Below are 57,671 nucleotides of genomic sequence, written 5' to 3' on the forward strand. Positions count from 1 at the left end.
CGCCCGAATATGGCACTCGGTGGCATCACGCCGATGCAGAAATTGGCGCTTGCCGCATAGCTCCACTTTTGGCGTCCGCTGAAAGCGGGGGGATTACCCCTGGGCAACATCCACCGAACACCACGGAGAACGACCATGCGCAACGCCCTCGACATCAACCACGGCGTGGACTTCGAACGGGCGTGGGAACGCCTCGACCGAGCCGCCGGGAAGATCTTCCGCGACTACTGGAAGGCCAAGAAGGGCAACGCCAGCGAGGAAGAGATCGAGCGGCTACGCCAGGCCTACGACGAAGCGCAGGCAAGGACGCATGCGCTGTCGCGGCGCGATGAGGCGGCGATCAAGGCGGTGCTGGCTGAGCCGGTGGATGACTGACGCGATAAAGAAGAACGCCCGCTCGGGGCGGGCGTTCTGCTTGGGGCTTCTGTGTGAGAAACCTGACAGTGCGTTATTGCCTTGCTTGACGGGAACGCAGTTCGTTGGATATCCGAGCAGCCATACTCAACAAATCCCCACTTACAACTCCCCAGTGATCCAAGGACCTGGAAATACTGAGCGGAGGCAACTGCTCACACCTTTGCAGCTTCTGCTGCAGGTTCTCGAAGAGCAATTTGGTCGCTGCCTTGCTTTGGGCAGTCCACCCATCCGCTGCCTCTTCTGCACTCAACGGAGCAGACAGCCTAGCCAGCATCGTCTCAATGTCACGCTCTACCGCTTGTTCTGACATCCCTCAGTACCCCGTGCCCGAGCCAATTTGAAATGCACCACGATTGACGATCACCGTCTGCTGCACGCCAGGCGCACCGTTCGCAACACCGCCTTCTAGAACGATACTTCGACCGGTGGAGGTAACTGGCTGCATAAGGGTGGCCCCGTTTCCATAAGGCCCAAGATAAAGCCCTTCGACAGCGTCTGCCGGATTCGCGAATTGGGTCTTTGTTAGGAAGCTTCCCTTGCTGTCCGCAACGTCCGTATAGCGAAGGAAGTCTTCCCCCGGTCGGACCAAGCGCGCCGTAATCGGCCCATCAAAAGACGCCGTGAAGTCGGCTGCAAGCTCTTCAGGCATGCCGTTTTCAACGAGGAAGGACTGAGCCCGCTCTGGTGAAATGACCGCTGAGGTTCGCAACCCGCTGCCGGAAGTGGCCGTGATCGCATTCGCTTCAAGCGCTGCGCTGTTTGGAACTATTTGAGCATGGCCCGCTTCATAACCTCGACCTCTTCCGCGACGGAATAAAGCAGCTCGGCAACATCAGGGGCCAATGGATCAATCTCCTTGAGAGCCAAGACTCCAATAATAATCTCGTTCAGACGGGAGGCATCCGAGCGCTCCCCGCGCTCCAGCTCAATCAAGAACGACAGCTGCTTGAGGATTGATCCTATCGATGAATCGCTGGGATATCTTTCCTGAAGCTTTTCAGTCGCAGCCTTAGCTTTCAAAAGAACGTCTATCCGACTCATCAGTAAGGCCCTTGAATGGGAATAAATAGATTCTTGTTTGTTGGAATCCATTGTATTCCACCGCCAGAGGTAATCACAGGGTAGTTTTTGCCGAGGGTCCAAGTATCGACAACAGGAGCCGCACGCGACTCGAGGACACTGACGGTTCGGCTGGCTTCAAAAACCCAAGGCTCGCGCAGCCCCGCAGCCACCCCACTCGCGTCCGCCGATTGGCCTATCGGACCAAACCAGTCACCAATTCTTCCCGCCTTCACCAGCTGCTGTACCTGTGTACCGGCTTCAAAGGTCCTAACTGTGACGGGTTGCGTGAAGTCTATGCCGCCGCCGTCTAGGATAGCGTTTACTTTCGCCGAACTAAAACCTTCATTCGACAAAAAAGTACGCGCTGTAGCACGGCGCCCAAAAACAAGAAAGCCTGAATCCTTCAGTGCGGCTTTATTTTCGGCGATATTAGAAAGAACTTTCTCACGAATAGAGCTGCCTGCTGCGTTTGGAACCTCCGCCGCTATGGTCTCAAGCTGCTCCGCCGTGAATCGTGACACCGGAACGCTATCTCTGCCAAGCCCAGCAATCCCATCCATGACCCACTGCGCGCCCTTGGCGATATAGGGTGCCGCAAGTTCACCCGCCACGCCCAATAACGCTCCGCCTGCGACGCCGAACCCCAGGCTTACAGGGGAGAAATCGCGCTGACCAACCAGGCCATCGGTTTCTCTATAGGCAAGCATTTCAGCGCCTTGGTCAGCGAGGCTGTTCACGCCACCGACGCCTCCCCACACCATCGCCCCGGCAATGAGGTCGCTACCAAAGTAGGCGGATGCGATCGGCAGAACGAGCGCACCGACGGCGGATGTACCTCCTAGAACAGCGGGCGCTCCAGCGTAACCCAGGAATCGCAGCGCATCCTGATCCTGCCACTTGTGAAAAGAGGCTTGGAAGGATCGGGTTTGTGCCCTTGACGCATCACGATCCGCTTGTACCCGCCGGTAATCCACCAACGCTTGGCGTGATTCAATCTCGTGATCCAGCCCAGTCTGCCACATCGCCTCTTCCTGCGGCGTGTAGAAATATTCCGTCACCGGCGTTCCCGTGGTGGCATCAACTCCCGCAAGAGTTACAGCCTGCGAGGGATTGGCCGTCGTCTTGCCGTCGTAACCCGGTGCTCGCCATTCCAGAGGGGCCGAGTCGTCGGCCGAAGCTTCCGCCTTTATCACAGGCGATCCACCGAGTGGGATGTCGCCCACAGTCGGAGGAGACATGGACAAGTCCACCGTTGGCCTGACCAGCTGTGCATCAATGGGCGGTAGCTCATCTTGGGCACGGAACCCAGGGTCCACGTCTCCGATGTGATCCGAGAGCTCTTGAGCCAATGAGTTTCCAAGAGCGTTGCCGAATGCATCCCGTGCAATCTGCCCACTGTTTGCCCCATGCCCACCCAGCAAACGTGTTGTTTCGCTGTTGATAGAGCCGCCTACCAGTCCACCCACCAAGTTCTGGCCAAAGGTGTTGTCGGAAAGACCAAGCTCCTGATCGAGCGTACCCGGCAAATTCATTAGCGAAGTTGCTTCCGTGCTGACCGCGGCGGCGGCAACGTTCGTCCAACTGAAGTGAGCGTCCTGGCCGGCCAGCCTCGCACCTGCATAGCTTCCCACGGCGCTCGCTGCACCAAAACCCGCGATGCGGGCATCCGCCGCGAAGGTCTTGGCCTTTCCTAGCGCCGATAGGCTTTGACCACCCGTTGCTAGGCCACCAAGGCCCGCCGTAAGTCCTGCACCCAGTCCGGCGCCCAAGGCCTCGCCAAAGGAGAATCCCTGATGGACACCCAGGGCATCGCCCACGAGTTGGCCCGCTACGCTGCCTGCAAAGCCGCCAATGGCCGCTGCGGCCATGCCCTCGGCGACCGATACGCCCGCGACAGCGGTACCGCTGAGAACGGCGCCACCTGTGGCAAACAATCCGCCTGATGCACCCATGGCGGTTGCAGCGGCACCGGCGGTCATGATGGTTGCAACCACCACCACCGCGATGACAACGATCATCGCCAAGGTGCTGCAATGATGCGGACTCGGCGGCGGCGGCGCATACACCATCGGAGGCGTCGTACTCCCGCTGATCTCCGCCGGGTTGTACGGCTTGAACGTCGTCGAATCGTTGCTGTTGGTCCTCACCTGCGGCACGTTCAGCGTCTGCCCAGCCACCAGGTCGTCGTCCGAGTCGAGCCCGTTGGCCTGGGCGATCACGTACCACAGGCTGGCGTCGCCGTATTCGGCCTGGGCGATGCTGCGCAGGGTGTCGGCGGCCTGCACCACGTAGCCGCTGGTGCCGGTTTCGGTGTTGCTGAAGGCGGTGAGGCCGTTGAGCACGTCGATACCGCCGCCTTCGTCGACGCTGCCCACCTGCTGGCCGTTGACGTAGGCGTAGTGGATCGTGCCGGCGCCGTTCTTGGCGACGAACGTGCCGCTGCTCAGCGTGCCGTCGCGGCGGCGCAGGATCTCGCCGTTGGCGTCGAAGGCGAAGGTGCGTACCTCGTCGTCCAGCGTGCCGCTGGACAGCTGCACGTGCTGCTCGATCGCCAGGCGTTGGCCGAACACGTTGTAGTAGCTGGTGTCCGTGGCGGGGCGGTAGTTGCTGTCGCTGCTGGAGCCGGTGGTCGAGCGCTCCAGGTAGCCATCCTCGCGGAAGTAGTTGACGTGGTAGGTGTCGACCCGACCGCTGGAGACCGTCTTGTAGCTGTAGTCGGTGATGTTGCCGACCGCGTCGTAGCCGCTGCTGCCGTCGCTCTTGCGGTAGGTCACCTGGTTCTGCAGGCCCATGCCGGCCCAGCTGGTGGCGTCCACGGCGGGCATGGTGGTGGGCGGCGTCGCGGTGGCGCCATCGCCTTGCCAGGTACCCGGATGGGCGAAGTTCTGCTCCTGCAGCAGGCGCCCGTCGGCGTCGTAGTGGTCGATCGTCGCCGAGGCCAGCATGCCACCGATATCGGTACCGTCGGTCCAGGAGTCCTCGGAGTACGGGTCGAGCTTGATCAGGCCGCCGTTGATGCGGGTGGTCGTGCCGAGCGCATAGAACTTCTCGGTCGCCAGCAGCTTGCCCTCGCCGTCGTAGACGCGCTGCTCCTCGATGCCACGGTAGGAACCACCAGCGGTCACGTCCACCGCGTAGTCGGCGCGCACCAGCTCGTTGCGCTCGTCGTAATAGGACGTCTGCGTCTGTGTGTGGCCGTTGCTGTCGATCAGCGTATGGCTGACGGCATTGCCCGCGGCGTCGTACAGGGTCTGGCTGGAACTGGAGTCCTCCTTGAGCACGATCTTGCCGTTGACCAGCGCACCGTTGGTGATCTGCACGCGGTTGTCGGCGTCGTAGGTGAACCAGTAGGTCTCGATGTCCGGGCTGCTGGCGGTGCTGCCACCGGTGCTGCCACCGGTGCTGCCGCCAGTGCTGCCACCGGTGCCGCCGCCCCCGTCGATCGGGACCATCTGCATCTGCATGCCCGAGCTGGGTGACTTCGCTGCGTAGGGGTCCAGCAGCTTGGGGTTACTGATATGCCGCGCGTAAGCGGTGAAAGTCGCCGATACCGAATGACCAAGCGTATCCGTGGCCGTGACGACAACGGTGAAAGGGCCGTAATCCAGGTCGTCGAGGTTGGCGGAAAAGGTACGCGTGCTAGGCGAGAAATTCAGCCAGCCGCCACTGCTGCTTGCATTTGAGGAGTAGGTCAGCGCGTAGCCTTCCGGGCTGGAGAAGGCCGTACTGGGAACCGTGTAGCTGTTGTTGCCGGAGGCAAAAGTGAAGGAAGAAACCAGGCCGCCGTTGTACACCGGCGGCGCTGCGACCGTCACACTGATCTGGAACGTCCCGGATACATAGGCGCCACGGCTGTCGGTCGCCTTGTAGGTGACGGTATACGTCCCCGCCGTGGTCGGCGTTCCGCTGAAGGTCCGCGTCGAAGCGGTGAAGGTGATACCCGGAGGCAGGCCGGTGGCGCTGTAGCTGATCGCATCGCCATTGGCATCGGTGGCGACCGGCAACTGGAAAGCCGAGATGGCTTGGCCCTGGGCGAACGAACGGTTGGTCATGCTGCCGCTCCACACGGGGGCGACATTGCGGATGGTCAACACGAAGCTGTCCGACACCGTGCGGCCAAGGGCATCCTTGGCGGTCACGGTAATGGTGTAGCTGCCCGATGCCACCTTGCCGATGGTCAGCGACGTGCCGGTGAAGGTCACGCCGGAAGGCAAGCCGCTCGCCGTATAGGTGAGACCGCGCCCGTAAGGATCGGTAAAGGTTCCGGAGGAGACGACCGTGATGGTTCCAGCCCCCGGGCTCTGGACCGCGGGATCGGCAATGCCCTGCGCGACGGCAGGAGGCGCATAGGTGTTGCTCAGCGTGAACTGGGCCGCCGCGGCACCGCCCTGCCCGTTGGTCGCGGTGACTCGCAGGGCATAGCTCGCATCCTGGTAAGTCGATCCGTCGTACGACGCGTTGTACACCAGGGCCTTGGGAACCCCGCTGATGGTGCCCCTGGTGGCGTTCATGGACAAGCCGACCTGGCTGATGTCGACCCATTCGGCCGCCACGGTGACGGTGTACTCGGTGTCGTACTTGGCGTTGAGCTTCAGCACGGTGTGCTCGGGAATGAGCACCTGCGCCGAGTAGCTCAGGGCCCCGCCATCCGGCTCGACGAATGCACCGCTGGGCACCGGGATGGAAATCGCACTGCCGCCGATCACCCCCGTGTGATTGGTGTACCCCCCGTTGTAGACCGGTGCCGGCTGCACATAGGCCTCGACCCCGAGCGTGAAGGCGCCGCTCGCCTTCTGTCCCTGCGGATTGGTTGCCGTGACCGTGATGGTGTAGCTGTACCCGATCTCGCTCGTCGGCGGGGTCCCGGAGAAAGTGCGTGTGCTCGCGTTGAACGTCAGCCAGCCGGGCAGGCCCGCCGCGCTGTAGGTCAGCGTCGTCTGGTCGGACTCGGTGAAGGCCGTGGAGGGAACGGTGTAGGCGAAGGCCCGGGTCGCATCCGCCACCTGCGCGGTCAGACCGCCGTGGTAGACCGGCGGAGTCGAGGCGACCGTGAGCGTGGTGGCGAGCGAGGCCGTCGCACCGTTGGAGGCATGGGCCACCACGCGCAGCTGATAGTTGCCGATGCTCCCCACGGGAGGCGTGCCCGAAAAGGTTCGGGTGCTGGTGTTGAAGCTCAGCCAGCTCGGCAAAGCCACCCAGCTGTTGCCGTTGTACCACTCTGCGCTGTAGGTCAGGCTGGCACCGTTGGCATCGGTTGCCACCGGCGCCGCGAAGGAGAGTGCGGTGCCGATGTGGCCCGTGGGCGCCGTGAGGCTGCCGGAAAACTCCGGCGCCACGACCGGCACGGTGATCGTGAAGGTGACCTTGGCGGTGTTCCCTTCCACATCGGTAGCGGTAAGGACGACCGTCCAGCTTCCGGCGGTCGTTGGCGTGCCGGTGAATACCGCGCCCGAGCGCTGCAGCCAGCTGGGCCATGCCGACCCATCGGCCAGGGCGGCCGACCAGGTCAGGCCGAAGCCGAGCTTGTCGTCGAAATGAGGGGCCGCATCGAGGCTGAAGGCCTGGCTCGGCTGTGCCGTAAGGTCTGCGATGCCCGTGGAGGTGACCTTGGTGCCCGATACGTCAATGCCGGTATAGGCGCTGTCCGAGCCGTTCTGTACGTAGACCGCACGGCGGTTGCCGGCCGCGTCGTAGACGTACGCCATCCGCATGATGCCGGTGCCGCCGGCGTTCTGTTGCGTGACCACGGCGATCCGGCCGTGGCTGTCGTACTCGGTAAGCGTCTGCGTGTGGATCTGGCTGTTGGCGCCGTCGACGCTCCAGGTTTCCGCGTCGACGGTTTCGCCCGCCGAATCGTAGGTGTTGGCGGTCCAACCGACGACCACGTCGTTGATGCGCTCGGTTGACTGCTTGAGCTGGCCGTCGGCGTAGTACGAATAGGTGATCGTGCTGGTGCCGCTCGTCTGCCCGCCTGGTAGGTAGCTCGGGTTGATCTGCCCCGTGGGCGTCCAGGTACTGGTCTGGGTGACCAGCAGGCCGCTTCCGCCATCGTAGGCATAGCTGGTGGTGGCGCCGTTCAGGTCGGTGTGCGAGCGCACACGGCCGAAGTAGTCGTAGCTCCAGGTCTGGGTGTAGTTGTTGGCGTCGGTATGACTGACCTGGTGGCCGTTGACGTCGTGTCGGAAGACCTCCGCCTGGCCGTTTGCATACTGCAACGGCGTCTGGCTCTTGAGGATCCGGTGCTGGCTGTCGAAGTCGTAGCGCGAAATGTTGCCAAGGGCATCGGTCACCGCGACGCGGTCGCCCGCGTTGTTGAGGCCGTAGCTCGCCTGGGTCTTCTGGGTACGCGTGGTGCCGTCGCTGTTGAGCAGGAAGTCGCCCTGCGCGATCACCTGGTCATTGAGGTTGTAGTGGTTCCAGGTGATGTGGGCCACCGAGCCGGCGGTGGAGCTGGCCGGTGGCGTCTGGCGGGCGAGTACCAGCCCCAGACCGTTGTAAGCGATGTAGCTGGTCGCCAGGGTGGCATCCTGGCTTTGCACCAGTTCGCCGGCCGCGTCGTAGGTGTTGACCGTGGTATGCCCGTTTTCGTCCTTGGTCTGGATGAGGCGACCGTTGACGTCGTAGTACTGGTACCGGATCGGAGACTGCCAGGTCTTCGCGCCGTTGGTCCCGACCACGAGCACGGTCGGTTCGGTCACCCGGTAGAGGTTGTTGTGGCTGTCGTAAAGGTAGGCGGTGGCGTAGCCGCGGACGTCGGTGACCGTGAGGGCATTGCCCCAGCGGTCATAGGTCACGGACGTCTGCGTGGTGCCGTCGATGCCGCTCGAGGCTAGCGCGGACGGCCCGCGTGTCATCGTCGCCCGACCGGCCAGGTCGAGCCAGAGATGGGTCCAGGTGTTCCCTGCACCACCGGTGGCGGCGTATTCATCCAGCACCATGTGGCCGGCGAGGTCGTAACCGTAGCTGTGGATGGCCCCGGTCTTCGCGTCCGGGGCGCTGATGAGGCGCCCCGCGTTGTCGTACACGAACACGGCTTCGTAGCCGTCGCTGCTGTAGGCGTCCACGACGCCGTCGCCCTTGGCGACGATCTCGCCGAAGGCGTTGTACTTGACGTACTCGGCCGCGTCGGGTGTAGCGACACCTGCTCGCGTTGTGACGGTGCTGAGCCGTTGGCCGGCGTTGTCGTACTGGCACACGGTGGTGACCGTGGTGCTGGCGCCGTTGCCGGTCTGGACATACCAGGTCTTGGTCTTGTTGCCCGCGGCGTCGTAGGTGCTGTAGTACGACGTGCCGTTGGCATCGACCGCGATCACCTCACGGCCCAGGGCATCGTAGTGGCTGTAGGTGGTGCGCGTCGCGGCGTTGGTGGCCGAGCGTTGCACCCGAAGCGCATTGCCGAGCGCGTCGTAGGTAAAGGTGGTGACCGGCGATATTTGCTGATAGAGCGATGCGCTCGATAGATCGAGCGCCGCGTTGCCCGCCAACAGCGCTTCCCAATTGGACACGAGCACGTTGCGCGCGGGTTCCGTGACGCTCGTGACACGGCCCAAGGCATCGTAGGCGGTGTGGGTAGTGGCGCCGTTTACGGTGACATCCGTGATGCGATCTTCGCCGTCGTAGGCGTAGGTGGTGACGCTATCGGCCTGGGCGAGGGCCGCCGCGCCGTTGACGTAGCCGAAGGCACCGTGGAAGGTTTCGCTCGTCCTGCGGCCGGCCGCATCGTAGCCGTAGGTGGTCTTGCGGTCGTAGCCGGTGGCCCCGCCACCGGGGGCGGGCAGGCCGGGCTGGGCGGTGGTGGACAGCGAGCCGGTGGCGACCGCGTTGGCGTATTCGACGTACGTGACGGCCTCGCCGGCGCCGTTGTAGGCCCAGGTGGTGACGTAGCCCAGCGGGTCCACGCTCATCACCTTCTGGTTCAGCGCGTTGTAATAGGTGTACGTCTTGGCCCACACCGCGTCGGTGTAGCCCGCCTGACCCGACGTGCCATACGCCCCCTGCAGCAGCACCGCGGTACAGACCAGGTTGCCGTAGGCGTCGTAGGTGTAGGTCGTGGTGGGGCTGGCGGTAGCCGCCATTCCGGCATTGGCCCCCATCGCGAGCACGTAGTTCACCGACGACTGCTGCACCTGAACCTTCTGGTTGCGCAGGTCGTAGGTCGTGGTGATCGTTCGATCGCCGGACGAGGCGGTGAGGCCTTGCAGCAACTGTGTCGCCGACATCGGCTGGCCCTTGGACCAACCGGTGATCTTGCTGGTGTTCAGGGCATTGGCGTAACGCTTGACCGTGGTCTGGTTGCCGTAGGCGTCGTAACCGTAGGAGGTCACGTAGCCATCGGCGTCGACCTCGTAGGCGACCGCCCCACGAGCGTCGTAGACCTTGTACTGGTAGTTGCCCCGCACGTCCTTGTCGACCACGGCGTGCCCGAGCGCGTCGTAGGTGACCACCGCACTCGTCGCGCCGGTCGGGCTGGTGGCGTGGAACACCCCGCTGGTATCCACGTATCCTGTATCCGGATAGGTGATGCTGGTCTGATGGTTGCGGCTGTCGTAGCCGTAGCCGATGGTGCGGGCGCCGGCGGTGCCATAGGCCTCGGTGCGCGCGGCGACGTTGCCGTTGGCGTCGTAGTCGTAGTGCGTCACCAACCCGGCCGAGGCGGTGGTGATCGTGTTGGCGGTGGTGAAGCCCGCCACCGTCACCGCCGGACTGGTCTCGTCGGTCAGTCGGCCGGCGCCATCGTAGGCATACGTCCAGGTCTTTCCGTCGCGGTTGGTGTAGGTTCGCTTGAGCCCGGTGGCGTCGTAGCTATAGGTTTGCGTGCCGATCGCATCGGTCACCTGCCAGACGCGGCCCGCGTGGTCGTAGCGCGTGGTGGTCGAGCGCGTGCTCGCCGCGGTGTTGGTGGCGGCAACCGCAGTGGCAACGTGCGCCTCGTCGAGGGTGGCTGGCAACGCAATGGCGTTGAGATAGGTCAGCGACTGGGTAACCCGCCCCTCCGCGTCGTATCGCTGTTCGGTGACGTAGCCTGCGGCGTCGATCGTGTAGCGCTGGCGCCCGGCAGCGTCGTAGACGAAGCGGGTGGTATGGGCGGGCGCACCCGCCAGCGACTGGCTCACGCTTTCGGCGGTCAGCTGGCTGGCGAGCGTACCGCTGCCCAGGGTGAGCGTGGTGCCGTACGCGATCTCCGCGGCCACTCGGCCGGCCGCGTCGTACCGGCGCTCGGTGATCACGCCGACGCGCTGACCGCCGACCAGGTCCTGGCGTATCACGAAGCGTAGTTGCCCGTCGGCGTCGTACAGGTTCAGGCTGGCTTCGGCCGTGTTCTCGCTGTTGCCCGCTGCGCTGACCAGCGGCGCAAAATCCTCGTCGGCCGTGCCGGCGACCAGCGCGCCCCACAGATCGGCATTGGTGATGCTCTGGTTGCTGACCGGGTGGGGATAGGCGATCGTCTCGGCCAGCCGCCCGGCGCTGTCGTAGCGGGTTTCGGTCACGTAGCCGAGCGGATCGATCGTATAGTGCACGCGGCCGGCCGCGTCGTACACCGTGTAGCGGCGCTGGTCGGTGCTGGCCTGCACCACCCGGGCCGCCACGTCGGAGAGGCTCGGCGCGGTCGCCAGTCCAGTGAGGCTGATGGGGGTCGCGTAGGTGCGCGTTGCCGTCACGCGCCCGTCGGCCTCGTAGAAGGCCTGCACGATGCCACCTGCGGCATCGATCGTGTAGACCCGTTCGTTCGCCTCGTCATAGACGTAGCGTGTGACGAAGCCCTTGGGGTCGGTCACCGCGACCAGGTTGTCGTTCCCGTCGTAGGTGTAGCTGGTGGTGAGCTTGAGCCCCTGCGGGTCGACGACCGTCTGCGTGCGTCGCCCCAGGGCGTCGTAGACGTAGGCGGTCGTGCGCGCCTCGGCGGTACCTGCGCCCTCGGTCACCGACAATCGATGCCCCGCGCCGTCCCAGGTCCAGGTGGTGGTGGCCGTCCGGCTGTGGCTGGTACCGAGGTCGACGTCCTGCACCATCGTTACGATCTGCCCATCGGCGTCGTAGCTGTAGGTGCGGGTGGCGCCCGTGGCGTCGATCATCTTCACCTGCTGGCCACGACCGTCGTACGCGTAGGTCGTCGTCTGCGCCAGGCCGGCGGGGTCGATCGTACGCGTCAGCACCCGGCCCGCCGCGTCGTAGGTGTAGGCGACCCTCCGCCCGCTGGCATCGGTCTGGATGTCCAGCTCGCCCAGCAGGTCGTAATGGTTGGTACTGACGTTGCCGAGCGCATCGGTCGTCGTCAGCAACCGGCCATCGCCGTCGTAGGTGTAACGGGTGACGTTGCCGGCGCCGTCGGTGACCACCACGGTGTCCCCATAAGCATCGCGGACGGTGGTCAGCGTGATCCCGTCCGGTGTGGTCACCTTGACGGTACGGGCATCCGGGTAGGCGTACTGGGTGACCTGCCCCATCGCATCGACCTGCTGCACCACGCGATCGAATGCGTCGTAGACGGTCTGGGTCGTCCGCACACTGCCCTGCACCGTTTGCTGGACCAGGGTGACCCGACGCCCCTGTGCATCGTGCTGGTAACCGTAGGTGACCGTGTGGCCTTGCGCGTCGGTCGCGCTGAGAAGCCGTCCGAAAGCGTCGTAGCGGGCGGTCGTCGTGCGGGCCACGCCTCCCACGTCTTCCACCGTCCGGACGACCTGGCCGCGGGCGTCGTAGCTGTACTGCGCGATGGTGCTGTTGCCGGGGCTCAGCGCCTGGCCCGGGGCGGACAGCTGTCGCTGGCGGCTGGTCACCTCGCCGAACGCATCGTAGGCGACCGCGGTGGCATAGCCGTCGCCATCGGCGGTGCGGATGACGTTGCCGCGATGGTCGTAGATCCTCGTTTCCTGGGCGTCGTGCTGCGAATCCGCGATGGCCGCCACCGCCGCATCGAGCGCCGCCAGGGACGTGTCCTCCTGCAAACCGAGGGCGACCAGGTCGAGCCGTGCCGCCAACGTCGTGCTGTGCTGCAATTCACCGAAGGCGTCGTACTGAAGTCGGGTGACTTCGCCCAGGGCATTGGACGTGCCGCCACTGGCGATGCCGCGCACGGTGTAGGCCAAGCGGCCGGCCGCATCGTAGAAATACCAGACGTGGTTGCCCTGCGCGTCGGTGCTGCGCACACGCTGGCCAAGCGCGTTGTATTCGTAGCTTTGGGTGATGCCGGCGCCGTCGGTACTCTGCACCACCTCGCCGAAGCCGTCGACCTGGGCGGAACTGCTGCGCGCCTGGGCCCCCGGCTCCGGCGGCGTGGTGACCGTGCCGACAAGCTGACCGGTGGCGGTGTCGTAGCTGTACACGGTTACCGTGCCGTCCACGGCCGTGCTTCGGCACAGCCGCCCGTCGGCATCGTAGGCCTTGGTCTGGGTCTGGCCGAGGGGGCTGGCCAGCAAGCCGACAAGCGTTGCAGCCGTTTCCTGCCCGGTCAGCCCCGAGCGCTGCTCCGGCATAAGCGGCGACGCATATCGGGTGGCGCAGACCGTGTGCAGTTGGTCGTCGTAGGTCGTGACGCTGAGATAGCCATCGGCATCCAGATGAGCCACCACGCGCCCGGCGGCGTCGTACCACGAGCGGCTGAGCGCATCGGCATCGCCCGGCACGACGGCGGCAAGTACATCCGGCAGCGCTGGCAAGGGCCCGAGCTGGGCGCGCCGATCGGGCGTCAGCGCGGTGCCGTAAACGAGCGTGCGCACGGCGTGGCCGGCGACGTCGTAGGCCACGGTGGTGACGTAGCCTGCGGCATCCAGCGTGGCCACGGCCCGCCCGGCCGGATCGTAGAACGTGTAGCTCGTGCGGTCCTGGGCACCCGGCAGCAGACCGGCCTGCAGCGTGGCCAGATCCGGGGTAGTCGCCAGGGCGCTCCGATGGGCCGCATCCAGCGCAGTGGCATAGGCCGTGCGGGAGACCTGTTGTCCCGCGCCGTCGTAGCCGTAAGCGGTGACGTAGCCCTCCCCATCGACCGTTGCAGCCAATCGCCCGGCCACGTCGTAGAGCTGGTAGCCGACGCGGTCGTCTGCGTTCGCGGCGGGCAGAACGTCCGTCAGTGCCGTGGCCAGGCCATCCACACCGCCCGCCATCCAGCCCGCCGTGCTGATGCGCGTCGCAAACGCCTTGGTTGCCACCACCCGACCATCCGCATCACGCGTGTAGGCGACGACTGCGCCGGTGGCATCCACGGTCCCCGCCACGCGCCCCGCCGCGTCGTAGAAGGTATAGCTGTAAGCCCCATCGGGATCCTCAACCGCACGCAGCTGGCCTTCCGCGTCGTACGCGTACCGGGTGGTGCGGACCGACGTGCCGGTCGCCGATTCGGTGACGCTCACCAGCTCGCCCGCGCTGTTGCGTACCTCGGTACGCACATGCCCATTGGCCTGGGTCACGCTCAGCGTGCCGTGTGCGTCGTCGTAGCTGTAGGTGGTCGTGCTGCCGTCGACGGCATCCGTGCGGGATACCAGCCGCCCCAGCCCGTCGTACCCGTAGCTGACCGACTCCTGCACGGTACGGTCTACGCCGCGCACGGAGATCTGCTGGCGCAGCAGACCCTGGGCGTCGTACACGTACCGGGTCACGGACTCGCCGGCGTCGTCCACGCCCTGGCCCTGCGCGTCCACTCGATCGTAGATCCGCGTTTGCGCGAGCCGCCCCGCCGTGTCGTAGGCGTAGGCCGTCAGGGTGCTCAGGGTCAGGTCCTGTGCATTGGACCAGCCATCCAACTGCGCGAGCGTCGGCGTCTCGCCCGTACCCAGCGTGTCCAGGGGGTACGCCGCAGCCAGGTACTGCCGTTCACGCACCAGCCGACCCTGCGTGTCGTACTCGCGCGCCCGCAGCCCGCCATCGGCATCGATCGCATAGCGCAGCCGGCCCTGGGCGTCGTAGATGTACCGACTGGTAGCGGGATCCGCGGGGGCGGCGGCGCTTCCGGCGTCCGTTCCCAGCGGGTCGGCGGTCCGATAGAGCGTCCGCGTGAGCAGTTGGTCCTGGGCGTCGTAGGTGTATGCCACGGTCTCGCCGGCGGCATCACGCTGGAGCACCCGGTTGCCGTGCGCGTCGTAGCTGTAGACGGTGGTGCGGCCGAGTGCATCGGTCACGCTAGCCAGATGGCCGTCGGTGGTGTAGGCGTAGCTCGTCACCTGCCGCTGTCCGTCCACCGCGGGCGACGTGAGGCTGAGCAGGCGCCCCTGCGCATCGTAGGCGTAAGTCCACGCCCGGCCGCCCGCGTCCGTCACGGTCGTGGTGTGCGCGTCCAGGTCGTAGCTGAACTCCTGTCGCTGGGTCGCCGTGCCCTCGCCCAGGGTCACCGAGGCGACGCGCCAGGTGCCTTCGGCATCCTGCGCGTAGGTATAGGCGACGACCACCCCATCGCTCTGGCGCAACCCGGCCAGACGCAGGCTGTCGCCATCGTAGGCGTAGCTGGTGACGAAACTCTTGGCGTCGGCGCCGTCCTGCGGCGTCAGGTCGCTCGTCACGGTGGCCAGGCGGCCCAGCGTGTCGTAGCCGTAGCTGACCCGGCCCACCGTGACCGGTGCGCCGCCGCCAGGCGGGATCTCCCGGGTGGACAGGCTCTGCACGCGACCATCCGCGTCGTACCCGATCAGCAGCACCTCGCCGTCGGCGGCCGTCACGCTGACCAGCGCCTGCGATCCCGGATCGTAGCCCAGCGTGTAGGCGGCTCCGGTGGTCGTATCCCGCAGGATGCGGAGCATGCCGGCCGCGTCGTAGATCTCTTCGTTGCGACTACCGCCGGCGGTATAGGTCCAGGTCTGCGCACCGGCGTCCCACTGAAGCGTGTCCTGCGCGCCGGCACCGGTGGTGCCCACGTAAAGCCCCCGGCCGGCGTCGTACGTGAACACCTCGCGCTCGCCGTCACCGCCCTCCCGGAGCAGCGTGCTGCCGGTGCTGTCGATCGGGCCGTTCAGCGAGCCCAGGCGTCGGTCGAGCCCCAGCAACCAGGCCCCGTTCCCGAGGTCGCCGGTCGTGCCCTGGCTGTTGTAGGTCCGCACGAACCCGGCCAGCAGGCCTTGCGCCACCAGCCGCTCGTCCTGGTCGGCAACGATCAGGTTGCCCGTGGCGACATTGACGTATTGCGAGGCTCCGCTTTGCCCGAGCCCTGCCTGGCCAGCCGATCCCATGCCCAAGGTCGAAGCCGAGGTGCCCAACAGGCCCAGGCCGTTACCCGAAATAATCGCCACCATGGCGTCGTCCCCTGCTCGCTGCGGATCGGCCCGGCCCCATTGCCGAGACGTGTCCAGCGCCAATCCTTGGGAACGGACAAAAGTTTAGGGGGCGGTATTACTTCTGCAGGTCACGCAGCAAGGCGACCAACTTCCGCGGCGCCTCGGGATCGGCATCGAGCGTGCGCTCGATCGAATCGAGCATGGCCGTGAATTCGGCATGCTCTCGAAAGGTTGCCCCGAATTCCCACAGGAGGATCTCCCGCAGCACCGGGCGTTGTGCGGTCCGTAGCCCCTCTTTGCTGTCCAGGTCCACCCCTTGCACGACGTCCTTGAGCCGTTGGCGCAAAACGGCAGGGTCGTGCGTGGTGGTCGCAGGTCCGCCTGAATCGGTCGCGGCGGGCGGTCTGGTGCCGGCGGTGCCGGTCTTGCCGGTGGCCAGGGCTCTCAGGATCTCGATGGCGGAGGTTCCGGGACGAATGCGGTTTGTACTCACGGGCGGATCCGTCCCCTCGGGCCAGCGCCAGACCTTTCCACGGCCGCTCCCCTTGCGTCAAGCGAGCCTACACGCGGGCGCGACACGGCACTGCTCCAAGATGGCGCCGTCGCACCGGGAGGACACCCATGACCCCCTTGGACAAACCGCTCAAGCGCGAGCTCCGGATCGGCGAGGTCGCCTACACGCTGGTGCTGGACCCGCAGGGCCTCAAGCTCACCGAGAAGGGGCACCGGCGTGGAGTGGAGTTGCGCTGGGAGGATCTGATCAGCGGCAATGCGGCGTTGGCGACGGCGCTGCAGGCGTCGCTGGAAGCGGATTGACGGCGCCCTGCCCTGACCCGCCCGCGACGGCGAGGCCTACGGGCTGGCGTTGCGGATCGCCTCGGCCATGCGGCGGCTGGCTTCGTCGTCCGTCTCGGCCAGGCCGGCCAGCACGCCCTGCCGGTCGGCGGCGGTGCGGTTCTGGCTGAGCTTCCACTTGCCTTCCAGGCGTTCGATCGACAGGCGCAGGCCGGTGATGGCGCCGAGCATGCGGTCGATGTACTCGGCCGGGGCGTCGTCGATGCGCCAGGGCTCGGTGCGGCCGCGCTCGTGGCGGTCGGTGAGCTTGCCGAGCAGTTGGCGCAGCGCGGCCGGGTCGTCGAAGGTTTCCAGCGTGCCGTGCGCGTGCACGGCGATGTAGTTCCAGGTGGGCACTTCCTTGCCGTGAGTGCGCTTGCCCGGATACCAGCCGGCCGAGATGTAGCCGTGTGTGCCGAGGAAGATCGCCAGCGAGGCCGCGCCGCGGAGGGCGCCGTGCGCATTGGCGCGGGCGATGTGGCCGTACAGCGTGCCGTACGGGCCTTCGTCGCGCGCCAGCAGCATCGGGATGTGGCTCACCTGCATGCCGCCGGCCTCGGTGCTGACCAGGCTGGCCAAGGCGATCTCCTCGATCGCCGCGTGCAGCACGGGCAGGCGTGTTTCGCGGAAGGCGGACGGCGTGTACATGCGGGCGCCTCAGCGGCCGAAGATGATTTCCTGCCCTTCGTGGTCGCGGTCCCAGCCGCGCAGCTCGTCGCGGATGTGGGCGATGCGCTGGCGGCCGAGCGCGTTGCGCTCCTCGTCCAGCACCTGGCCGTCGAGCAGCTCGGCCAGCCGCTGCGCGGTGGGCAGCATGGCGTCCCAGGCGTCCAGCGCGGGCAGCGGGCCCGGCAGGGTCATGAAGAAGCTGAGGCCCGGCGTGCGCAGGGCATCCAGACGCGTCAGGTCGAAGTTGCCGGGCTTGACCATGTTGGCCACGCTGAAGATCGGTCCCTGGTCGCGCTTGCCGTCGAGCAGGCGGTGGTAGATGCCCATGTCGCCGTACTCGAGACCGGCCTTCTCGGCCGCCACGATGAGGTCCGCGCCGTTGAACAGCGCACCCTCGCGGGCGACCACGAACAGCGTGACGATGCGCTCGACCGGCAGTTGCGCGGGACGGCGGCCGAGGTCCGAACGCGGCGGCGGCTTGGGGGCGGCCGGCGGCGGTGCGGCCACCGGCGCGGGCGCGGCGGCCGACGGCGAGGCGGCGGCCGCGTCGCCCGAAGGCGCGCGGAGGGCTTCGACGATCGAGGCCGCGTGCCCGCTCGGGCGCGGCTTCGCGGCGGGGGCGGCGGTGCGCTCCCCGGCCAGGGTCGCGTTGAGCTTTTCCAGCTCCTCGCGCAGCCCGATGTCGAGCTCGCCCTGCTGCGGCAGCTCGTCGAAGCCGCGCGCGCGCGGCCCCTCGTCGACCCGCAGGTCGCCGGTGCCGTCCTCGCCCAGGGTCGGCTCGCGGCGCTCGCCACCGCCCTGGCCGGGCAGGACGCGGCGCTTGCCCTGTTCCTTCTTCGGCTGACCGAACAGCCAGATCAGCGCCAGCACGATCACGCCGGCGATCGCCAGCGGCACGCCGACGGCGGGGTTCCAGGCAAGGGCGAGCACGGTCATCTGCGGATCCTCATGCGGCTCCGGCCAGTTTAGCCGCTTCAGCCAGGTCCACCTGCACCAGACGCGACACGCCGGGCTCGCGCATGGTCACGCCGCAGAGCTGGCTGGCCGCCTCCATCGTGGCCTTGTTGTGGCTGACGAAGATGAACTGCACCTTCTCGCTCATCTCCTTGACCATGTTGGAGAAGCGGCCGACGTTGGCCTCGTCCAGCGGCGCGTCCACCTCGTCGAGCAGGCAGAACGGCGCGGGGTTGAGGCTGAAGATCGAGAACACCAGCGCCACCGCGGTGAGCGCCTTCTCGCCGCCGGAGAGCAGCGAGATGTTGGACGGCCGCTTGCCGGGCGGGCGGGCCATGATCGACACGCCGGTGTTGAGCAGGTCGTCGCCGGTCAGCTCCAGGTAGGCGTGGCCGCCGCCGAACAGGCGCGGGAACAGCTCCTGCACGCCGGCGTTGACCTTGTCGAAGGTTTCCTTGAAGCGCTGGCGGGTTTCGCGGTCGATCTTCTTGATCGCGTTCTCCAGCGTCTCCATGGCGCTGGCCAGGTCGGCCAGCTGGTTGTCGAGGTAGGTCTTGCGCTCGCTCTGCTCGGCGTGCTCCTGGATCGCGGCGAGGTTGACCGGCTCCAGCCGCACGATCTTCTGCGCCAGGTCGGACAGCTGCGTGCGCCATTGGCCGGCATCGGCGTCCTCGGGCAGCTCGGCGAGCAGCGCCTCCAGTTCCAGGCCGGAGGCGGCGATCGCCTCGGCCAGCTGGTCGGCACGCATCTGCAGCGCCTGCGCGGCGAGGCGCTTCTCCGACACGTTCTCGCGCAGCTGGGCGAGGGTCTGCTCGGCCAGATGGCGCTGCTGTTCCAGCTTGCGGAACTCGATGTCGCAGTCCTCCAGCACGCGGCGCGCCTCGACCAGTTGCCGGTCGACCAGCAGGCGCTGGTCGAGGTAGGTCTGGCGTTCGGCTTCCAGTTCGGCGATGGGGTCGGAGCCGGCGGCGAGTTGCTCGGCGATCTCCGTGCGACGGGCCTCGACCTGGCGCAGCTGCGCGTCCAGGCGCGCCAGCGCCTGCTCCAGGGAGCCCAGCGACGAGCGCTTCGATTCCATCGACAGCGCCAGCGCGTGCGCCTGGTCGGCGGCCTCGCGGGCGTTCATGCGGGCTTCCTCGCGCGCTTCCAGCAGCGCGCGGCGCTCGTTCTCCAGCTCGCGGCGCTGGTCTTCCAGGTCGCCCATGTGGTTGACCGATTCGTCCAGGCGCGCGCGGGCCTCGCGGGTCTGCACCTGCAGTTCGTCGAGCTGCTCGATCAGCGCCGACAGCTCGCCGGCCACCTTCTCGGCACGGGCGCGGGCGGTCTCCACCTTGCCACGGTGGCTCTGCAGCTGGCCGGCCAGTTCCGACTGGCGGCGGTGCGCGTTGTACAGCTCGCGCTGGGCGTCGTCGCGGGCGCGCTCGGCCTCGAACTTGGCGGTGCGCAGTTCGTCCAGGCGGGCGGTCGATTCCTCCAGCCGCGCCTCCAGCGTGGCGATCTGCTCGCCGAGCAGACGGATCTCGCGTTCGCGCGCCAGCACGCCGACCTGATTGCCCTGGGCGCGGCGCACGCGGGCCCACCGCGGCGCCAGCCATTCCCCGCTGCGGGTGATGATCGACTGGCCCTCGGCCAGCGAGCCGACCCGGTGGCGCGCCTCCTCCAGCGTCTCGGCGATACGTACCTGGGCCAGCAGCTCCATGGCCGCGGCCGGACCGCACACCTTGGCGGCCAGCGTGCCCTCGGCGCCCTGCCCGCCCTCGGCCGACGCGAGCAGCGCCAGGTCGGCCTCGCCCAGCGTGGCGAAGTCGCCGGCGAGGCCCGTCGGGTCGTCCACCAGCACGCCGTCGAGCAGGCCGGCCAGCACGGTCTCCACCGCCGGCTCCCAGCCGGCGTCGACCTGCAGCGCCTCGCCCAGGCGGCGCGCCTTGTCCAGGCCCAGGCCGGTCAGCCAGCCGCTGGCGGCACTTTCCTCCTGGCCCAGCGCGGCGTGCTGCAGCGCCTCCAGCGAGGACAGGCGGCCACGCGCGCTCTGCAAGTGCTGGCGCGTCTCGTTGAGCACGGACTGCAGCTGGCGTTCCTCGTCGAGCACCTTCTCGTGGGCGAGCTTGTGCTGGTCGAGCAGGCTGCCGAGCGACTCGACGCGCTCGCGCTGGGTCTCGTGCTCGAGCTGCAACTGCTCCGCGGCGGCATCGAGCGCGGCGACGTCGGTAGCCTTCTGCTCGGCCTCCAGCGCCTCGCGGCGCCTGGACAGGTCGATCGCCTGGCGATCGAGGTAATTGAGCTTGGTGCGCTCCACTTCCGCGGCGCGGCTGGATTCGCCGGCGGTGCGGGTGTAGGCGTCCCAGCGCTGCTGCCAGTCGGCCAGCTTGGCCTCGGTGCTGCGCACGGCCTCGGCGGTCTCGTCCTGCATCTGCTGCAGGGCCTCGAGCTTGGGTTCGCCCTCGGCCAGCGCCTGGCGCAGCGCCTCGACCTGCTCGCGGTCGCTGGCGATGTGCGCGGAAAGCTCGGCGTGCTCGCGCTCGGCGTCGGCCTGGGCGCGCTGCAGGCGCTCGGCGGTCTCCTTGTTGAAGCGCACCTGCTGCTCGACGCGGGCGATCTCGGCGCCGACCTTGTAGACCTCGGCCTGCACCGCGTTGAGGTGCTCGCTGGCGCCGACGTGGCGCTCGCGCACCGACTCGAGCTGCGCCTCGATCTGGCGCTGCACGGCGAGCTGCTTCTCGATCTCGATCTCGGCGGCGGACAGGCCCTGCCCCTCGCCGTCATGCTGGCTCTTGAGCGCGCGGTATTCCAGCGCGCGCAGCTCGGCCTCCTTGCGGGTCTGCTCCTCCTTCAGCGCCTTCCAGCGCTCGGCGGCGCGGGCCTGGCGGTTCAGGTGCTCGAGCTGCTTGTCGACCTCGTCGCGCACGTCCTTCACGCGGTCGAGGTTCTCGCGGGTGGACTTGATGCGGCTCTCGGTTTCCTTGCGACGCTCCTTGTACTTGGAGATGCCGGCGGCCTCCTCCAGGTGCGTGCGCAGCTCCTCGGGATGGGCCTCGATGATCTGGCTGATCATGCCCTGCTCGATGATCGAGTAGCTGCGCGGCCCCAGGCCGGTACCGAGGAACAGGTCGGTGATGTCGCGGCGGCGGCAGCGCGCGCCGTTGAGGAAGTACGAGGACTGCCCGTCGCGCGTCACCTGGCGCTTGACCGAGATCTCGGCGTACTGGCCGTACTCGCCCTGGATGGTGCCATCGGCGTTGTCGAAGATCAGCTCGACGGTCGCCTGGCCCACCGGCTTGCGCGCGTTGGAGCCGGAGAAGATCACGTCGGTGAGCGAGTCGCCGCGCAGGCGGCTGGCCGCGCTCTCGCCCATCACCCAGCGGATCGCGTCGATGATGTTGGACTTGCCGCAGCCGTTCGGACCCACCACGCCGGTCATGTTGGTCGGCAGGTGCAGCGTGGTCGGGTCGACGAAGGACTTGAATCCGGCGAGTTTGATCGTGGTCAGGCGCATGGGGTTCTACTGAATTCCGGCAGCCCCGGGCCAGGCCGGGTGACGGGCCACTGTGCCAAACGCGGGGCGTGGTCGCAATGCGTCCGCTCCAGTACAAGAAACCTGAGGAAGTTGACGCAAGCTTTTGAAACGTAAGATCAAGGCGCCTTCGCGTCGATGGAGAGCGCATGGATGCCCTGCTCCATCAGCCCGTCCAGCGCCGCATGGACCATGCGATGGCGCTGCAGCGGAAGCACGCCGGCAAAGGCCGGGCTGACGACACGCACGTGGTAGTGGCCCTTGCCCTCGTTGGCGTGGCCCACGTGCTTGTGGCCCTCGTCGACCACTTCCAGCTCGACCGGCGCCAGCGCCTCGGCCAGGCGCCGGCGGATCTCGACGACCATCGCCTCGCTCACGGCAGGGTCTTGCGGAACGGCTTGACCTCGACGCTGGCGTAGACCCCCGCCGCCACGTAGGGATCGGCATCGGCCCAGCGCTGCGCCTCGGCCTGCGAAAGGAACTCGGCGATGATCAGGCTGCCGGTGAAACCGGCCGGGCCCGGGTCTTCCGACTCGATCGCCGGGAACGGACCGGCCAGCAGCAGGCGGCCTTCGGCCTGCAGCCGGCTGAGGCGTTCCAGGTGCGCAGCGCGCGCGGCCAGGCGCTTGTCCAGCGAGCCGGGGACGTCGGTACCGACGATGGCGAACCACATGGGCGAAGCTCCAGGAGAAACCGGCGAGTTTAGCCCACCGGCGAGCCCATCACATCCGCCGGGTGGCGCGCCCTCACATGACGATCCCTGCATCCCTTGTACGGTGGCACTCCCGGCTGCCGGGCACGCGTCCGACCGGTGAGCACAACCGGTGCACGGCCGGCCACCGCAGGAGACCGACACATGGGCGACGCCCGGCAACAGCCACCCCGATCTTCCACCAGCGCCGCGCCTCGTGCGTGGGGCCGGCTCTGGGGCGATGCCTTGGGTCGGCTGGCGATCCGCTCGGCGCAGCTCGTTCTGGTCGTACTGGCGTTGATGGGCATGGTGGCCGCAGCGGTCCGGCTGAAGTTCCTGCTGATCCCGCTGACGCTGGCGCTGATCCTTTGCGCGGCCCTGTTTCCACTGGTGAGGGTACTGCGCCGCCTGCACCTGCCTGATGCGCTGGCAGCGTTGCTGACCCTGCTGGTGGGCGGCCTGGGCCTCGGCGGCGTGCTCACCCTGGCCGTGGCCAGGGTGGGGGCGCAATGGGCGTCGCTGCAGTCGTCCGCCATCGATGGTTTCGGCCAGGCGCTGCACTACCTGCGCCGGGGGCCGCTGTCGCTGACCGACGAGCAGATCGATCGCACCCGGCAGGCCATCGTCGACTTCGTGACCAGCAGCGCGTTCGGCAAGCACGCGGTGGCGGGCGTGTTCACCACGGTCGAACTGATGACCGGCTTCGTGTTGACGCTGTTCGTGCTGTTCTACTTCCTCAAGGAGGGGCCGGCGATCTGGCAGTTCCTGATCAAGCCGCTGCGTGCTCCGTGGCACGCCAGGGTGGCGCGTGCAGGCGAGCGCGCCATCGACGTGCTCGGGGGCTACCTGCAGGGAACCGCACTGGTGGCACTGGTCGATACGGTGTTCATCGGCGGCGCCGTCTGGATCCTGGACGTGCCGCTGGCGGTGCCGCTGTCGATCCTGGTGTTCCTGGCCGCGTTCGTGCCCATCGTCGGGGCGACGCTCACCGGTGTCATTGCCGCGCTGGTGGCGCTGGTCACCGTGGGCCTGAGTGCGGCTATCTGGGTAGCGGTGGTGGTGACCGTGGTCAACCAGCTCGAAGGCCACCTGCTCTCGCCGGTGGTGCTCGGGCGTTCGCTGCATCTGCATCCACTGGCGGTACTGCTGGCGCTGACCAGCGGCGCGATCCTGGGCGGCATCGTCGGCGCGTTGTTGGCGGTACCGTTCACCGGCGTGGCCTGGGCCGTGGCCAAGTCATGGAGCGAGCCTGCGCACACCGGCGAGTGATTGCAGCACGGCCGGCAGCACCTTTCCGGGCAGCCACGCGCCCGTACCAAAGGGCGGGTTCCTGGCCGATACCCCGATGCGACCGCGCGTACGCGCGGGGAAGATGCCACGGCGGCGACGCCGACCGGCGTCCCGACGTTCACGCACGTATCCGCCGACCCCACCGGACATGTCACGCACGCCGGTGGTCGCACGCTCGTCGACCTCTTGCAGACGCTGGCCGATGCCACCGGCCTGCTTACCAGCTTGCGAACCGGCCTCGTGCGGCCCTGTCGCCGGCACCGCGTGCAGGTCCCCTTGCAGCCGCCCGGCAGGGCGGCGCCCCATGCTCGAGTTTCCCGCAACCGGCGGGGGCCGCTGCGGTAGCAGCGTGGCGCCAGACCGGCCGACCGGTGGATGCCGGCGACCAGGTGCGCGGACGCATGCGTGCGCACCGGTCTTTCCTTGCCGCGTGGCCGTCAGGCCTCCGGTCGCATGTACGGGAACAGCAGCACGTCGCGGATCGAGGCCGAATCGGTCAGCAGCATGACCAGACGGTCGATGCCGATGCCCAGGCCGCCGGTCGGCGGCAGGCCCACCTCCAGGGCGCGGATGTAGTCCGCGTCGAAGTGCATGGCCTCGTCGTCACCCGACTCCTTGGCCTCGACCTGGGCGCGGAAGCGCGCCGCCTGGTCCTCGGGGTCGTTGAGCTCGGAGAAGCCGTTGGCCAGTTCCTTGCCACCGATGAACAGCTCGAAGCGATCGGTGATGCCCGGGTCGGTGTCGCTCTCGCGCGCCAGCGGAGACACCTCGACCGGATGGGCGGTGATGAAGGTGGGCTGGATCAGCGTGTGCTCGACCGTCTTCTCGAAGATCTCCAGCAGCAGCTTGCCCCAGCCGTAGCCGGGCTTGACCTGGATGCCCAGGCGCGCGGCGTGCGCCGCCAGCGCCTCGCGGTCGCGCAGCTCCTCGCGGCGGATCTGCGGGTTGTGCTCGAGCACGGCGTCCTCCATGCGCCAGCGGCGGAACGCCGGACCGAGGTCGATGGCGTTGCCTTCCCAGGTCACCTGCGTGGTGCCCAGCACGTTGCGCGCCGTCTCGCGGATCACCGCCTCGGTGAGGTCCATGATCTCGTGATAGGTGGCGTACGCCTGGTACAGCTCCAGCATGGTGAACTCGGGGTTGTGCCGGGTCGACACCCCCTCGTTGCGGAAGTTGCGGTTGATTTCGTAGACGCGGTCGAAGCCGCCGACCACCAGCCGCTTGAGGTACAGCTCCGGCGCCACGCGCAGGTACAGGTCGAGGTCCAGCGCATTGTGGTGCGTCACGAACGGCTTGGCGGTGGCGCCGCCGGGGATGATCTGCATCATCGGCGTCTCCACCTCCATGAAGCGGCGGGGTTCGGCTTCCAGCCACTTGCGCATGTAGCCGATGATCCGCGAGCGCAGCACGAAGGTGCGGCGCGCTTCCTCGGTCACGATCAGGTCGACGTAGCGCTGGCGGTAGCGCTGCTCCACGTCGGCCAGGCCGTGGAACTTGTCCGGCAGCGGGCGCAGGCTCTTGGTCAGCAGGCGCAGGCTGTCCACCTTGACCGACAGCTCGCCGGTCTTGGTGCGCATCACCAGGCCCTCGGCGCCGACGATGTCGCCCACGTCCCAGCCCTTGAACGCCTCGTAGGTGGCCTCGCCCACCGTGCCCTGGTGGATGAACAGCTGGATGCGGCCGGTGAAGTCCTGCATCTGCACGAAGCTGACCTTGCCCTGCACGCGCTTGAGCACGATGCGGCCGGCCACCTTCACCCGGCGTGCGGCGGCCTCGATGGCCTCGGCATCCTGATCCGCGAATTGCGCGCGCAGGTCGCCGGCGAAGGCGTCCACCTTGAAGTCGTTGGGAAAGGCGATGCCCTGCCCGCGCAGCGCGTTGAGCTTCTCGCGACGCTCGGCGATCAGCTTGTTCTCGTCAGGCGCCATGGCGTCGTGGGCGGTGGCGGGCGCAGGGTGGTCGATCATGCGTAGGTTTCCGTGAGCTGCAGCCGGTGTCGTTTCGACCCGGATAGGTGACGATTGTGGGATGCGGGCAACGCAACCGGCCGCCCGGGAGCCCAAACCCGGTGTCCCGGGAGCGGACGGGCGGATGGACCGGCTCGTTCCGCGCGCGGCGACCGGTACGTCTTGCCCGGCATGCCGCGTGCCGGGCCGGGGCGCCTTGCGATACACGCCGGCATGCCGATGCCGGCTGCCCAGTGTATGCGACCGCCGCCGCCGCACAAAGGGGCGGCGTGAGCGCTGTGTCCATGAGCGGGCCATGCGGGCATGCCCGGCCTTCACGCCGGCCGTGTTATCGGCGCGCCTGCAGGGGGCCCGACGAGCAAGGAGCACCCTCATGTTTCCCACCCATCCGAAATGGGCGCTGGCAGCCATGCTGGCGCTGGGGTCGATACTGTCTGCCGGCTGGGCCCATGCCGCAACGCCGGCGCCGGCCACCTCCACCGGACCCATCGCATCGGTCTGGTTCATCTGGCCCAAGGACGGCCAGGCCCGCCCCTTCGAGGCCGCGCTGAAGGCGCACGCCGCGTGGCGCAAGCAGAACGGGGAAGGCTTCACCTGGTCGATCTACCAGCCGGTGGTCGGCAAGGACCTGGGGCACTACGTGATCCGCTCGGGCGACCACACCTGGCAGCAGATCGATGCCGACGAGAGGTGGGAGCGCGAGCGTGGCGCCGCCGAGTTCGACCGCGAAGCCGGCCGCTACGTGGAACGGGCCGAGCACTATTTCGTCAAGACCGACAGGGACCACAGCCACTGGATCCAGAGCAACGACTACAAGTACTTCGGCGTGTACGACTTCGCAGTCAAGCCTGGCGGACGTGAAGGCGTGGAAGACGCGATCGCCAAGGTCCATGCGGCGGTCGAAGCGGCCAAGTGGCCCTACCCGTACGAAATCGCCACGTCGATCGGCGGCCGCGGTTCGTTGCTCATCGTCGAACCGATGAAAAGCTATGCGGACATGGCCGAGCCCGATCCGAGCCTGATGGACGTGCTTGCCCGCTCCCTCGGTTCCAAGGAGAGCGCGAAAGAGACCATGCACCGGTTCGACAGCGGGATCGAGAACAGCATGTACACCATCTACCTGTACCGGCCGGATCTTTCCACGCCGTCGTCCGGGCCTTGATGCCGGCAGGCCCGGCCAGCCCCGCCCCGGCCTCCTCCCACGGAGGGACCGGGGCCCGGCTCACGCATCGATTCGTTTGGCGCCGGCGTCCAGGCCGGACTTGAGGCTGGCCTCGATGAAGTCGTCCAGGTCGCCGTCCAGCACCTTCTGCGTGTCGGTGCGCTCCACGCCCGTGCGCAGGTCCTTGATGCGGCTCTGGTCCAGCACGTAGTTGCGGATCTGGCTGCCCCAGCCGATGTCGGACTTCGACGCCTCCAGCGCATCCTTCTCGGCGTTGCGCTTCTGCAGCTCGATCTCGTACAGCTTGGCCTTCAGCATCTTCATCGCGCGGTCGCGGTTGGCGTGCTGGCTGCGCTCGGTCTGGCAGGCCACCACCACGCCGCTGGGGACGTGCGTGATGCGCACCGCCGATTCGGTCTTGTTGACGTGCTGGCCGCCGGCGCCGGAGGAACGGTACACGTCGGTCCTGAGGTCCGCCGGGTTGATCTCGATGTCGATGTCGTCGTCGACCTCGGGCGAAACGAACACGGACGTAAAGCTCGTATGGCGGCGGTTGTCCGAGTCGAACGGGCTCTTGCGCACCAGACGGTGCACGCCGATCTCGGTCTTGAGCCAGCCGTAGGCGTAGTCGCCTTCGACGCGGAAGGTCGCCGACTTGACGCCCGCCACTTCGCCGGCGGAGACCTCCATCAGTTCGGTCTTCCAGCCGCGCGATTCGCACCAGCGCAGGTACATGCGCAGCAGCATCTCGGCCCAGTCCTGCGCCTCGGTGCCGCCGGCGCCCGCCTGGATGTCGACGAAGGCGTTGGCCGAGTCCATCTTGCCGGAGAACATGCGCTGGAACTCGAGCTTGGCCACGCGCGCCTCGAGCCTGGCGACGTCGTCGGCGACCGAGCGGACGGTGTCCTCGTCGCCGTCGGCGGCGGCCATGTCGAGCAGCTCCCTGGCGTCCGACAGGCCCGCGGTGAGCTCGTTGATGCCGGTGACCACGGTGTCCAGGCGGGCGCGCTCGCGGCCGAGCTCCTGCGCGCGCGGCGGATCGTCCCAGACGCTGGGGCTTTCCAGTTCGCGGCTTACTTCTTCCAGACGCTCACGCTTGGTGGCGTAGTCAAAGATACCCCCTAAGCGACTCGACGCGGTCCGTGAGGTCCGCGATCTGCGCAAGGATCGGATTGGTCTCGATCATGAAAAAAAGCCGTGGTGTGGGGCGCCGGCCGGCGCTTGCAATGAACCGCAAAGGATAGCAAAGCGCCCGCCCGGCGGATATCGGCGATGCCGGCCGATCAGTAGTAGAGACGGGCGCTCAGCTGCACCTGGGTCCCGTCCCTGCGGGCGGGCAGGCCGTATTCGGGATTGTCCTTGCGCGTGCTGTCGATGCGCAGCACCTCCAAGGTCAGGCGCAGCCAGTCGTGCGGGCGCCAGTTGAGGGCGGCGGTAACGGCGTTGCCGTGCTCGCCGGCGACCGCGCCCGGGATCTGCAGCGGTGCGCTGGTGCTGAAGTGGTCCAGCCGCAGGGTCGGGCGCCAGACACCGCGGCTCCAGCCCGCCAGCAGGAAGGCGGCGCGGTAGCGGGTGGTCAGGGTCAGGCCGGGGCGCGGCTCGATCACCGTATCGCCATCCATCGCCTGGGCGATCCAGGTGACCGGTCCGGTCTGCGCCGTCGCCGCCAGGCTCCAGAAGTAGGTGTGCCAGGCGTACAGGCGATCGCCACCGGCGTAGGGCGCGAAGGCGCCGGGGTCGGCGTGGTTGTCGTAGTGCATCAGGCCGATGCGGGCGCCGTCGACGCCGCGCCAGGCGAGCGTCTGGTAGCTGCCCCAGGCGCGGCCGATGCGGCGGAACGGGTCATACCGCCGCGGCGGCTCGCCGCCCTCCTCCACCACGACCCAGGCATCCGGTTCGCGCGGCCGGCTGCCCAGGCCGTAGGTCAGGTCGCTCAGCGACCAGCCGCGGATCGCCAGCAGGTTGCCGGCCGGCTCGTTGCGCTGGAACAACGCACCGCGCAGCTCCCAGGTGCCGCGCTCGCCGCGCCGCTCCAACCGCGCCTCCAAGCCGGTCGAGCGCAGTTCCTCGCCGATCCAGCTGTTGATCGCCGAGGGCGTGAGCGTCCAGGGGCTGGTCCAGCCGACCGCGTCGTTCTCCAGCGAGACGGGTGGAAAGAAGCTGCCGATCTGCAGCGAGCCGCGCCAGCGCGTGGTGGAGACCGGGCGCCAGCGCAGCCAGGCCTCCAGCACGTCGATGCCCGCGCGATCGGTGGCCTGGAACTGCACGCCGGCCAGGGCGAACAGCGAGGGCGTGAGCTGGGCGGTGCCGACCAGAGCGGCGCCGCCGAAGCGTGGCGCGAAATCGCCGTCGCCATAGCGGGTCTTGCCCAGGCCGCCGCGCGTCCAGCTGGTCTGCTCCGGCGCGTCCACCAGGCGCGCGTCGAGATAGCCGTGCAAGCCCAGGTCCTGCGCCCGACCGGCCAGCGGCAATGCGGCCAGGCAGGCGAGCGCCACGTGCCGGGCGCGCGCGGACACGCTCATGCCCCCGCCCGCTCGCTGACGAAATCGACCAGCCGCGTCGCCGGCAACGCGCGGGCGATGTGGAAGCCCTGCGCGTGGTCGCAGCCGATCGAGGCCAGGAACTCCAGCGCACCCGCGTCTTCCACGCCCTCGGCGGTGACGCGGTAGCCGAGCCGGTGGCTGAGCTCCACGATCGAGCGCACGATGGTCTGGTCGCTCGCGTCGTGGGCCAGGTGCTTGACGAACATCTGGTCGATCTTCAACTCGCTCACCGGCAGGTGGCGCAGATAGGCGAAGGCGGACTGGCCGACGCCGAAATCGTCGACCGCGATGCCGATGTCGCGGTCGGCCAGCCCCTTGAGCACGCGCATGGCGGCCTCCGGCTCGCCGATCACCGCGCGCTCGGTGATCTCCACGGTGAGCTGCTCGGGCGGCAGCCCGTGCAGGGAGAGCAGCTGGCCGATACGGTACGGCAGCTCGGTCTCCTCCAGGTCGCGCGCCGACAGGTTCACCGCCACGTGCAGCGACAGGCCGCGCGCCTGCCAGCGGCTCGCCTGGGCGATCGCGCTGGCGAGCGCCCACCGGGTCAGCCGCTGGATGTTGCCGGTGTCCTCCGCCAGTGCGATGAACTCCTGCGGTGGCAGGGCGCCGCGGCGCGGATGCTGCCAGCGCACCAGCGCCTCGACGCCGTCCACGCGACGGCTCGCCAGCGCGAGCTTGGGCTGGTAGTGCAGCAACAGCTGGTCCTGGTCGAGCGCCTCGCGCAGTTCGCCCATCAGCGAGAGACGTTCGGCGCGATGGGGATCGGTGGAGGCATCGTAGAACGCCAGCGCGCGCGGGGAACCGGTCGCGACGAATTGCGCCACCTCCGCGTGCCGCAGCAGCACCGAGGCCTGTGCGCCGTCGTCCGGATACATCGCGATGCCCACCGCCGGCAGAGTGTCGATGCTCACGTTGGCTTCGGCGTAGGGTGTACCGAGCACGTCCAGGATGCGTACCGCGACGGCCACGGCCTCGGTACGGTCAACGTTCGGGAGCCACAGCACGAACTGGGTATCCGTGGCGCGTGCCAGGTAGGCCCGTGTGGCGAGGCGCCCCAGCCGCGTGCCCATGTCGCGCATGAGCCGGTCGTACAGCGCGTGGCCCATCGTCTTGACGATCTCGGGCACGCGCGTGAGGCCGACCATCAGCAGCGCACCGTGGGTCACGCCGGCCTCGCGCGCCCGTTCGATGGCGGCCTCCGCGGCGACCCGGTTGGGCAGGTCGGTCACGTGGTCGTACAGCGCCTGCTGGCGGATGCGCTCCTCGCGCTGGCGCCCCGCCTCGGCCATGGTGCCGAAGGCGGCGGCGAGCTGGCCGAGCTCGTCGCGCCGCGCAAGGTCCGGTGGCGCGCGGTAGTCGCCGGCCTCGATCCGGCGCGCCGCTCCGGCCAGCGCCTCGACCGGGCGCGAGACGCTGCGGGCGGCCAGCCATGCCCCGAGCAGGCCCACGCCCAGACCCAGGGCCAGCAGCGCCGCCCAGGCGATCGCCAGCGAGCGCAGTGGCCGCAGCGCCTCGCCCAGCGAGTAGCCCAGCACCGCTACCACCGGCGCGCTGCTGTGCGGCTGGCTGAGGGTCTGCGCGAGCACGATGTACTCGCGGCCGTGGATGCGCCGCACCGTTGGTGCCGCCGACAGCCCTTGCCCGGCGAGGCTCGCGGCCAGGCCGGCATCGTCCACGCCGCGCGCCACGGCGGCCCAGCCGGTCGGCGACCGCACGGCGAGCTCCATGACGCCGGGCAGCGCGGACAGTTCCCTCAGGTGGGCCAGCAGGGCATCGTCGAGCGGCACGTACACCACCACCAGGCCGACCGGCTGCGGCGCGTAGATCGGCACCACCACCACCCAGAAGGCCTTGGACTGCAGTGCCACCACCGCGGCGGTGCGGCGGTCGAACGCGTGCTCGGCCAGGTCGGGGAAGGCGAACGGCCGGCCGCTGGCCTGCGCGTCGGCCGTGTCTACCTCCACGGTGCCGTCCAGGTCCACCAGTTGCATGCGTGCGGCACCGACCCGCCGGCCATGGTTGCGCAGTACGGACAACACGGTGCCACGGTCGCGCTCGGCGATGGCCGAACGCAGTGCGTAGTCCAGCGCGAGCACCTCGACCGTGCCTGCCACCCGCGCCGACAGGTCGTCCATCTGCGCCACGAAGGCCCGCGCGTTGATCGCGAGCTGGTGCTCGCCCTCGCGAACCAGGCTGCGCCGGGTCACGCCGTAGACCAGGCCAGCCGTGAGCAGCTGGACCGTCACGAGCGTCGCCACGAACAGCAGTGCGAGGCGGAGGCGGAAGCCGACGACCGCGCGCATCGGTCAGTAGTCCAGGTGTTCGCGATCGGCAAAGCCGCGCGGGTCGGGAATCAACGGCAGCGCGAAGTCGACCTGCTCCCGGGTACCGTCGGCGCGGATGGTCGCCTTCGTGCTCGGCTGGGTCACGCCGGGGCGCAGCTGCGGGTGCCACACCTGCACCGTGTAGCTGTCCGGCGCGAGATCGGCGAATGTCACCTCGCCGGTCGACGGCGTCACCAGGGCCTGTTGGGAGGTCACCAGCAGGTAGGCGATCATGTGGTCGTGGATGTTGCAGCCCACGGCGACCAGGCCGGCCTTGTCCAGGGTTACCGGGGGCGAGTTCTCGCCGGGCCGCAACAGGAACTCGAAGGCCTTGGCGTCGGAAAAGGAATAGACGTGGTGGCGCGTGGCGTCGCTGTTGCGGAACACCACGCGATCGCCCGGACGTACCACCTGCACGTAGGGGATGAAGGCCTCGTGGCGCTGGTCGACGTAGTGCGTGACCGGCGGCGGCGCCGGTGCGGCGGGCCCGGCCGTCGGCGTGAGCAGCACCACGGCATCGGCGACCGCGCGTCCGCCGGCATCGCCGACCCGCACCACCAGTTGGCCCGCGCACACCTGGCCTGCCCCCCCGAGCAGGAGCGACGCCACCATGAGTCGCCAGCGCATGACGCACTCTCCCGGATTTCCCCGGCGCTAGCCTAGCGCAGGACCGCGCGCCGGCGTCAATGGCCCAGCCGGTCGAACGCTCCGTTCCGTCGACGCGCATTTGAGTCGCGCGGGCGCAGCCTTACCTTGTCCTCCACCCCATGACGCGTGGCAGGAGACCCCGATGATCGAGCGCAGACCCTTCGACAGCCTCGGCAAGGCGGAGCACGGCTGGCTCAGCGCGCGTCACCATTTCTCGTTCGCCGGCTACCATGACCCCTCGCGCATGGGCTGGGGCGCGCTGCGGGTATGGAACGACGACACCATCGCGCCGCGCACCGGGTTCCCGCCGCACCCGCACGCGGACATGGAGATCGTCACCTACGTGCGCGAGGGGGCGATCAGCCATCGCGACAACCTCGGCAACGAAGGCCGCACCGCGGCCGGCGACGTGCAGGTGATGAGCGCGGGCACCGGCATCACCCACGCCGAGTACAACCTGGAGCCCGGCCCTACCCGGATCTTCCAGATCTGGATCATCCCAGACCGCGAGGGTGGTGCGCCCGACTGGGGCGCGCGGCCGTTCCCTACCGGCGAACGCGCCGGGCGCTTCGTCGCCCTGGCCAGCGGCCTTCCCGGGGACGCCGATGCCCTGCCGCTGCGCGCCCAGGCGCGTGTGCTGGGCGCGACCCTGCAGGCCGGGCGGACCACCGAGTATGCCCTGGGCCCTGGCCGCTACGCCTACCTGGTGCCGGCACGCGGTAGCGTCGAGCTGAACGGCATGCGCCTGGACGCGCGCGACGGGGCGGCAGTCCGCGACGAGCCGGTGCTGCGCGTCAACGCGCTGGAGGATGCCGAGCTGGTGCTGGTCGACGTCCCCGCCTGACGACCACGCCACCGACACACCTGCCGCCCTAGCGTGTCCGCTTCGTTTTCGGAGACGAAGGCATGCACGAGCAGCGGGCCCGTGGCGACCGCCCGATCGATCCCGAGGAGGCGGACGCCCGTGATGGTTTCTCGCTATCCCGCCAGGAGCAGGGCGAGGTCGAGCACAAGCGCCCGCCGCGGGTGGCGGTGCTGCACGAGACGATCCGCCTCGAGGGCGAGACCGAGCTGGGCCGGAGCCTCTCCGCGCTGGCCTGGTCGGCGCTCGCCGCCGGCCTGTCGATGGGGTTCTCGATGCTCGCGCGCGGGCTGCTGCACCGCCATCTGGCAGGCATGCACGGCGCCTTTCTGGTCGAGAGCCTGGGCTACCCGTTCGGCTTCCTGGTGGTGATCCTCGCGCGCCAGCAACTGTTCACCGAGAACACCATGACCGCGGTGCTGCCGCTGATGACCCACCCGAGCCTGCGCAAGTTCGGCTCGCTGCTGCGGCTGTGGTCGGTGGTGTTCGTCGGCAACCTGGTCGGCACCGCGCTGTTCGCCTACGGCCTGCTGCACATGCGCCTGTTCGACGAAGCGACGCGGGCTGCGCTGCTCGGTATCGGCGCCGAGGTGATGGCGAACACGCCACTGCAGATGTTCACCAAGGGCATCGTGGCCGGTTGGCTGATCGCCACCATGGTGTGGCTGGTGCCGGCCGCGGAGCAAGCCCGGGTCAGCGTCATCGTCATCACCACCTATCTGATCGCGCTCGGCGGCTTCACCCACATCATCGTGGGCTCGGTCGAAACCCTGTACCTGGTGTTCGCCGGCGCGCTCGCGCCGGGCGGATTCCTCCTGCACTTCGCCCTGCCCACGCTGGCCGGCAACATCGTCGGCGGCAGCTGCATCTTCGCGCTGATCAGCCATGCGCAGGTCCGCAGCGACGAGGCCGAAGCGCGCTGAGCGCAAGAACCGGATGGCATCCGGCCGGCCCCCGGGCGATCCTTGCGGGATGAACGCTCCCACCGACGGCGGCGCCCTGTCCGCCGCACCGCTGGCCGACCTCGACTGGCCCGCGCTCCACGCCTCACTGGACGAGTACGGGTACGCCCTGCTCCCGGGCCTGCTCGCCGCCGACACCTGCCGCGCGCTGGCCTCGCTGTATGCCGATCCCGCGCCCTTCCGCAGCCGCGTGGTGATGGCGCGCCACAACTTCGGCCGGGGGGAATACCAATACTTCCGCACCCCCCTGCCCGCGCCGGTCGCCCGACTGCGGGAGACGCTCTACCCGCAACTGGCGCCGCTGGCCAATCGCTGGAACGAAGCGATGGGCCTGCCGGCACGCTACCCGCAGACGCTCGCGGCGTTCCTGGCCCGTTGCCACGCCGCCGGCCAGACCCGGCCGACCCCGCTGTTGCTGCAGTACCGTGCGGGCGACTACAACTGCCTGCACCAGGATCTCTACGGCGAGCACGTGTTCCCGATCCAGCTCGCGGTGCTGCTCTCCCGGCCGGGCTCGGACTTCACGGGCGGCGAGTTCGTCCTGACCGAACAACGCCCGCGCATGCAGTCGCGCGCGGAGGTGGTACCGCTCGGCCAGGGCGACGGTGTCCTGTTCGCCGTGCACCAGCGCCCCGTGCGCGGCGCCCGCGGCTACTTCCGGGTCAACCTGCGCCATGGCGTGAGCCGGCTGCGCAGCGGCTGCCGGCACACGCTGGGGGTGATCTTCCACGACGCGGCGTGAGCGGCGGCCCGCTTCAGCGCGGTGCGTGCCCGTACACCCGCCCGCCACCGCCAGGGCGGAACAGGGCCCCTTCCGGCGAGCGCGCCGGCGTGTCCCGCTGCTGGCGATGGGCCTGCATGGCAGCCATGCGATCGCCCAGCGAGGGCAGCAGCTTGGCCATCGTGGTGTTGAGGTGCGCCATGGCACCGACCTTCACGTCGCGGCCGCCTTCGGTGGCCGCCTCCAGGATCGCCTCGGCCACGCGATGCGGGTCGATCATCGGAGTCGGCAGCTTGGGCTCCCGCGCCATGTAGTTGCGGGCATGCTCCGGATACGGCGTATTGACCGCGGTCGGCTGGATCAGGGTAATCGACACCGGCGCCTGGTCCAGTTGCTCCAGCTCGATGCGCAGCGCGTCGGTGAAGCCCTTCACCGCGTGCTTGGAGGCCGAGTACATGCCCTGGTAGGGGAGCACCGTGTCGGACACCTCGCTGCCGATGTTGACCAGCGCGCCCCGGCTGGTGCGCAGGTGCGGCAGCGCGACCAGCGAGCCGTTCACCACGCCCCAGAAGTTGGTATCGAAAAGGCGCCGGCTGTCCGCCTCGCCGACCTCGTCGAGCCGGCCGTAGATGGCCACGCCCGCATCGTTGACCCAGGTGTCGATGCGGCCGAAATGCTCGATCGCGGCCTCGGCAAGCGCCTCGAGTTGCTTGCGGTCGCCGACGTCGGTCGGCACGGCCATGGCCTGGCCACCGGCCGCGCGGATCTGCGCGACGACCGCATCCAGTGTCCCGGCGCTGCGTGCGGCCAGCACTACCCTCGCTCCCTTTTCCGCGGCGAGCAGCGCGGTGCACAGGCCGATGCCGCTGGAAGCGCCGGTGATCACCATCACCTGCTGGTGGATGGGCTTGAGCGCGATGGCCATGGCGATGTCCTCGAACGGGCGGCCAAGGACACCACCGGCGCGGTCGATCCGTGGTGAACCGGCAGGCGAACCTGCCTAGCGCGTGCTCGTGCGCTCCTCGGCGAGCCGCCGTTCGAAGCGCTCTCGTGCTGCCTCCGCATAGGCCTTGCACGCCTGCCGGTCGATCAGCGCGTGCCGTTGCACGCGGGCCATGAAGTCGCTGGCGTCCGGGTGCGGCGTGATCAGCACGTCGCAGGGCAGGCCCGCCACGGTAGTGAACGTGGTGCGGAAGGCGGCCATGCGTGCCGGGTCGTCCCCGAAGCGGAAGCCCTTGCGGGCGATCGCGGTGAGGCTGTCCACGTAGGCGATGTCCAGACAGGCGTGCTGCTCGCAGGAACGCCAGGTCCAGCTCATGCTGCCGGGCGTGTGCCCCGGTGTGGCATGGGCGGTCAGTGCCAGAGGACCGAGCCGCACGACCTCGCCATTGCGCACCGGCTCGACCGCGCCGACCGCGGGAAACGCCGGGGCCTCGCCGTACTGCGGGTCGGCCGGGTCGCGACCGCCGGCCTGCAGCGGCGCCGCGGCCGCCGCCGTGGCCCGCACCCGCGCGCCGCTGTCGCGGGCCAGCTGCGCGATGGCGCCGGCGTGGTCGGCATGCGGGTGCGAGTTGAGGATCACGCGCACGTCGCGCAGGCGGAAGCCGAGCGCACGGATGTTGCGTTCGATCTGCGCCGCGTTCTCGGGGAGGGTGCCGTCGATCAGCACGTGGCCCTGCGGCGAGGTGATCAGGATCGCACCCAAGCCCTGCGTGCCGACGTACCAGGTGTTGCCGTAGATGCGGAACGGCCGCACGGGCTGCGTCCAGCTGCGGGGCTCCTGCGCATGCAGGGTGATGGCGACCAGGCCGAGCAGGCCTGCGCACAGGGCACGGAAGCGTCGTTTCATGAGGTGCTCCTCGGACGGGCGTGCCAGCATCGTCCGGCGCCCGGTCGACGGGCGGGCCGAAGGATGGCGAAACCGTGGCGGCTCAAACCGACCTGGCGTAGACGTGCTGGCTCTTCGTCCGCACGTAGCCCAGTCCTTCGTAGAACGGGTGCGAGGCCGCGCGCTGCACGTTCGAGCGCACCACGACGGTATCCAGCCCCTCGGTGCGCGCCCAGGCTTCGGCGGCCGCGACCAGGATGCGACCGACACCGCCACGGCGCGCCCGCGCGTCCACCACCAGGCCGGTGATCTCCACGCGCTCGCCCGTCTCCAGCCCCAGGCGGCGCTCGGCCGTGATCCATCCGTCCAGGCGGCCTTCCCCCTCGACCACCCAGGCGCGCTGGCGCGGGTCCGCCATCAGCGCCGCCAGGCGCACGGCCATGGGCTCCGTCGCGCAGGGGTAGCCGAGCTCGCCCGCGAGCCGCGCGATCTCGGCCGCGTCCCCGGGGCGCGCCGGCCGTGGCGGCGTCCTCACGACAGCCGCGCTCCATTGGGCACCGGCCGCTCCACCGTGGTGATCACCACGCCTGCCTCGGTATGGAACCCGGTCAGCAGGAACTGCGAGCGGAACGGGCCGATCTGCTTCTCCGGGAAGTTGATCACGCCCACGATCTGCCGCCCGACCAGTTGCTCGGGCGAGTACAGCGCGGCGATCTGCGCGCTGGTCTTGCGCTCGCCGTACGGGCCGAAGTCCGCCCACACCTTCCAGGCCGGCTTGCGCGCCTCGGGAAAAGGTTCCACCCGCACGATCGTGCCCGCCACGATCAGCACTTTCTCGAAGTCGGCCCAACTGATCTCGTTCGTGTTCTCGCTCATCCTTCCAGTCTCGTCTTCAGCCAATCCTGCAGTTCCGCCCGCCAGTAGCTCGCCTGCGCGGCGAGGAAGCCCAGCGGGCGATGGGTGGAGGCCAGCCCGTAGTCGGCGAACTCGCGCCAGGCGTCGTCGCCCTCGGCGATGGCCGCAGCGAGCAGTTCGCCGGCGGCGCAGGTCGAGCTCAGCCCGTGCCCACCGAAGGCCTGCGCCCACCACAGGCCGTCCCCGCGACCACCCACCTGGGGCATCTGGTGCCTGGCGTAGCTCATCAGGCCGGACCAGGCGTAGTCGATGCGCACTTCGCCCAGCTGCGGGAACACCCGCAGCAGGTCGCGTCGCAACAGCCGCTGCACCCCGCGCGGCGAGCGGTCGAGCACCGAGATGCGCCCGCCCCACAGCAGCCGCGTGTCAGGCAGCGGCCGGTAGTAGTCGAAGGCGAAGCGCGTGTCGTAGACAGCCGCGCGGGTGGAAAGGCACGCGGCCAGTCGCTCGCCCAGCGGCTCGGTCACCATGACGTAGGTGGCGATGGGCAGGATCGCGCGGTCGATACGGCGCTCCAGGCCCGCGAGGTAACCGCCGCAGGCGAGCACCACCTGGTCGGCCAGCACCTCGCCTTCGGCGGTTTCCACGCGCCAGCGCGCTCCTTCGCGACGCAGCCTGCGCACGCCGCTGTGTTCGTGGATCCGTACGCCCTGCTCCGCCGCAGCACGGGCCAGGCCGATCGCGTAGTTGAGCGGATGCAGGTGCAGCGCGTCGCGCTCGAACAGGCCGTCGTGGTAGCGCGCGCTGTGTATGCGCTCGCGCAGCTCCGGCTCGGGCAGCCATTCCCAGGACACGCCGTAGCGTTCGGCCAGCAGCTGCTGTCGGGCGCGCAACACCGAAGGGTCGCGGAACCAGTTGGCCCAGACCACGCCCTCGTCGACCGCGTCGCAGGCGATCGCGTAGCCGGCGATGCGCCGGCGGATCAGGTGCACGCCTTCGATGGTGCGTCGGAACAATGCCCGCGCACGCGTCTCGCCCAACTGGTCGAGCAGCGCCTGTTCGCCCAGCGAATAGCCGGCGAACACGAAGCCGCCGTTGCGCCCGGAGGCACCGAAGCCGACCTGCTCGCGCTCCAGCAACACCAGGTCGCGCATCCCGCGCTCGGCCAGGCCCAGGGCCGTGTTGAGCCCGGCGAAGCCGCCACCGATCACCGCCACGCGCGTCTCCGCCCGCCCCTGCAGCGGCGCATGGGGCGTGTACGGCGTGGCCGTGGCGCGGTAGTAGGACGTGGCTCGGCGGTCGGTCATGGGCGACCCTGCGGAAGGACGCCCGAGCATATCGCAGCACGACGACGCCCGAATGGGCCGGTCCGCACGTGCATGCACGACCCCGGCGGGCTTCGGGTCGGTAGCACCGGCGGCACCTCGCGGCGCCGCCTGGAAGCTCAGCCCACCAGTTTGGCGCGCTGCGGCTGCTCGACCTGGTCGAGGAACCCGCGCACCACGGGCGCGAGCTTGGGGTCCTGCATGGCCATGTGCATGGTCGCGCGCACCAGGCCGGCCTTGTTGCCGCAATCGAACCGGATGCCCTCGAAACGGTAGGCCAGCACCTTGCCCTGCTCCTCCAGCAAGCCTTCGATCGCATCGGTGAGCTGGATCTCGCCGCCGGCACCCGGCGTGGTCTGTTCCAGCAACTGGAAGATGCGGCCGGGCAGCACGTAGCGGCCGACCACGGCCAGGTTCGATGGGGCGTCGGCCGGCTTGGGCTTCTCCACCATGTAGCGGATGCGCGCGCTACGCTCGTCGATGCGGGTGGCATCCACGATGCCGTACTTGTCGGTCTCGTTGTGGGGCACTTCCTCTACGGCGATCACCGCGGCCTGCTCGGTCTCGGCCAGCTCGGCCATCTGGCGCAGCGCGCCCTTGCCGCGATTCCAGATCAGGTCGTCGGGAAGGATCACGCCGAACGGCTCGTCGCCGACCACCGGCTTGGCGCACAGCACCGCGTGGCCGAGGCCGTGGGCCTCCGGCTGGGTCACGAAGATCGCACGCACGTTCGGCGGCAGCGTGCCCTGCACCAGCGCCAGCAGCTCGTCCTTGCCCTTCTCCTCCAGCTTGGCCTCGAGTTCGTAGGCCTTGTCGAAGTAGTCGGCGATGGCGTGCTTGTAACGGTTGGTGACGAAGACCAGGGTGTCGGCGCCGGCGTCCACCGCCTCGTCCACCGCGTACTGGATCAGCGGCCGGTCCAGTACCGGCAGCATTTCCTTGGCGACCACTTTGGTCGCGGGGAGGAAGCGCGTGCCGAGACCGGCCACGGGGAACACCACCTTGCGCAACGGCTTGCTCACTCACATCTCTCCTGTTTCCAGATGACCCGGCTCGCGGCGGATCGAAACCACGTTGTCGGGCTGCGCCGTGTCGCTCCAGCGAAACGACGGCAGCAGGCTCGACACACAGCGCTGCAGCTCGTCCTCGTTGAACGTCGCGGCGGCCTCCGCGGCCTTGTTCAGCAGCGCCTGCAGCAGTTCCCACGACACCTCGCGATGCTGCGCGAGGAAGATCTTGGCGTGCGCGGTGGCGCTGTAGTTCTCCAACTGGTGGAACAGCTCCTCGAACAGCTTCTCGCCGGCGCGCAGGCCGGTGTAGACGATCGGGATTTCCGTACCGGGTTTCTTGCCGGCCAGGCGGATCATCTGCTCGGCCAGGTCCCGGATCTTCACCGGCTCGCCCATGTCCAGCGCGAAGATCTCGCCACCCTGCCCCAGGCACGCGGCCTGCAGGATCAGCTGGCAGGCCTCGGGAATGGTCATGAAGTAGCGCGAGATCTCCGGGTGCGTGATGGTCACCGGCCCGCCCTCGCGGATCTGCTGGCGGAACAGCGGCACCACCGAACCGGCGGAATCGAGCACATTGCCGAAGCGCACCGTGATGTAGCGGGTGGACGATTGTGCGTTGAGGTTCTGGCAGTAGATCTCGGCCACGCGCTTGCAGGCACCCATCACGCTGGTCGGGTTGACCGCCTTGTCGGTGGAGATCAGCACGAAGCACTCGACGCCGAACTCGTTGGCCAGGTCGGCGACCGCACGCGTACCCAGCACGTTGTTGCGGAAGGCGGCGCGCAGCTGCTTCTGCAGCATCGGCACGTGCTTGTAGGCGGCGGCGTGGAACAGCACCTGCGGCTTGGTCTCGGCGAAGGTCTTCTGCATCGCGACGCGGTCGCCGCAGTCGCACAGCACGCACTCGAGCAGCAGTTCAGGGTAGTCGCTGCGCAGTTCCTTGCCGATGCGGTAGAGGTTGTACTCGCTCTGCTCCACGATGGTGAGCGACTGCGCCCCGAGCCGGGCCACCTGGCGACAGAGTTCCGAGCCGATCGAGCCGCCGCCGCCGGTGATCAGCACGCGCCGACCGGTCAGCGTCTCGCGGATGGCGGTCCAGTCCAGCTCCACCGCGTCGCGGCCGAGCAGGTCCTCGATCGCCACTTCCTTGATCTCGTTGAACTGCGCGCGGCCCGCCACGACGTCCTCCAGCCGCGGCACGGTCCGGTACGGCAGACCGGTCTGATCGCACAGCTCGACGACCCTGCGCATCTCGCTGGTGGAGGCTGCCGGCAAGGCGATCAGCAGCATCTCCACCGCGGCCTCGCGGGCCAGTTCCGGCAACTGGTCGATGCAGCCGAGCACGGGATAGCCGTTGATCGAGGCGCCGCGCAGGCTGGGCTTGTCGTCGACGAAGCCGATGACGCTGTAGCGGCCGTCGTGGCGCAGGTCACGCGACAGCGCCTCGCCGGCGCGGTCCGCCCCGACGATCAGCACCCGCTTGGCCGAACCCACGTTGAACAGGTCGAGCCGGCTGTCCTTCCAGAAACGGTAGGCCAGCCGCGGCACGCCGAGCAGCAGGGTCAGCACCACCGGGTAGAGCAGCAGCACCGAACGGGGCACCCCCTCGAGGCGCTCGTAGACGAACAGCGCCAGGGCGATGCCGAGCGCGCCGCCTACGGAGGCTTTCAGGATGTTCCACAGGTCGGGCAGGCTGGCGAAGCGCCAGACGCCCTTGTACAGACCGGTCCAGGTGAAGATGAGGCCCTGGATGACCAGGACGATGGGGAATTCGAGCGCTTCGAAGCTCCCATCGTTGCCGGAAACGGCCGCGTAGCGCAGCACCTTGGCGATCCACCAGGCGAGACCGGCCATCGCCAGGTCGTGGGCGACCACGGCGATCCGCGGGTGGATGAGTCCGATCCATTTACGTGGCGACATGACGGTCCTTCTGCGATAGGCGCCGCATGCAACGACGCTTGGCTACGATCCATGTTGCGCCTGCGACCGTATAGACGACGGCACAGACGGCCAGTGCCATGGCAGGGTGCGAACCGGCCACGACGGCCGCGGGTGCGGCGACCAACAGGTTCCAGCCCAGATACGACGCGGCGGCGCGCGCATGCGAACCGCCTGATCGTATCAGCCACTGGTAGAGATGTTCGCGATGGGGAGCATACCAGCGCCTGCCGCGTAGAAAGCGGTTCAGCAAGGTCAAGCTGGCGTCTACCACGAAGGTCGACGACAGGATCAGGGCAGGCCACAGCAGCGCCGCATCGGCCCGCCACAGCATGGCCGACAGCGCGAAGAGCAGCAGGCCCACGCTGCCGCTTCCCACGTCGCCCATGAAGATGCGCGCGGGCGGACGGTTGTAGAACCAGAACCCCAGGCAGGCGGCCGCCGTCACGAAACCTGCCCCCGCCAGCGCCGGCTGCCCCGCGGCCAGGGCGAGGCCGCCCAGCCCGGCGCCGACGAAGATGCCCTGCTGGGCCAGCAACGCGTCGCTGCCGTCCATGAAGTTGTGCAGGTTGATGCTCCAGCCGCCCGCCAGGATCAGCACCGGCAACCACGCCGGCTCCCCGTCGGCCAGCAGCGCCGCGCCGAACAGGGTCACCGCCGCCAGTTGCACGCCCAGCCTCGGCCACTGGCGCAACGGACGGTGGTCGTCCCACCAGCCGATCGCCGCCACCAGCAGCAGCGCGACCTCCAGGCTGGCGAGAACCCGCCCCGACCCCGGACCTGGCTGGCCGAGCAGCACGCCCGGAAGCGCCAGCAGGCAGGCCAGCACGATGCCGACACCGCCGCCGCGCGGGGTCGGAAGCGAGTGCGAGCGGCGTTGGCCGGGCTGGTCCAGCATGCCGCGCCGGTGCGCGTAGGCGATCGCTCCGCGCACGATCAATGCCGCGATCGCGAGCGCGGCCAGGCTCCATCCCAGCGCGGCGATCACGGCGGACCTCACTCGTTGGCGACGCCGTGGATCGGCCGGATCGTGCTCCAGCCCTTGCAGCTGGGGCACTGCCAGTGGTGCGCCTTGGCGCCGAAGCCGCAGCGGCTGCAGCGGTACATGGCCTGGCCCTCCAGCAGCTTGCGGGTGAGATCGCGCAGGATCAGGAAATTCTCGCGTGCCTCGCCCTGGATCTTGTCCATGGTCGCGTCGATCAACGCCATCAGCCCGCGTACGGAAGGCCGCTGGCGCAACTGCGACGTGAGGAACTCGATGCCGGCGCGCTCCCCGTCGCGCTCACGGTAGAGCCGGGTCAGCGCCAGCACCGGGGAAATGCCGTGGTAGCGGGCCAGGATGTCGCGCAGGAAATGCTCGGCCCGCTCCATCTGCCCGGTGCGGGCATAGCTGGCGAGCAGCGGCGGCAGGATCTCGGGCACGAAGGCGATGTCGGCGCCCACCGCGGCCTCGTAGGCCTCGACTGCTTCCGCATGTTCGTCCACCTCGGCATGCAGGCGGCCGGTGAGCATGAAGGCGCGCACGCAATCGGCCTGGCACTGGAAGGCCTGGCGCAGGTAGTCGCGCGCCTCGGCCAACGCGCCGTGCTGCCGGGACTGCTCGGCCAGTTCGCAATAGAACTGGGCGATCATCGGCGACTCGTCGTCGCCGGTCATCGCCTCCAGCCGGCGCGCGTGGTCGATCGCCTTGTGCCAGTCGCGCTCGTGCTGGTAGATCGCGACCAGGTGGCGCAGCGCGGAAGGCGCATGCGCGTTCATCGCCACCAGATCGGAGAACAGCGCCTCGGCGCGGTCGAGCAGCCCGGCGCGCATGTAGTCCTCACCGAGTTCCAGCAGGGCCACCGTCTTCATGGCCTCGGTGAGGCCCGGGCGGGACACCAGGTGCTGGTGCAGCCGGATCGCCCGGTCGACCTCGCCACGGCGGCGGAACAGGTTGCCCAGCGCCAGGTGGGTCTCCACCGTGTCGCGGTTGTATTCGGCGAGCTTCAGGAAGACCTCGATCGCCTTGTCCTGTTCTTCGTTGAGCAGATAATTCAGGCCGCGGAAGTAGTCCGAGGACAGCTCGCTGACCCGCATGCCCGAGTGGTGCACCGCGGCCCGCCGCGCCGCGAACCAGCCGCTGGCGAAAGCCGCCGGCACCAGCAGGACCAGCACGTAGAGGATGCTCATGCGCGGGCCGGCGCCTTCCCGCTGGACGCGCGCTGCCGTCGCAGCGCGCGGCGATGCCGCAGGCTCATCCCCAGCCAGGCGGTGAGCCCGCCGAGCAGCCATCCGATCACCACGGCGGCGAGCAGGCCGGCACCCTTGGGCATCTGCACCCGGGCGAAGGCCAGGTCGTAGCTCACCGGATCGGCGTTGAGCGCGCCGACGACCACGCCGAGGACGACGGAAAACGCGAGGACGAGCAGGGCTAGCAATCGCATGCGCGGACTTTACCCGATCGCCTCGAACAGGCACAGAGCGGGAGCGCCGGGGCCGTGCCGCGCCTGCGGTCGGCACCGCATGGTTGCCTGGGCGAGCCGACCCGACGCCCCGGTGCGGCCACAAAAAAAGGCAGGTCCGGCTGGCGCCGCCTGCCCTGGAAAAAGCACCGGAGCCTGGATGCTCCGGCTTACCCTGCGATCAGGCGGTTTCCGCCTGCAGCGCCAGGTTGACCCGCTCGCGCAGCTCCTTGCCCGGCTTGAAATGCGGCACGTGCTTGCCCGGCAGGGCCACCGCCTCGCCGGTCTTGGGGTTGCGCCCCATGCGCGGCGGCCGGTAGTGCAGCGCGAAGCTGCCGAAGCCACGGACCTCGATGCGTTCGCCCTGGGCGAGCGCCTGGCTCATCTGCTCGATCACGCTCTTGACCGCGAGCTCGACGTCGTTGAACGCAAGGTGGGTCTGGCGCCTGGCCAGCGCCTCGATCAGTTCGGATTTGGTCATGGGTCCCCAATTTCCGTGACGTACAACAGCGGGGCGGCGCACTGCCGCCCCGCGTCCAGCCCTCGGGCCGATCCGAAGATCACTCGGCCTTGTTGAGCTGCTCCTTCAGCAGCGCACCCAGCTTGGTGGTGCCACCGGAAGCGGAGCCGTACTCGGCCATCGCGTCCTGCAGTTCCTCCTCGTCCTTGGCGCGGATCGACAGCGACAGCTGGCGGCCCTTGCGGTCCATGCCGGTGAACTTGGCCTCGACCTTGTCGCCCACCTTCAGGTGCTGCGAAGCGTCATCGATGCGCTCCTTGGCGATGTCGTTGGCGCGGATGTAACCCTCCACGCCGTCGCCCAGGTCGACCACCGCGCCCTTGGCGTCCACTTCCTTCACGGTGCCGGTGACGACGGTGCCGCGCGGATGGTTGGCCATGAACTGGCCGAACGGATCCTGCTCCATCTGCTTGATGCCGAGGGAGATGCGCTCGCGCTCCGGATCGACGGCCAGCACCACCGCCTCGATCTCGTCGCCCTTCTTGAAGTTGCGCACGAGGTCTTCGCCGGAGGCCTGCCAGGAGATGTCGGACAGGTGCACCAGGCCGTCGATACCGCCTTCCAGGCCGATGAAGATGCCGAAGTCGGTGATCGACTTGATCTGGCCGGAAACCTTGTCGCCCTTCTTGTGCATGGCGGCGAAGGCTTCCCACGGGTTGGAGCGGGTCTGCTTGATGCCCAGCGAGATGCGGCGACGCTCCTCGTCCACGTCCAGCACCATCACTTCGGTCTCGTCACCGACCTGCACGACCTTGGCCGGGTTGACGTTCTTGTTGGTCCAGTCCATCTCGGACACGTGGACCAGGCCCTCGACGCCCGGCTCGATCTCGACGAAGCAGCCGTAGTCGGTGACGTTGGAGACCTTGCCGAACAGGCGCGAGCCGACCGGGTAACGACGCGAGATGTTGACCCACGGGTCGTCGCCCAGCTGCTTGAGGCCCAGCGACACGCGGTTGCGCTCGCGATCGTACTTGAGCACGCGCACGTCCAGTTCGTCGCCGACGTTGACCACCTCGGACGGATGGCGCACGCGCTTCCACGCCATGTCGGTGATGTGCAGCAGGCCGTCGATGCCGCCCAGGTCCACGAATGCGCCGTAGTCGGTGAGGTTCTTGACCGTGCCCTTGACCACCGCGCCCTCGGTCAGGCGCTCCAGCAGCTTCTCGCGCTCCTCGGAGAACTCGGTCTCGACGACGGCGCGGCGGCTGACGACCACGTTGTTGCGCTTGCGGTCGAGCTTGATGATCTTGAACTCGAGGTCCTTGCCCTCGAGGTACACCGGGTCGCGGACCGGGCGCACGTCGACCAGCGAGCCCGGCAGGAACGCGCGGACGTCCTTGATGTCGACGGTGAAGCCGCCCTTGACCTTGCCGGAGATCTTGCCGGTGATGGTCTCTTCCTTGTCGAAAGCCGCCTCGAGGTCGTCCCACACCATCGAGCGCTTGGCCTTCTCGCGGGAGAGCTTGGTCTCGCCGAAGCCGTCTTCCAGGGCGTCGAGGGCAACCTTCACCTCGTCGCCTACCTGCACTTCCAGCGTGCCCTCTTCGTCCTTGAACTGCTCGATCGGGACGATGCCTTCGCTCTTGAGGCCGGCGTTGATCACGACGACGTCGTTGCGGATTTCCACGACGATGCCGGTGACGATGGCACCCGGCTTCAGCTTGGCGATGGCCTGCTGGCTCTGTTCAAACAGCTCGGCAAAACTTTCAGTCATGTTGATTCCAGAAATGAGAAAAGGCCGTAGCCCCCTGTGCGCGCCGTCGGATGAAATGCGCACGGGCTGACCGGCCCACCGGTTGTGGGTGTCGCAGAAAACGCGCCCTGTGACGGACCGCCCTGTCGGCACCGTTGACCAAAACCCCCGCCGCGGCAGGAGCACCTAAAAGCCGCGTGCAGCCGGTCAGGGCCGCACGACGGCAAATACTTTCGCGACCACGGCCTCGATCGGCATGCCGGTGGTGTCCACCACAACCGCATCGTCCGCCGGTCGGAGCGGGGCGACGGCCCGCGATGCATCGCGTTCGTCGCGCGCCTCGATCTCGCGCTGAAGGACGCCAAGTGTAACGTTCAGGCCCTTTTCCTTCAACTGCTTATAGCGCCTTTTCGCCCGCTCGGCGGCGCTGGCGGTGAGGAACACCTTGAAAGGCGCGTCCGGGAAGATCACCGTGCCCATGTCGCGCCCGTCGGCGACCAGCCCAGGGGCCTTGCGGAAGCCCAACTGCAGGTCGACCAGCGCCTGCCGCACCGAGGGGATCGAGGCGATCGCCGAGGCGGCAGCGCCGGCGGTTTCCGTGCGCAGCTCGTCGGTGGCGTCATGGCCGTTGACGATGACCCGCGTATCCCCGCCGTCGGCGGCGGCCTGGAAGCGGATCTTGGTGGTGCGGGCACAACGGGTGACCGCCTCGGCATCCGACAGATCCAGCCCCTCCGCGCCCGCCGCGTAACCGATCGCTCGGTACAGCGCGCCCGAATCGAGCAGCCGCCAGCCCAACCGCTCGGCGACCAGACGGCTGATGGTGCCCTTGCCCGAACCGGACGGCCCGTCGATGGTGAGGACAGGGACCGGCTGCGTGCGGCTCATGGGACTCCCGGGGCATCTGGCAAAGGCGCCATGGTAGCGCGTTGCCGCGGGAGCGCGCGCCGCCGGCTGCGTATCCCCCGGACGGCTGCCGGCCGCGTGTCGACAGCTTTCCGCGTCTTCGCGGGTGCAGGTCCGACGGACCCGCAAGGGCCCGGAACTGCCAGGCATCCCCCGACCACCCCGCCCGCCGCTCCGAGGGGAGAGGGCAAAGGCGCTTGCTTTTGCGGTGTCCACCCGGCACATTCATACGATCGTTTGAATGGATGCCGGCATGCACTATCCGCACCTGTTCGCCCCGCTGGACCTGGGCTTCGTCACCCTGCCCAACCGGATCCTGATGGGCTCCATGCACACCGGCCTGGAGGACCGCGCAGCGGACTACGACAAGCTGGCCGCCTATTTCGCCGAACGCGCGCGCGGCGGCGTCGGGCTGATGGTCACGGGCGGCATCGCGCCGAGCATCGCCGGCTGGCTCAAACCATTCGGCGGGCGCCTGTCGATGCCCTGGCACCTGCCCCGGCACCGCAAGCTCACCCACGCCGTGCACGCCGAGGGCGGGCGCATCTGCCTGCAGATCCTGCATGCCGGTCGCTACGGCCATCACCCGCTGTCGGTCGCCCCGTCCCGGGTCAAGTCGCCGATCACCCCGTTCACCCCGCGCGCCCTGTCCGCGCGAGGGGTCGAGCGCACCCTCGGCGACTTCGTGCGCTGCGCGGCGCTCGCCCGCGAGGCCGGTTACGACGGCATCGAAGTGATGGGCTCGGAGGGCTACCTGATCAACCAGTTCCTCGCCGAGCGCACCAACCGGCGCACGGACGCGTGGGGCGGCACCGCGGAGCGGCGCATGCGCTTCGCGGTCGAGATCGTGCGGCGCATCCGCGAGGCGGTGGGCCCGGACTTCATCATCATTTTCCGGCTGTCCATGCTCGACCTGGTGGAGGGCGGGCAATCATGGTCGGAGATCGTCGCGCTGGCCCGCGCCGTCGAGGCCGCCGGCGCCACCCTGATCAACACCGGCATCGGCTGGCACGAGGCGCGCGTGCCGACCATCGTGACCTCGGTGCCGCGCGCGGGCTTTGCCTGGGTGACGGCGCGGATGAAGGGCGAAGTCCGCATTCCACTGATCGCCACCAACCGCATCAACATGCCGGAGGCGGCCGAGCGCCTGCTGGCCGGCGGCGCCGCGGACATGGTCTCGATGGCCCGCCCGCTGCTGGCCGACCCGGCCTGGCCGGCCAAGGCCCGTACCGGCCGCGCGGCCGCGATCAACACCTGCATCGCCTGCAACCAGGCCTGCCTGGATCACGTCTTCGCGAACCGGCGGGCGAGCTGCCTGGTCAATCCGCGCGCCTGCCACGAGACCGAGCTCCCTATCGCCACCACGGCGCAGCCCAAGCGCATCGCCGTGGTGGGCGCAGGCCCGGCCGGCCTGGCCTGCGCGACCACCCTGGCCGAGCGGGGGCATACCGTGACGCTGTTCGAACAGGCCCCAGCGATCGGGGGGCAGTTCAACTGCGCCAAGCGCATTCCCGGCAAGGAGGAGTTCCACGAGACGCTGCGCTACTACGCGCACCGCCTGGCCGAGCTGGGCGTGGAGCAGCGCCTCGGCTGCACCGCGGATGCCGCCGCCCTGCGCGGCTACGACGAGGTGGTGGTGGCCACCGGCGTGGTGCCGCGGCAGGTCCGTTTCCCCGGTTGCGACGACCCGCGGGTGCTGGGCTACCTGGACGTGCTCGCCCACGACCGCCCGGTCGGTCCCCGGGTGGCGATCATCGGCGCCGGTGGCATCGGCTTCGATGTCGCCGAGTTCCTCGCCGCCCGCCCGCCCTCGCCCACCCTCGATCCGCTGCGCTGGACCCGCGAATGGGGCGTGGATCGCACCCTGGCCGCGCGCGGCGGGCTGGTGGCGGCCGCACCCGAGCCGCCGGCGCGGCAGGTCTGGTTGCTGCAACGCAGCCAGGGGCGCCCGGGGGCCCGGCTCAACAAGACCACCGGCTGGGTGCATCGGGCCACGCTCAAGGCGATGCAGGTACGGATGCTCGGCGGGGTCCGGTACGAGCGCTTCGACGACGCCGGCCTGCACGTCCGGATCGAGGACCATGCCCAGGTCCTGCCGGTCGACAACGTGGTCATCTGCGCCGGACAGGAGCCGAACGCCACCCTGGCACAGGCGCTGCGCGACGCCGGCCTGCGCCCGCACGTGATCGGTGGCGCCGCGGTAGCGGCCGAACTCGACGCGAAGCGGGCCATTGCCCAGGGCACCCGGCTGGCGGCGGCGCTCTAGGCGCGGCTGCGGGGAGTTCGGAAAGCGCTTGAGGGTTGGGACTCAAGCCACTGAAAAGGAAAGCGCCTCGCGAACGACGCGTCGGTATCGGTTCTGGGGGAGGAGACCGAGTACCGCGGGGATAGCGTCGCTGCGAGGCGAGGGTCGCCGCCACCCGGGGGGAGGGGACGGTGGCGGGACGAGGCAAACGATACGCTCGTCACAAACGTCCATCCAATATATATTTTCACGCCAACTTATTCAGATGGCGACTATGTTCGATCTCCGGCAGCTCCGCTACTTCGTGGCCGTGGCCGAGGAGCTCAGCTTCACCCGTGCCGCCCAGCGCCTGCACATCTCCCAGCCCCCGCTGTCGCAGCAGATCCAGGCGCTGGAACAGGACCTGGGCACGCGCCTGTTCGACCGCGACAAGCGCAACGTCGCGCTGACCGGGCCGGGTCGCATCCTGCTGGAGCAGGCCCGCCAGATCCTGGCCAAGGCAGAGGAGGCACGTGCCCACGTCAGCGATGCGGCGGCCGGCTTCAGCGGCGTGCTGCGCCTGGCCTACACGGTGTCGGTCACCTTCCACCGCGCCCTGCCCCAGACGCTGCTGCGCTTCGGCCAGCATGCGCCCAAGGTGCGTATGCAGCTGCGCGAGATGTACAGCGAACCGCAGTTCACCGCGCTGCGTACCGGGCAGATCGACGTGGGCTTCGTGCGCGACGAGCCGCGCCACGAGTCGGACGCCCGCGCCCTGCGCATGGACGTCATCGACTACGAGCCGCTGCTGCTGGCCGTGCCCTCTGGCCACCGGCTGGCCGGGCGCGACAGCGTGCAGTTCGGCGAACTGTCGGAGGAACCGTTCGTGAGCCAGCCCAGGGAGCTGGCAGCGACACTCTACGACCGGCTGGTGCAGCTGGCGGGCAAGGCGGGCTTCCACCCCGTGATCCGCCAGCTGGCGCAGCAGATCAACGGCCTGCTGGCGCTGGTGGCCGCCGGCATCGGCCTGGCGCTGGTGCCGGCCAGCATGCGCGTGGTGCAGCTGGGTGGCGTCAGCTATGTCTCGCTGGAGGATCCGGACGCCTATCTGCTGCTGGCGGTGGCCAGCCTCAGGGACAACCCCTCGCCCGTGCTGGCAAAGTTCCTGCAGATCGTCAAAGGCGTGGAGGATGCACCGGACTTGTGAAGCCCGCCGGCAGCCGCTACACTTGTCAGCTTGAATTTTCCCGTTTTGTTCCAGGAGCTGGCCGTGAAGGTGCTTTCCTCTCTGAAGTCCGCCAAGCAGCGGCACCGTGACTGCAAGGTCGTGCGCCGTCGCGGCAAGGTCTTCGTGATCTGCAAGAGCAACCCGCGTTTCAAGGCGCGCCAGCGCTGAACCGTCCGGGTTGGACGTGAAAAAGGCCGCTCGATGCGGCCTTTTTTGTGCGCGCGGTCCGCCGTTGCCCGGCTTGCCGTCCGACCCGCTTATCGCTGAACCCGCAGGAACGGGCCGCTCGCGATGCGCCTTGCCGGTTTCCAGGCCACAGGCATCGCGAGCGAGCTCGCTCCTACACGTGACGGCCCGAGGTCACTCGTAGCGTACGCCGGTGATCTCGTAGCGCTTGACCCCGTTGGGCGCCTTGAACTCGAAACTGTCGCCCTCGCTCTTGCCGATCAGCGCACGGGCGATCGGCGAGGAGACGGCGATCAGCCGCTGCTTGATGTCGGCTTCCAGGTCGCCCACGATCTGGTAGGTCACCGCCTCGCCGGAGTCCTCCTCTTCCAGATCGACGGTGGCGCCGAACACGACCTTGCTGCCGGCGCCCAGCTTGGACACGTCGATGACCTCGGCGGTCGACAGCGCGGCTTCCAGCTCGGCGATGCGCCCCTCGACGAAGCTCTGCTGCTCGCGCGCCGCGTGGTACTCGGCGTTCTCCTTCAGGTCGCCGTGCGCGCGGGCTTCGGCGATCGCCGCGATGATGCGGGGGCGTTCGACCGACTTGAGGCGCTCGAGCTCGGCGCGCAGGCGTTCCGAACCGGCCTTGGTGATGGGGGCGCGACTCATGCGCTCAGCTCCTTGTGCAGTTCCTGCAGGCTATGCACGTCTTCCTCGCCATGGAAATCCAGCGAATGGACTAGCGCGCGCGCGCCTGCCACGGTGGTGGAATAGGTGACCCGGTGCTGCAGCGCCTCGCGCCGGATCGAAAACGAGTCGGCGATCGCCTGCTTGCCCTCGGTGGTATTGACGATGTAGACGATCTCGCCGTTCTTGATGAGGTCGACGATGTGCGGGCGCCCCTCGAGCACCTTGTTGATGCGCTCGCACGGTACGTCGTGTCCGTTGAGGAAAGCCGCGGTACCGGCCGTGGCGACCAGGCTGAAGCCGCGTGCCAGCACCTCCTTCGCCACCGGCAGCAGGCGTTCCTTGTCGGCATCGCGCACCGACAGGAACACCTTGCCCCTGGCCGGCGCCCTGATGCCAGCGGCCTCGTGGCCGCGCGCGAAGGCCGCGCCGAAGGTCCGCCCCACGCCCATCACCTCGCCCGTCGAGCGCATCTCGGGCCCCAGGATCGGGTCCACGTTCTGGAACTTCAGGAACGGGAAGATCGCTTCCTTCACCGAGAAGTAGCCCGGGATCACCTCGCGCGTGGCGCCCTGCTCCGCGAGCGTGCGGCCGGCCATGCAGCGGGCGGCGATCTTGGCCAGCGGCACGCCGGTCGCCTTGGAGACGAACGGCACCGTGCGCGAGGCGCGCGGGTTCACCTCGAGGATGTAGACGGTGTCGCCCTGGATCGCGAACTGCGTGTTCATCAGGCCGACGACCTTGAGCTCCTTGGCCATCGCGGCCACCTGGCGGCGCAGCTCATCCTGAATCGCGGGGGTGAGCGAGTACGGCGGCAGCGAGCAGGAGGAGTCGCCCGAGTGCACGCCGGCCTCCTCGATATGCTCCATGATGCCGCCGACCAGCACGTTGCCCTCGGCGTCGGCGATGATGTCCACGTCCACTTCGACCGCGTGGTCGAGGAAGCGGTCCAGCAGCACCGGCGAATCGTTGGAGACCTGCACCGCCTCGCGGATGTAGCGCGAGAGATCGGCGTCGTCGTAGACCACTTCCATGGCGCGGCCGCCCAGCACGTAACTCGGGCGCACCACCAGCGGATAGCCGATCTCGCGCGCCAGCGCCAGCGCCTCGTCGGCGTTGCGCGCGGTGCGGTTCGGCGGCTGGCGCAGGCCCAGCTTGTGGATCATCCGCTGGAAGCGCTCGCGATCCTCGGCCAGGTCGATCGAGTCGGGCGAAGTGCCGATCACCGGCACGCCGGCAGCTTCCAGCGCGCGCGCGAGCTTGAGCGGCGTCTGGCCGCCATACTGCACGATCACGCCCCTGGGCTTCTCCAGCTCGACGATCTCCAGCACGTCCTCGAGCGTCAGCGGCTCGAAGTACAGGCGGTCGGAGGTGTCGTAGTCGGTGGAGACGGTTTCCGGGTTGCAGTTGACCATGATGGTCTCGAACCCGTCCTCGCGCAGCGCCAGCGCCGCGTGCACGCAGCAGTAGTCGAACTCGATGCCCTGGCCGATGCGGTTGGGGCCGCCGCCCAGCACCACGATCTTCTCGCGGTGGCTGGGGTTGGCCTCGCACTCTTCCTCGTAGGTCGAGTACATGTAGGCGGTGCTGGTGGCGAATTCCGCCGCGCAGGAGTCCACGCGCTTGTACACCGGGCGCACGCCCAGCGTGTGGCGCAGGTGGCGCACGGCCGCCTCGTCGGTGTTGAGCAACTGCGCGATGCGCGCGTCGGAGAAGCCCATGCGCTTGAGTTCGCGCATGCGCGGGGCATCCAGCGCGGTCAGGCCCTGCTTCTGGATCTCGCGCTCGGTCAGCACGATGTCCTCGAAGGCGGCCAGGAACCAGGGGTCGACCCGGCTGAGCTCGTGGATCTCCTCCAGCGTCAGCCCGGCACGGAAGGCGTCGGCCAGGTAGAACACGCGGTCCGGGCGCGGTTCGCGCAGCTCGCGCTTGAGCGTGGCCAGGCCCGCGTCGGTGCCGTAGTCGAGGCCGGTCGGGTTCAGGCCGGTCTTGCCGATCTCCAGGCCGCGCAGCGCCTTCTGCAGCGACTCGTGGAAGCTGCGGCCCATCGCCATCACCTCGCCCACCGACTTCATCTGGGTGGTGAGGCGCGCGTCGGCTGAGGGGAACTTCTCGAAGGCGAACCGCGGGATCTTGGTGACGACGTAGTCGATGGTCGGCTCGAACGAGGCCGGCGTCAGCCCACCGGTGATGTCGTTCTTGAGTTCGTCCAGGGTATACCCCACCGCGAGCTTGGCCGCGACCTTGGCGATCGGGAAACCGGTCGCCTTGGAGGCCAGCGCGGAGGAGCGCGACACGCGCGGGTTCATCTCGATCACCACCACGCGACCGTTTTCGGCGTTGATGCCGAACTGCACGTTGGAGCCGCCGGTGTCGACGCCGATCTTGCGCAGCACCGCGATCGAGGCGTCCCGCAGGCGCTGGTACTCGCGGTCGGTGAGGGTCTGCGCGGGCGCCACGGTGATCGAATCGCCGGTGTGCACGCCCATCGGGTCGAGGTTCTCGATCGAGCAGACGATGATGCAGTTGTCCGCCTTGTCGCGGACCACCTCCATCTCGAACTCCTTCCAGCCCAGCACCGACTCCTCGACCAGCACCTCGTGCACCGGCGAGAGCTCGAGGCCGCGCTTGACGATCTCCTCGAACTCCTCGACGTTGTAGGCAATGCCGCCGCCCGAACCGCCCAGCGTGAAGCTCGGGCGGATGATGGTGGGGAAACCGACCTTGGCCTGGATCTCGACCGCCTGCTCGTAGCTGCGCGCCACTTCAGCCTTTGGGCACTCCAGGCCGATGTCGGCCATGGCCTGCTTGAACAGTTCGCGGTCCTCGGCCATGCGGATGGCATCGCGCGAGGCGCCGATCAGCTCGACGCCGTACTTGTCCAGCACGCCGTGGTCGGCCAGGTCCAGTGCGCAGTTGAGGCCGGTCTGCCCGCCCATGGTCGGCAGGATCGCGTCCGGACGCTCCTTGGCGATGATGCGCTCGACCGTCTGCCAGTTGATCGGCTCGATGTAGACCGCGTCGGCCATCTCCGGATCGGTCATGATCGTGGCCGGATTGGAGTTGACCAGGATCACCCGGTAGCCCTCCTCGCGCAGCGCCTTGCAGGCCTGTGCGCCGGAGTAGTCGAACTCGCAGGCCTGGCCGATCACGATCGGGCCTGCGCCGATGATCAGCACGCTCTTGATGTCGGTGCGCTTGGGCATCAGCGGGCCTCCTGCATGAGTTGCGCGAAGCGCGCGAAGAGATAGCCGACGTCGTGCGGGCCGGGCGCGGCTTCCGGGTGGCCCTGGAAGCAGAACGCCGGCCGGTCGGTGAGCGCGAAGCCCTGCAGCGAGCCGTCGAACAGCGAGGTGTGCGTGATGCGCACGTTGGCCGGCAGCGTCGCCGGATCCACCGCGAAGCCGTGGTTCTGGCTGGTGATCAGCACGCGGCCGTCGTCGTGGTCCTTCACCGGATGGTTGGCGCCGTGGTGGCCGAACTTCATCTTGACCGTCCTCGCGCCGAGCGCCAGGCCCATCAGCTGGTGGCCGAGGCAGATGCCGAACAGCGGGATCTTCGCGTCGAGGAAGGCGCGCGTGGCCGCGATGGCGTAATCGCAGGCGGCTGGGTCGCCGGGGCCGTTCGACAGGAACACGCCCTCGGGCTTCATCGCGAGCACGTCGGCGGCGCTCGTCTGCGCCGGCACCACGGTGACGTCGCAGCCGTGGCTGGCCAGCAGGCGCAGGATGTTGAGCTTGGTGCCGAAGTCGTAGGCGACCACCCTGAAGCGCGTGGTCGGCTGTTCGAAACCGACGCGGTCGAGATCGTACACGCCCTCGGTCCAGCGGTAGGGCTCGCGCACGCTGACCACCTTGGCCAGGTCCATGCCGTTGAGGCCGGGGAACGCGCGCGCCTTGGCCAGCGCGGCTTCGGCATCGATGCCTTCGCCGGCGAGGATGCAGCCGTTCTGCGCGCCCTTGTCGCGCAGGATGCGGGTCAGCCGGCGCGTGTCGATGCCGCCGATCGCCACGATGCCCTGGCGGGCCAGGTACTCCGGCAGGCTCTCGGTGCTGCGCCAGTTGCTCGGCCGGCGCGGTACGTCGCGCACGATCAGGCCGGCCGCCTGGACGCGGGTGGATTCGGCGTCGGCCGGGTTGACGCCGGTGTTGCCGATGTGGGGGTAGGTCAACGTGACGATCTGACGGGCATAGGAGGGATCGGTGAGGATCTCCTGATAGCCCGTCATCGCCGTATTGAAGACCACCTCGCCGACGGTCTCGCCAGTCGCGCCCACGGCGTGGCCGTGGAACACGCTGCCGTCTTCGAGGGCAAGCAGAGCGGGAATGGGCATGGGGCCGCCTTTAGGTGCAGCAAAGTCCGCAAGCCGCTGGAAGCAGGCTTGTGGACCTTGGGTCGGAAGAAGTCTCGGGCGGGACGCAATGATAGGCATGGGGGCGAGGCCTGTCCACCGCGCGGCGCCCTGAACGGGCCATTCAGGCGCATGTCTGGGCGCTGCCCCGCGCGCTACACTGGTGGCCTCCCACCCCGTCCGCGCCCATGAGTGCCACCGTCCTGCTCGATCCTGCCCGCCTCGACCGCCCGGACACCGACGTGCGGATGGAACCCTTTCCGTTCCTGATCGCGCACGGCCAGCTGCCGGACGACGCGCGCGCCGAACTGGAACGCGATTTCCCGCGCTACGCCAGCGCAGGGTTCTTCCCCTACGACCCGGCCGACTGCGGCCCTTCGGTCAACGAGCTGGTCGCCCACCTGACCTCGCCCTCGTTCGCCAGCGCGATCGGCGAACGGCTGGGCATCGAGAACCTCGGCCAGTACCCCACGCTGGTGACGCTCTGCCGCTACCTCAACCGGCGCCACGGCACCATCCACACCGACAGCAAGTCGAAGGTCGCCACCGCCCTGCTCTACCTCAACAGCCAGTGGCCCGACACCAGCGACGGCTGCCTGCGCTTCCTGCGCCGCATCGACGACATCGACGACCTGGTCGCGCCCGAGCTCAAGCCGCTGTACGGCGAGTTCGCCGTGTTCAAGCGCTGCGACAACTCCTTCCACGGCCACCTGCCCTACGAGGGCGAGCGGCGGGTGGTGCAGGTCGCCTGGCTGACGAGCGAGGAGGAAAAGCTGCGCAAGACCCGCCGCGGCAAGTTCTCGCGTGGGTTCAAGAAGCTGCTCGGCGCACTGGACCGTCGCTTCGGCGCGGGTCGCGACCGCAGCGCCGCGCACCAGGATTGAAGTCAGGCGTAGCGCCAGGCCACGAACGCGCCGAACATCCCGTACAGCAGGCCCACGGGCATCAGCCAGCGTGCATTGACGTGGGCGCGCTGGAACAGCCACCACAGGTAGGCGACCGCGGCCGTGGTCAGCACGCCGGCGACGATCAGCGGCAGGTCGAACCGCCAGGGCGTGAAGAACAGCGCCAGCGAACTGGGCACGGTCGCCTGGATCATCATCGCGCCGGAGATATTGGCCAGCGCGAGGCGCTCCTTGCCCTGGCGCACCCAGATCAGCGCGTTGACGGTCTCTGGCAACTCGGTCGCCACGGGGCTGAGCACCAGCGCGACCACGTGCGCCGACAGGCCCAGGGCCAGGCCGATCACCTCGATCTGGGTCACGAACACCCGCGAGGCCGCCGCGATCACCGCCAGTGACAACACGGTCTGCGCGATCACGCGCCACATCGCCGGATCGTCCGCATGCGGCTGGAACTTCAGCGGCTCGAGCTCCTCCTCGTCCGCCGCCATGTCGCCGGTCTTGAGCTCGCGCCACACGTACAGCGCATACGCGGCCAGGAACAGCACGCCCAGCCAGGGCTTGAGCGCGAACGCCACCAGGCCGAGCGCACACTTGACCACGAAGATGGAAAGGAACCAGCGCTGGTCGCGCGCGAGCCGCGCGTTGTCGACCCTGACCACCGCGGAGGCCCGCTGCAGGCGCTGCCGGTTCATCCACAGCGCCACGCCGACCACGGCGTAGGCCACGGTGCCCAGCACCAGCGGACCGCCCAGCGCGGCGCCGACGCCGATGTCGCGC

42 protein-coding genes (1 of these 42 running past the window's edge) are annotated in these 57,671 nt (G+C 68.6%); 11 read left to right on the forward strand and 31 right to left on the reverse strand.

The genetic code is table 11. The features are described 5' to 3' along the window. The first annotated feature begins 135 nt into the window (after positions 1-135). The gene (locus tag WAT24_RS15020) at positions 136-375 is read left to right on the forward strand and encodes a hypothetical protein (protein WP_336808719.1); all 240 of its coding nucleotides are present in this window, start codon (positions 136-138) and stop codon (positions 373-375) included. 355 nt (positions 376-730) lie between these two features. Here the strand turns inward: WAT24_RS15020 and WAT24_RS15025 are convergent, their stop codons facing one another. From WAT24_RS15025 to WAT24_RS15040, 4 genes are all read right to left on the reverse strand, one after another. Continuing rightward, entirely contained in the window at positions 731-1,066 is a 336-nt protein-coding gene (locus WAT24_RS15025) for a hypothetical protein (RefSeq protein ID WP_336808720.1), read from the reverse strand. 116 nt (positions 1,067-1,182) lie between these two features. Further along, a complete protein-coding gene (locus tag WAT24_RS15030; protein ID WP_336808721.1) occupies positions 1,183-1,458 on the reverse strand; it encodes an immunity protein Tsi6 family protein in 276 nt (91 codons plus the stop codon). Further along, positions 1,458-15,695, reverse strand: a complete 14,238-nt coding sequence (locus WAT24_RS15035) for a putative Ig domain-containing protein (RefSeq protein WP_336808722.1) — start codon at positions 15,693-15,695, stop codon at positions 1,458-1,460. The genes WAT24_RS15030 and WAT24_RS15035 overlap by 1 nt, the downstream gene beginning before the upstream one ends. Positions 15,696-15,792: 97 nt before the next feature. After that, the gene (locus WAT24_RS15040) at positions 15,793-16,170 is read right to left on the reverse strand and encodes a hypothetical protein (protein WP_336808723.1); all 378 of its coding nucleotides are present in this window, start codon (positions 16,168-16,170) and stop codon (positions 15,793-15,795) included. 128 nt (positions 16,171-16,298) lie between these two features. Here WAT24_RS15040 and WAT24_RS15045 point away from each other — a divergent pair, with 128 nt between their 5' ends. Further along, entirely contained in the window at positions 16,299-16,493 is a 195-nt protein-coding gene (locus WAT24_RS15045; protein ID WP_336808724.1) for a hypothetical protein, read from the forward strand. A 36-nt stretch (positions 16,494-16,529) separates the two neighbouring features. On the opposite strand, the gene WAT24_RS15050 is transcribed toward WAT24_RS15045, so the two are convergent. The 5 genes from WAT24_RS15050 to WAT24_RS15070 form a co-directional block, all read right to left on the reverse strand. Then, positions 16,530-17,159: an FMN-binding negative transcriptional regulator gene (locus WAT24_RS15050; RefSeq protein WP_336808725.1), complete on the reverse strand. Its 630-nt coding sequence runs from the start codon at positions 17,157-17,159 to the stop codon at positions 16,530-16,532. 9 nt (positions 17,160-17,168) lie between these two features. After that, positions 17,169-18,116 carry a cell division protein ZipA gene (gene zipA / locus WAT24_RS15055; RefSeq protein ID WP_336808726.1) on the reverse strand — a complete coding sequence of 316 codons (948 nt, stop codon included), beginning with the start codon at positions 18,114-18,116 and terminating at the stop codon, positions 17,169-17,171. A gap of 10 nt (positions 18,117-18,126) precedes the next feature. Then, complete coding sequence (gene smc / locus WAT24_RS15060; RefSeq protein ID WP_336808727.1) at positions 18,127-21,627, reverse strand: chromosome segregation protein SMC; 3,501 nt, start codon at positions 21,625-21,627, stop codon at positions 18,127-18,129. 137 nt (positions 21,628-21,764) lie between these two features. Next, the gene (locus tag WAT24_RS15065; protein WP_336808765.1) at positions 21,765-22,010 is read right to left on the reverse strand and encodes a BolA family protein; all 246 of its coding nucleotides are present in this window, start codon (positions 22,008-22,010) and stop codon (positions 21,765-21,767) included. A gap of 8 nt (positions 22,011-22,018) precedes the next feature. Then, complete coding sequence (locus WAT24_RS15070) at positions 22,019-22,318, reverse strand: YciI family protein (protein ID WP_336808728.1); 300 nt, start codon at positions 22,316-22,318, stop codon at positions 22,019-22,021. Between the two features lie 183 nt (positions 22,319-22,501). Between WAT24_RS15070 and WAT24_RS15075 the strand changes: the two genes are divergently transcribed. Further along, positions 22,502-23,605 (forward strand): AI-2E family transporter, encoded by a 1,104-nt coding sequence (locus WAT24_RS15075; RefSeq protein ID WP_336808729.1) that lies wholly within the window; start codon positions 22,502-22,504, stop codon positions 23,603-23,605. Positions 23,606-24,063: 458 nt separating this feature from the next. Here WAT24_RS15075 and lysS read toward each other — a convergent pair whose 3' ends face one another. Continuing rightward, positions 24,064-25,593: a lysine--tRNA ligase gene (gene lysS / locus WAT24_RS15080; protein ID WP_336808730.1), complete on the reverse strand. Its 1,530-nt coding sequence runs from the start codon at positions 25,591-25,593 to the stop codon at positions 24,064-24,066. A 373-nt stretch (positions 25,594-25,966) separates the two neighbouring features. On the opposite strand from lysS, the gene WAT24_RS15085 reads away from it, so the two are divergent. Next, positions 25,967-26,755: a hypothetical protein gene (locus tag WAT24_RS15085; protein ID WP_336808731.1), complete on the forward strand. Its 789-nt coding sequence runs from the start codon at positions 25,967-25,969 to the stop codon at positions 26,753-26,755. A 60-nt stretch (positions 26,756-26,815) separates the two neighbouring features. Here WAT24_RS15085 and prfB read toward each other — a convergent pair. The 4 genes from prfB to WAT24_RS15105 all read right to left on the reverse strand — a co-directional run bounded on the left by prfB (position 26,816) and on the right by WAT24_RS15105 (position 32,249). Then, positions 26,816-27,941, reverse strand: a protein-coding gene (gene prfB / locus WAT24_RS15090; protein WP_336808732.1) for a peptide chain release factor 2 whose coding sequence is annotated in 2 segments (ribosomal slippage) — positions 26,816-27,865 and positions 27,867-27,941 — 1,125 coding nt in all. Because the reading frame shifts where the segments join, the coding sequence is not laid out codon by codon here. 97 nt (positions 27,942-28,038) lie between these two features. After that, the gene (locus WAT24_RS15095; protein WP_336808733.1) at positions 28,039-29,277 is read right to left on the reverse strand and encodes a porin family protein; all 1,239 of its coding nucleotides are present in this window, start codon (positions 29,275-29,277) and stop codon (positions 28,039-28,041) included. Then, entirely contained in the window at positions 29,274-31,601 is a 2,328-nt protein-coding gene (locus WAT24_RS15100; RefSeq protein WP_336808734.1) for a putative bifunctional diguanylate cyclase/phosphodiesterase, read from the reverse strand. Before WAT24_RS15100 ends, WAT24_RS15095 begins: the two co-directional genes overlap by 4 nt. Before the next feature lie 3 nt (positions 31,602-31,604). Continuing rightward, a complete protein-coding gene (locus tag WAT24_RS15105) occupies positions 31,605-32,249 on the reverse strand; it encodes a methylamine utilization protein (RefSeq protein ID WP_336808735.1) in 645 nt (214 codons plus the stop codon). Between the two features lie 163 nt (positions 32,250-32,412). On the opposite strand from WAT24_RS15105, the gene WAT24_RS15110 reads away from it, so the two are divergent. The 3 genes from WAT24_RS15110 (at position 32,413) to WAT24_RS15120 (ending at position 34,836) form a co-directional block, all read left to right on the forward strand. Then, on the forward strand, positions 32,413-33,114 hold the full coding sequence (locus tag WAT24_RS15110) for a pirin family protein (protein WP_336808736.1): 702 nt from the start codon (positions 32,413-32,415) through the stop codon (positions 33,112-33,114). A 62-nt stretch (positions 33,115-33,176) separates the two neighbouring features. Continuing rightward, a complete protein-coding gene (locus WAT24_RS15115; RefSeq protein WP_336808737.1) occupies positions 33,177-34,055 on the forward strand; it encodes a formate/nitrite transporter family protein in 879 nt (292 codons plus the stop codon). Positions 34,056-34,104: 49 nt separating this feature from the next. Beyond that, positions 34,105-34,836, forward strand: a complete 732-nt coding sequence (locus tag WAT24_RS15120) for a 2OG-Fe(II) oxygenase (protein ID WP_336808738.1) — start codon at positions 34,105-34,107, stop codon at positions 34,834-34,836. 13 nt (positions 34,837-34,849) lie between these two features. Here WAT24_RS15120 and WAT24_RS15125 read toward each other — a convergent pair whose 3' ends face one another. The 13 genes from WAT24_RS15125 to cmk form a co-directional block, all read right to left on the reverse strand. Then, entirely contained in the window at positions 34,850-35,740 is an 891-nt protein-coding gene (locus WAT24_RS15125; protein WP_336808739.1) for an SDR family oxidoreductase, read from the reverse strand. Positions 35,741-35,815: 75 nt separating this feature from the next. After that, on the reverse strand, positions 35,816-36,664 hold the full coding sequence (gene bla, locus WAT24_RS15130) for a subclass B3 metallo-beta-lactamase (protein ID WP_336808740.1): 849 nt from the start codon (positions 36,662-36,664) through the stop codon (positions 35,816-35,818). A gap of 82 nt (positions 36,665-36,746) precedes the next feature. Beyond that, entirely contained in the window at positions 36,747-37,085 is a 339-nt protein-coding gene (locus WAT24_RS15135) for a GNAT family N-acetyltransferase (RefSeq protein WP_336808741.1), read from the reverse strand. An 89-nt stretch (positions 37,086-37,174) separates the two neighbouring features. After that, a complete protein-coding gene (locus WAT24_RS15140; RefSeq protein WP_336808742.1) occupies positions 37,175-37,519 on the reverse strand; it encodes a tRNA-binding protein in 345 nt (114 codons plus the stop codon). Then, a complete protein-coding gene (locus WAT24_RS15145; protein ID WP_336808743.1) occupies positions 37,516-38,805 on the reverse strand; it encodes an NAD(P)/FAD-dependent oxidoreductase in 1,290 nt (429 codons plus the stop codon). The genes WAT24_RS15140 and WAT24_RS15145 overlap by 4 nt, the downstream gene beginning before the upstream one ends. Positions 38,806-38,942: 137 nt before the next feature. Beyond that, positions 38,943-39,845: a UTP--glucose-1-phosphate uridylyltransferase GalU gene (gene galU, locus WAT24_RS15150; RefSeq protein WP_336808744.1), complete on the reverse strand. Its 903-nt coding sequence runs from the start codon at positions 39,843-39,845 to the stop codon at positions 38,943-38,945. Beyond that, positions 39,846-41,753 (reverse strand): polysaccharide biosynthesis protein, encoded by a 1,908-nt coding sequence (locus WAT24_RS15155; protein ID WP_336808745.1) that lies wholly within the window; start codon positions 41,751-41,753, stop codon positions 39,846-39,848. After that, entirely contained in the window at positions 41,740-42,759 is a 1,020-nt protein-coding gene (locus WAT24_RS15160) for an MraY family glycosyltransferase (protein WP_336808746.1), read from the reverse strand. The genes WAT24_RS15155 and WAT24_RS15160 overlap by 14 nt, the downstream gene beginning before the upstream one ends. 8 nt (positions 42,760-42,767) lie before the next feature. Further along, on the reverse strand, positions 42,768-43,940 hold the full coding sequence (gene lapB, locus WAT24_RS15165; protein ID WP_336808747.1) for a lipopolysaccharide assembly protein LapB: 1,173 nt from the start codon (positions 43,938-43,940) through the stop codon (positions 42,768-42,770). After that, the gene (locus tag WAT24_RS15170) at positions 43,937-44,194 is read right to left on the reverse strand and encodes a lipopolysaccharide assembly protein LapA domain-containing protein (protein ID WP_336808748.1); all 258 of its coding nucleotides are present in this window, start codon (positions 44,192-44,194) and stop codon (positions 43,937-43,939) included. Before WAT24_RS15170 ends, lapB begins: the two co-directional genes overlap by 4 nt. 199 nt (positions 44,195-44,393) lie before the next feature. Beyond that, complete coding sequence (locus WAT24_RS15175) at positions 44,394-44,735, reverse strand: integration host factor subunit beta (protein WP_425605312.1); 342 nt, start codon at positions 44,733-44,735, stop codon at positions 44,394-44,396. A 37-nt stretch (positions 44,736-44,772) separates the two neighbouring features. After that, positions 44,773-46,446: a 30S ribosomal protein S1 gene (rpsA, locus tag WAT24_RS15180; protein ID WP_336808750.1), complete on the reverse strand. Its 1,674-nt coding sequence runs from the start codon at positions 46,444-46,446 to the stop codon at positions 44,773-44,775. A 186-nt stretch (positions 46,447-46,632) separates the two neighbouring features. After that, positions 46,633-47,313: a (d)CMP kinase gene (gene cmk, locus WAT24_RS15185; RefSeq protein WP_336808751.1), complete on the reverse strand. Its 681-nt coding sequence runs from the start codon at positions 47,311-47,313 to the stop codon at positions 46,633-46,635. 271 nt (positions 47,314-47,584) lie between these two features. Here cmk and WAT24_RS15190 point away from each other — a divergent pair, with 271 nt between their 5' ends. The 3 genes from WAT24_RS15190 (at position 47,585) to ykgO (ending at position 50,951) form a co-directional block, all read left to right on the forward strand. Continuing rightward, a complete protein-coding gene (locus WAT24_RS15190; RefSeq protein WP_336808752.1) occupies positions 47,585-49,597 on the forward strand; it encodes an FAD-dependent oxidoreductase in 2,013 nt (670 codons plus the stop codon). A 253-nt stretch (positions 49,598-49,850) separates the two neighbouring features. Continuing rightward, positions 49,851-50,762: a LysR substrate-binding domain-containing protein gene (locus WAT24_RS15195; RefSeq protein WP_336808753.1), complete on the forward strand. Its 912-nt coding sequence runs from the start codon at positions 49,851-49,853 to the stop codon at positions 50,760-50,762. A gap of 63 nt (positions 50,763-50,825) precedes the next feature. Beyond that, entirely contained in the window at positions 50,826-50,951 is a 126-nt protein-coding gene (ykgO, locus tag WAT24_RS15200) for a type B 50S ribosomal protein L36 (protein ID WP_008215056.1), read from the forward strand. A gap of 192 nt (positions 50,952-51,143) precedes the next feature. Here ykgO and greA read toward each other — a convergent pair whose 3' ends face one another. From greA to carA, 3 genes are read right to left on the reverse strand one after another with little or no spacing between them, the layout of a single operon-like run. Beyond that, positions 51,144-51,620: a transcription elongation factor GreA gene (gene greA / locus WAT24_RS15205; RefSeq protein ID WP_336808754.1), complete on the reverse strand. Its 477-nt coding sequence runs from the start codon at positions 51,618-51,620 to the stop codon at positions 51,144-51,146. Then, entirely contained in the window at positions 51,617-54,844 is a 3,228-nt protein-coding gene (carB, locus tag WAT24_RS15210; protein WP_336808755.1) for a carbamoyl-phosphate synthase large subunit, read from the reverse strand. The genes greA and carB overlap by 4 nt, the downstream gene beginning before the upstream one ends. Then, positions 54,844-55,971: a glutamine-hydrolyzing carbamoyl-phosphate synthase small subunit gene (gene carA, locus WAT24_RS15215; RefSeq protein ID WP_336808756.1), complete on the reverse strand. Its 1,128-nt coding sequence runs from the start codon at positions 55,969-55,971 to the stop codon at positions 54,844-54,846. The genes carB and carA overlap by 1 nt, the downstream gene beginning before the upstream one ends. 206 nt (positions 55,972-56,177) lie before the next feature. Here carA and WAT24_RS15220 point away from each other — a divergent pair, with 206 nt between their 5' ends. Further along, complete coding sequence (locus WAT24_RS15220; protein ID WP_336808757.1) at positions 56,178-56,873, forward strand: 2OG-Fe(II) oxygenase; 696 nt, start codon at positions 56,178-56,180, stop codon at positions 56,871-56,873. Positions 56,874-56,875: 2 nt separating this feature from the next. Here WAT24_RS15220 and WAT24_RS15225 read toward each other — a convergent pair whose 3' ends face one another. Beyond that, positions 56,876-57,671: the 3' portion of a sodium:calcium antiporter gene (locus WAT24_RS15225; RefSeq protein ID WP_336808758.1), read on the reverse strand. The gene runs 203 nt beyond the window's last position; only the last 796 of its 999 coding nucleotides appear in the window; its start codon lies off the right edge, out of view; the stop codon is at positions 56,876-56,878.

The organism is Fulvimonas yonginensis (genome assembly GCF_037137055.1).
Lineage (GTDB): Bacteria > Pseudomonadota > Gammaproteobacteria > Xanthomonadales > Rhodanobacteraceae > Frateuria_A > Frateuria_A yonginensis.

Coding starts and splice junctions, on each gene's coding strand:
- WAT24_RS15100 (WP_336808734.1), bottom strand. CDS start 31,601: ATGCGCGCGGTCGTCGGCTTCCGCCTCCGCCTCGCACTGCTGTTCGTG.
- WAT24_RS15145 (WP_336808743.1), bottom strand. CDS start 38,805: ATGACCGACCGCCGAGCCACGTCCTACTACCGCGCCACGGCCACGCCG.
- WAT24_RS15120 (WP_336808738.1), top strand. CDS start 34,105: ATGAACGCTCCCACCGACGGCGGCGCCCTGTCCGCCGCACCGCTGGCC.
- WAT24_RS15190 (WP_336808752.1), top strand. CDS start 47,585: ATGCACTATCCGCACCTGTTCGCCCCGCTGGACCTGGGCTTCGTCACC.
- lapB (WP_336808747.1), bottom strand. CDS start 43,940: ATGAGCATCCTCTACGTGCTGGTCCTGCTGGTGCCGGCGGCTTTCGCC.
- WAT24_RS15195 (WP_336808753.1), top strand. CDS start 49,851: ATGTTCGATCTCCGGCAGCTCCGCTACTTCGTGGCCGTGGCCGAGGAG.
- smc (WP_336808727.1), bottom strand. CDS start 21,627: ATGCGCCTGACCACGATCAAACTCGCCGGATTCAAGTCCTTCGTCGAC.
- WAT24_RS15065 (WP_336808765.1), bottom strand. CDS start 22,010: ATGGTCGTCGAGATCCGCCGGCGCCTGGCCGAGGCGCTGGCGCCGGTC.
- WAT24_RS15220 (WP_336808757.1), top strand. CDS start 56,178: ATGAGTGCCACCGTCCTGCTCGATCCTGCCCGCCTCGACCGCCCGGAC.
- carB (WP_336808755.1), bottom strand. CDS start 54,844: ATGCCCAAGCGCACCGACATCAAGAGCGTGCTGATCATCGGCGCAGGC.
- bla (WP_336808740.1), bottom strand. CDS start 36,664: ATGAAACGACGCTTCCGTGCCCTGTGCGCAGGCCTGCTCGGCCTGGTC.
- WAT24_RS15075 (WP_336808729.1), top strand. CDS start 22,502: ATGGGCGACGCCCGGCAACAGCCACCCCGATCTTCCACCAGCGCCGCG.
- WAT24_RS15170 (WP_336808748.1), bottom strand. CDS start 44,194: ATGCGATTGCTAGCCCTGCTCGTCCTCGCGTTTTCCGTCGTCCTCGGC.
- rpsA (WP_336808750.1), bottom strand. CDS start 46,446: ATGACTGAAAGTTTTGCCGAGCTGTTTGAACAGAGCCAGCAGGCCATC.
- zipA (WP_336808726.1), bottom strand. CDS start 18,116: ATGACCGTGCTCGCCCTTGCCTGGAACCCCGCCGTCGGCGTGCCGCTG.
- WAT24_RS15125 (WP_336808739.1), bottom strand. CDS start 35,740: ATGGCCATCGCGCTCAAGCCCATCCACCAGCAGGTGATGGTGATCACC.
- WAT24_RS15135 (WP_336808741.1), bottom strand. CDS start 37,085: ATGGCCGTGCGCCTGGCGGCGCTGATGGCGGACCCGCGCCAGCGCGCC.
- WAT24_RS15105 (WP_336808735.1), bottom strand. CDS start 32,249: ATGCGCTGGCGACTCATGGTGGCGTCGCTCCTGCTCGGGGGGGCAGGC.
- greA (WP_336808754.1), bottom strand. CDS start 51,620: ATGAGTCGCGCCCCCATCACCAAGGCCGGTTCGGAACGCCTGCGCGCC.
- WAT24_RS15095 (WP_336808733.1), bottom strand. CDS start 29,277: ATGAGCGTGTCCGCGCGCGCCCGGCACGTGGCGCTCGCCTGCCTGGCC.
- WAT24_RS15110 (WP_336808736.1), top strand. CDS start 32,413: ATGATCGAGCGCAGACCCTTCGACAGCCTCGGCAAGGCGGAGCACGGC.
- WAT24_RS15070 (WP_336808728.1), bottom strand. CDS start 22,318: ATGTGGTTCGCCATCGTCGGTACCGACGTCCCCGGCTCGCTGGACAAG.
- WAT24_RS15030 (WP_336808721.1), bottom strand. CDS start 1,458: ATGAGTCGGATAGACGTTCTTTTGAAAGCTAAGGCTGCGACTGAAAAG.
- WAT24_RS15140 (WP_336808742.1), bottom strand. CDS start 37,519: ATGAGCGAGAACACGAACGAGATCAGTTGGGCCGACTTCGAGAAAGTG.
- lysS (WP_336808730.1), bottom strand. CDS start 25,593: ATGATCGACCACCCTGCGCCCGCCACCGCCCACGACGCCATGGCGCCT.
- WAT24_RS15115 (WP_336808737.1), top strand. CDS start 33,177: ATGCACGAGCAGCGGGCCCGTGGCGACCGCCCGATCGATCCCGAGGAG.
- WAT24_RS15045 (WP_336808724.1), top strand. CDS start 16,299: ATGACCCCCTTGGACAAACCGCTCAAGCGCGAGCTCCGGATCGGCGAG.
- WAT24_RS15025 (WP_336808720.1), bottom strand. CDS start 1,066: ATGCCTGAAGAGCTTGCAGCCGACTTCACGGCGTCTTTTGATGGGCCG.
- WAT24_RS15035 (WP_336808722.1), bottom strand. CDS start 15,695: ATGGTGGCGATTATTTCGGGTAACGGCCTGGGCCTGTTGGGCACCTCG.
- carA (WP_336808756.1), bottom strand. CDS start 55,971: ATGCCCATTCCCGCTCTGCTTGCCCTCGAAGACGGCAGCGTGTTCCAC.
- cmk (WP_336808751.1), bottom strand. CDS start 47,313: ATGAGCCGCACGCAGCCGGTCCCTGTCCTCACCATCGACGGGCCGTCC.
- WAT24_RS15020 (WP_336808719.1), top strand. CDS start 136: ATGCGCAACGCCCTCGACATCAACCACGGCGTGGACTTCGAACGGGCG.
- WAT24_RS15050 (WP_336808725.1), bottom strand. CDS start 17,159: ATGTACACGCCGTCCGCCTTCCGCGAAACACGCCTGCCCGTGCTGCAC.
- WAT24_RS15155 (WP_336808745.1), bottom strand. CDS start 41,753: ATGTCGCCACGTAAATGGATCGGACTCATCCACCCGCGGATCGCCGTG.
- WAT24_RS15085 (WP_336808731.1), top strand. CDS start 25,967: ATGTTTCCCACCCATCCGAAATGGGCGCTGGCAGCCATGCTGGCGCTG.